49 protein-coding genes and 1 tRNA gene (2 of these 50 only partly in view) are annotated in these 57,671 nt (G+C 67.6%); 16 read left to right on the top strand and 34 right to left on the bottom strand.

The window, feature by feature from the left end:
* Positions 1-1,429, bottom strand: the start of a protein-coding gene (locus ACFO5K_RS21425; RefSeq protein ID WP_378565795.1) for an arabinosyltransferase domain-containing protein. It extends 1,904 nt beyond the left edge of the window; 1,429 of the gene's 3,333 nt are visible here — the first part of the coding sequence; it begins with the start codon at positions 1,427-1,429; its stop codon lies beyond the left edge, outside the window.
* Between the two features lie 441 nt (positions 1,430-1,870).
* Positions 1,871-2,068, bottom strand: a complete 198-nt coding sequence (locus ACFO5K_RS21420) for a hypothetical protein (protein ID WP_378565792.1) — start codon at positions 2,066-2,068, stop codon at positions 1,871-1,873.
* On the opposite strand from ACFO5K_RS21420, the gene ACFO5K_RS21415 reads away from it, so the two are divergent.
* Positions 2,058-2,531 carry a hypothetical protein gene (locus tag ACFO5K_RS21415; RefSeq protein WP_378565789.1) on the top strand — a complete coding sequence of 158 codons (474 nt, stop codon included), beginning with the start codon at positions 2,058-2,060 and terminating at the stop codon, positions 2,529-2,531. The genes ACFO5K_RS21420 and ACFO5K_RS21415 overlap by 11 nt on opposite strands.
* Before the next feature lie 154 nt (positions 2,532-2,685).
* On the top strand, positions 2,686-3,183 hold the full coding sequence (locus tag ACFO5K_RS21410; RefSeq protein ID WP_378565786.1) for a peptidylprolyl isomerase: 498 nt from the start codon (positions 2,686-2,688) through the stop codon (positions 3,181-3,183).
* Positions 3,184-3,344: 161 nt separating this feature from the next.
* Here the strand turns inward: ACFO5K_RS21410 and ACFO5K_RS21405 are convergent, their stop codons facing one another.
* The 26 genes from ACFO5K_RS21405 to ACFO5K_RS21280 all read right to left on the bottom strand — a co-directional run bounded on the left by ACFO5K_RS21405 (position 3,345) and on the right by ACFO5K_RS21280 (position 35,460).
* The gene (locus ACFO5K_RS21405; RefSeq protein ID WP_378565783.1) at positions 3,345-3,716 is read right to left on the bottom strand and encodes a Uma2 family endonuclease; all 372 of its coding nucleotides are present in this window, start codon (positions 3,714-3,716) and stop codon (positions 3,345-3,347) included.
* Positions 3,717-3,734: 18 nt separating this feature from the next.
* Entirely contained in the window at positions 3,735-4,160 is a 426-nt protein-coding gene (locus ACFO5K_RS21400) for a TA system VapC family ribonuclease toxin (RefSeq protein ID WP_378565780.1), read from the bottom strand.
* On the bottom strand, positions 4,157-4,411 hold the full coding sequence (locus ACFO5K_RS21395; protein ID WP_378565777.1) for a hypothetical protein: 255 nt from the start codon (positions 4,409-4,411) through the stop codon (positions 4,157-4,159). The genes ACFO5K_RS21400 and ACFO5K_RS21395 overlap by 4 nt, the downstream gene beginning before the upstream one ends.
* Positions 4,412-4,531: 120 nt before the next feature.
* On the bottom strand, positions 4,532-6,076 hold the full coding sequence (locus ACFO5K_RS21390) for an acyl-CoA carboxylase subunit beta (RefSeq protein WP_378565774.1): 1,545 nt from the start codon (positions 6,074-6,076) through the stop codon (positions 4,532-4,534).
* Between the two features lie 4 nt (positions 6,077-6,080).
* Positions 6,081-11,270, bottom strand: a complete 5,190-nt coding sequence (gene pks13 / locus ACFO5K_RS21385) for a polyketide synthase Pks13 (protein ID WP_378565771.1) — start codon at positions 11,268-11,270, stop codon at positions 6,081-6,083.
* A 97-nt stretch (positions 11,271-11,367) separates the two neighbouring features.
* Positions 11,368-13,281: a long-chain-fatty-acid--AMP ligase FadD32 gene (gene fadD32, locus ACFO5K_RS21380; protein WP_378565768.1), complete on the bottom strand. Its 1,914-nt coding sequence runs from the start codon at positions 13,279-13,281 to the stop codon at positions 11,368-11,370.
* 212 nt (positions 13,282-13,493) lie between these two features.
* Entirely contained in the window at positions 13,494-14,513 is a 1,020-nt protein-coding gene (locus ACFO5K_RS21375) for an LLM class F420-dependent oxidoreductase (protein ID WP_378565765.1), read from the bottom strand.
* Between the two features lie 153 nt (positions 14,514-14,666).
* Complete coding sequence (locus ACFO5K_RS21370) at positions 14,667-15,662, bottom strand: cutinase family protein (RefSeq protein ID WP_378566244.1); 996 nt, start codon at positions 15,660-15,662, stop codon at positions 14,667-14,669.
* Positions 15,656-16,165 (bottom strand): DUF732 domain-containing protein, encoded by a 510-nt coding sequence (locus ACFO5K_RS21365; RefSeq protein WP_378565762.1) that lies wholly within the window; start codon positions 16,163-16,165, stop codon positions 15,656-15,658. Before ACFO5K_RS21365 ends, ACFO5K_RS21370 begins: the two co-directional genes overlap by 7 nt.
* A gap of 113 nt (positions 16,166-16,278) precedes the next feature.
* The gene (locus tag ACFO5K_RS21360; RefSeq protein WP_378566242.1) at positions 16,279-18,075 is read right to left on the bottom strand and encodes an alpha/beta hydrolase-fold protein; all 1,797 of its coding nucleotides are present in this window, start codon (positions 18,073-18,075) and stop codon (positions 16,279-16,281) included.
* 187 nt (positions 18,076-18,262) lie between these two features.
* Complete coding sequence (locus ACFO5K_RS21355) at positions 18,263-19,297, bottom strand: alpha/beta hydrolase (RefSeq protein WP_378565759.1); 1,035 nt, start codon at positions 19,295-19,297, stop codon at positions 18,263-18,265.
* A 233-nt stretch (positions 19,298-19,530) separates the two neighbouring features.
* Positions 19,531-20,592 (bottom strand): alpha/beta hydrolase, encoded by a 1,062-nt coding sequence (locus ACFO5K_RS21350; protein WP_378565756.1) that lies wholly within the window; start codon positions 20,590-20,592, stop codon positions 19,531-19,533.
* A 307-nt stretch (positions 20,593-20,899) separates the two neighbouring features.
* On the bottom strand, positions 20,900-21,970 hold the full coding sequence (locus ACFO5K_RS21345) for an alpha/beta hydrolase (RefSeq protein ID WP_378565753.1): 1,071 nt from the start codon (positions 21,968-21,970) through the stop codon (positions 20,900-20,902).
* A 155-nt stretch (positions 21,971-22,125) separates the two neighbouring features.
* Positions 22,126-24,060, bottom strand: a complete 1,935-nt coding sequence (zomB, locus tag ACFO5K_RS21340; protein ID WP_378565750.1) for a flagellar motor control protein ZomB — start codon at positions 24,058-24,060, stop codon at positions 22,126-22,128.
* A complete protein-coding gene (locus ACFO5K_RS21335) occupies positions 24,038-24,970 on the bottom strand; it encodes a decaprenyl-phosphate phosphoribosyltransferase (RefSeq protein WP_378565747.1) in 933 nt (310 codons plus the stop codon). The genes zomB and ACFO5K_RS21335 overlap by 23 nt, the downstream gene beginning before the upstream one ends.
* Positions 24,971-24,996: 26 nt before the next feature.
* Positions 24,997-25,485: a phosphatase PAP2 family protein gene (locus ACFO5K_RS21330; RefSeq protein ID WP_378566240.1), complete on the bottom strand. Its 489-nt coding sequence runs from the start codon at positions 25,483-25,485 to the stop codon at positions 24,997-24,999.
* Between the two features lie 101 nt (positions 25,486-25,586).
* Positions 25,587-27,521, bottom strand: coding sequence for a glycosyltransferase (locus tag ACFO5K_RS21325; RefSeq protein WP_378565744.1), 1,935 nt, complete (start codon positions 27,519-27,521; stop codon positions 25,587-25,589).
* A 407-nt stretch (positions 27,522-27,928) separates the two neighbouring features.
* The gene (glf, locus tag ACFO5K_RS21320) at positions 27,929-29,167 is read right to left on the bottom strand and encodes a UDP-galactopyranose mutase (protein WP_378565741.1); all 1,239 of its coding nucleotides are present in this window, start codon (positions 29,165-29,167) and stop codon (positions 27,929-27,931) included.
* Positions 29,168-29,316: 149 nt separating this feature from the next.
* Entirely contained in the window at positions 29,317-29,976 is a 660-nt protein-coding gene (locus ACFO5K_RS21315) for a hypothetical protein (protein ID WP_378565738.1), read from the bottom strand.
* 384 nt (positions 29,977-30,360) lie between these two features.
* A complete protein-coding gene (locus tag ACFO5K_RS21310) occupies positions 30,361-31,002 on the bottom strand; it encodes a hypothetical protein (protein ID WP_378565735.1) in 642 nt (213 codons plus the stop codon).
* An 88-nt stretch (positions 31,003-31,090) separates the two neighbouring features.
* On the bottom strand, positions 31,091-31,636 hold the full coding sequence (locus tag ACFO5K_RS21305) for a hypothetical protein (RefSeq protein WP_378565732.1): 546 nt from the start codon (positions 31,634-31,636) through the stop codon (positions 31,091-31,093).
* A gap of 24 nt (positions 31,637-31,660) precedes the next feature.
* Positions 31,661-32,068 carry a hypothetical protein gene (locus tag ACFO5K_RS21300; protein WP_378565729.1) on the bottom strand — a complete coding sequence of 136 codons (408 nt, stop codon included), beginning with the start codon at positions 32,066-32,068 and terminating at the stop codon, positions 31,661-31,663.
* A gap of 30 nt (positions 32,069-32,098) precedes the next feature.
* Positions 32,099-32,500, bottom strand: coding sequence for a hypothetical protein (locus ACFO5K_RS21295; RefSeq protein WP_378565726.1), 402 nt, complete (start codon positions 32,498-32,500; stop codon positions 32,099-32,101).
* A gap of 259 nt (positions 32,501-32,759) precedes the next feature.
* Positions 32,760-33,518, bottom strand: coding sequence for a MerR family transcriptional regulator (locus ACFO5K_RS21290; RefSeq protein WP_378565723.1), 759 nt, complete (start codon positions 33,516-33,518; stop codon positions 32,760-32,762).
* 45 nt (positions 33,519-33,563) lie between these two features.
* Entirely contained in the window at positions 33,564-33,908 is a 345-nt protein-coding gene (locus tag ACFO5K_RS21285) for an EamA family transporter (RefSeq protein WP_378566238.1), read from the bottom strand.
* Positions 33,909-34,029: 121 nt separating this feature from the next.
* Positions 34,030-35,460: a SpoIID/LytB domain-containing protein gene (locus tag ACFO5K_RS21280; protein ID WP_378565719.1), complete on the bottom strand. Its 1,431-nt coding sequence runs from the start codon at positions 35,458-35,460 to the stop codon at positions 34,030-34,032.
* Between the two features lie 285 nt (positions 35,461-35,745).
* Here ACFO5K_RS21280 and ACFO5K_RS21275 point away from each other — a divergent pair, with 285 nt between their 5' ends.
* On the top strand, positions 35,746-38,124 hold the full coding sequence (locus ACFO5K_RS21275; protein WP_378565716.1) for an N-acetylmuramoyl-L-alanine amidase: 2,379 nt from the start codon (positions 35,746-35,748) through the stop codon (positions 38,122-38,124).
* Positions 38,125-38,195: 71 nt separating this feature from the next.
* On the opposite strand, the gene ACFO5K_RS21270 is transcribed toward ACFO5K_RS21275, so the two are convergent.
* Positions 38,196-39,023: an HAD family hydrolase gene (locus tag ACFO5K_RS21270; protein ID WP_378565713.1), complete on the bottom strand. Its 828-nt coding sequence runs from the start codon at positions 39,021-39,023 to the stop codon at positions 38,196-38,198.
* 85 nt (positions 39,024-39,108) lie between these two features.
* On the opposite strand from ACFO5K_RS21270, the gene ACFO5K_RS21265 reads away from it, so the two are divergent.
* Genes ACFO5K_RS21265 through ACFO5K_RS21240 form a run of 6 tightly spaced genes read left to right on the top strand, consistent with a single transcriptional unit; the run spans position 39,109 to position 46,918 of the window.
* Positions 39,109-40,086 (top strand): ABC transporter permease, encoded by a 978-nt coding sequence (locus ACFO5K_RS21265; RefSeq protein ID WP_378565710.1) that lies wholly within the window; start codon positions 39,109-39,111, stop codon positions 40,084-40,086.
* The gene (locus tag ACFO5K_RS21260) at positions 40,083-41,039 is read left to right on the top strand and encodes an ABC transporter permease (protein WP_378565707.1); all 957 of its coding nucleotides are present in this window, start codon (positions 40,083-40,085) and stop codon (positions 41,037-41,039) included. Before ACFO5K_RS21265 ends, ACFO5K_RS21260 begins: the two co-directional genes overlap by 4 nt.
* Complete coding sequence (locus ACFO5K_RS21255; RefSeq protein WP_378565704.1) at positions 41,036-42,880, top strand: ABC transporter ATP-binding protein; 1,845 nt, start codon at positions 41,036-41,038, stop codon at positions 42,878-42,880. The genes ACFO5K_RS21260 and ACFO5K_RS21255 overlap by 4 nt, the downstream gene beginning before the upstream one ends.
* Before the next feature lie 13 nt (positions 42,881-42,893).
* Complete coding sequence (locus ACFO5K_RS21250) at positions 42,894-44,585, top strand: ABC transporter family substrate-binding protein (RefSeq protein WP_378565701.1); 1,692 nt, start codon at positions 42,894-42,896, stop codon at positions 44,583-44,585.
* A complete protein-coding gene (locus ACFO5K_RS21245; RefSeq protein ID WP_378565698.1) occupies positions 44,582-46,258 on the top strand; it encodes an ABC transporter family substrate-binding protein in 1,677 nt (558 codons plus the stop codon). Before ACFO5K_RS21250 ends, ACFO5K_RS21245 begins: the two co-directional genes overlap by 4 nt.
* A gap of 30 nt (positions 46,259-46,288) precedes the next feature.
* Positions 46,289-46,918, top strand: coding sequence for a hypothetical protein (locus ACFO5K_RS21240; RefSeq protein ID WP_378565695.1), 630 nt, complete (start codon positions 46,289-46,291; stop codon positions 46,916-46,918).
* 41 nt (positions 46,919-46,959) lie between these two features.
* On the opposite strand, the gene ACFO5K_RS21235 is transcribed toward ACFO5K_RS21240, so the two are convergent.
* On the bottom strand, positions 46,960-47,082 hold the full coding sequence (locus ACFO5K_RS21235) for a hypothetical protein (protein ID WP_378565692.1): 123 nt from the start codon (positions 47,080-47,082) through the stop codon (positions 46,960-46,962).
* A 59-nt stretch (positions 47,083-47,141) separates the two neighbouring features.
* Between ACFO5K_RS21235 and ACFO5K_RS21230 the strand changes: the two genes are divergently transcribed.
* The 3 genes from ACFO5K_RS21230 to ACFO5K_RS21220 are packed head-to-tail and all read left to right on the top strand — an operon-like array spanning position 47,142 to position 50,584.
* A complete protein-coding gene (locus tag ACFO5K_RS21230) occupies positions 47,142-47,345 on the top strand; it encodes a heavy-metal-associated domain-containing protein (protein ID WP_378565689.1) in 204 nt (67 codons plus the stop codon).
* Between the two features lie 16 nt (positions 47,346-47,361).
* Positions 47,362-48,282 carry a hypothetical protein gene (locus ACFO5K_RS21225; RefSeq protein ID WP_378565686.1) on the top strand — a complete coding sequence of 307 codons (921 nt, stop codon included), beginning with the start codon at positions 47,362-47,364 and terminating at the stop codon, positions 48,280-48,282.
* A 52-nt stretch (positions 48,283-48,334) separates the two neighbouring features.
* Entirely contained in the window at positions 48,335-50,584 is a 2,250-nt protein-coding gene (locus tag ACFO5K_RS21220; protein ID WP_378565683.1) for a heavy metal translocating P-type ATPase, read from the top strand.
* 125 nt (positions 50,585-50,709) lie between these two features.
* Here the strand turns inward: ACFO5K_RS21220 and ACFO5K_RS21215 are convergent, their stop codons facing one another.
* Positions 50,710-51,381, bottom strand: coding sequence for a hypothetical protein (locus ACFO5K_RS21215; protein WP_378565680.1), 672 nt, complete (start codon positions 51,379-51,381; stop codon positions 50,710-50,712).
* Positions 51,382-51,695: 314 nt separating this feature from the next.
* Here ACFO5K_RS21215 and ACFO5K_RS21210 point away from each other — a divergent pair, with 314 nt between their 5' ends.
* Positions 51,696-53,120 carry a lipase maturation factor family protein gene (locus tag ACFO5K_RS21210; RefSeq protein WP_378565678.1) on the top strand — a complete coding sequence of 475 codons (1,425 nt, stop codon included), beginning with the start codon at positions 51,696-51,698 and terminating at the stop codon, positions 53,118-53,120.
* 33 nt (positions 53,121-53,153) lie between these two features.
* Here the strand turns inward: ACFO5K_RS21210 and ACFO5K_RS21205 are convergent.
* Positions 53,154-53,225: transfer RNA gene (locus ACFO5K_RS21205), tRNA-Gly, on the bottom strand.
* Between the two features lie 194 nt (positions 53,226-53,419).
* On the opposite strand from ACFO5K_RS21205, the gene ACFO5K_RS21200 reads away from it, so the two are divergent.
* The gene (locus ACFO5K_RS21200) at positions 53,420-53,842 is read left to right on the top strand and encodes a hypothetical protein (protein ID WP_378565675.1); all 423 of its coding nucleotides are present in this window, start codon (positions 53,420-53,422) and stop codon (positions 53,840-53,842) included.
* 174 nt (positions 53,843-54,016) lie between these two features.
* Here ACFO5K_RS21200 and ACFO5K_RS21195 read toward each other — a convergent pair whose 3' ends face one another.
* Positions 54,017-54,778: a lysophospholipid acyltransferase family protein gene (locus tag ACFO5K_RS21195; protein ID WP_378565673.1), complete on the bottom strand. Its 762-nt coding sequence runs from the start codon at positions 54,776-54,778 to the stop codon at positions 54,017-54,019.
* Between the two features lie 203 nt (positions 54,779-54,981).
* On the opposite strand from ACFO5K_RS21195, the gene ACFO5K_RS21190 reads away from it, so the two are divergent.
* Together ACFO5K_RS21190 and ACFO5K_RS21185 are read left to right on the top strand one after the other, a co-directional pair.
* On the top strand, positions 54,982-55,884 hold the full coding sequence (locus ACFO5K_RS21190) for a hypothetical protein (RefSeq protein WP_378565670.1): 903 nt from the start codon (positions 54,982-54,984) through the stop codon (positions 55,882-55,884).
* 42 nt (positions 55,885-55,926) lie between these two features.
* Positions 55,927-57,462, top strand: a complete 1,536-nt coding sequence (locus ACFO5K_RS21185) for a Rieske 2Fe-2S domain-containing protein (protein WP_378565667.1) — start codon at positions 55,927-55,929, stop codon at positions 57,460-57,462.
* A gap of 53 nt (positions 57,463-57,515) precedes the next feature.
* On the opposite strand, the gene ACFO5K_RS21180 is transcribed toward ACFO5K_RS21185, so the two are convergent.
* Positions 57,516-57,671: the end of a Gfo/Idh/MocA family protein gene (locus ACFO5K_RS21180; protein ID WP_378565664.1), read on the bottom strand. Its footprint extends 888 nt past the window's final position; only the last 156 of its 1,044 coding nucleotides appear in the window; the start codon falls outside the window, past its right edge; its stop codon occupies positions 57,516-57,518.

The following is a 57,671-nucleotide window of genomic DNA, read 5'->3' as shown; positions in this document are numbered from 1 at the left end:
AGGTGATCGGGGCGAGCAGCGACATGGTGCCGAACTCGCGGTGGCGGCGCACGATGATGCGCACCAGCGGGCGGATACCGGCCAGCAGCGCGGCCACACACATCAGGCCGGTCGGCGCCGCGGCCAGCGTGAACGCCGCGATCAGCACCGCGATGCCCGCGGGCAGCAGGCGGCCGGTGGCGATGGCACGTTCGATCGAGACCCAGGTGAGCAGCGCGCCCAGGGCGACGATCGGTTCCGAACGCAGGCCGTTGTCGAAGGGCAGCCAGAAGGCGAGGAACACCAGGCCGCCGGTCCACAGCGCCACCTTGCTGCGCTTGACCGCGTTGCCCAGGCGGGGTACCACCTCGCGGCTGATCACCATCCAGCACAGGATCGCGCAGATCAGCGCGGGTACCCGCACCCACGCGCTGGCCGTGGAGATCTCGGCGAACACCTGGATCACGTAGTAGTACCAGCCGAACGGGGCCTCCGGCACGCCGTACCAGCGGAAGTAGTTGGCCGTGTAACCGGCTTCGGGCGCCACCCGCACCATCGACAGGATGTAGCCGTCGTCGGAGGTGTTGGCGCCGACGAAGTGCCAGACCAGCAGGGTGCCGATCACCGCACCGTCGGCCCAGGTGGGCCGCAACCAGTTCTTGGGCAGGAACCGGCGGTGTCCGCGCCCGTCGCTGCCGTCGAGGCGGGCCAGTGCGCCGAGCGCGAGCAGAGTGCACAGCACCGCGGCCACGATGGCGATCAGCTTCACCGCCGAGGGGCTCGAGGAGAAGCGGGTGTCGATCGTCGAGGTCAGCGACAGCCCCTCGGGAACCTCACCTTTCAGGTCGGAGAAAACGCCGACCAACTGGGGGCGCAGATCTCCGCCGAGTTCACCCTGCACCGGCACTTCCACCATCTCGACCGCGCCCGGCTGTCCCGGGACCGGCCGCTCGACCTGAGTGGTCAAGCCGTCGAAGGAAGCGGTCGTGCGGTTCTGATCGGAGCTGATGGTGATCGTCGAGCAGCCGCCCATCTGCGCGCGCTCGGCCGAGGCGACCACCACGTTGCGGTCCACCACGTCGACCGAGGTCTCCGAGACGCGGACGAACAGCGCCTCGAGTGCGGCCCGGTCACCCTGGGGCGGTGCGGTCGCGAGCAGCATGCCGCCCTGTGCGGGCAGCCGGTCCACCGCCGAGCACGGGATCGTGGCGTGCAGGTCGATCGGCACCTGCGACATGAGTGGGGCCTGCAGATTGCCCAGTTCACCGTTCTGCGGCCAGTTCAGCTGCGCGGTCGTCTGGGTGACCGGCAGGAACGGCGTCGCCACCGCGAACACGGCTCCGAGGATTCCGGCGATCAGCGCGATCCATCGCGCGGTGCGGAAGTCCTTCGCGGAAGCCACCGGTTCTGCGGGCGGCTTGGTGAGAACAGCTGTAGCGGCGTCTGGCACGGTTCGCCATGCTATCTGTCCGCCCCCGGTTGTGAGGGGTCGCACGCCAAGGCGCCGGGCACACCGCCCTCAATCGTGTGAACCTCAAGCGTTTCATTAAGGGTGCGGAGCGGGCATGCTCCACCGCGGCGGTTGCGGCTCAGTGTTTCGAATTCATGCCGTTCAGCTATCGATCCAGGTCGACGCGGACCGGCGCACAGCGGCGGAGAACAGCACAGGAATGGTTCGATGGTACCAGTGTGCACTATGCATGTTTCTCAAACGTTCGGTAACTGTAACACGGAGTAACGCCAGTGCATTTTAAAGGCAGCGCGCACAACGGGGAGGCGGAATCATCAACGTTTCCGCACGAAAGTGTCGGAGCGAATCACGCACTTCACACAATTGCGGTTCGTACTCTTGAACACGACAGCTTTCACTTCGAATGTCTGTCGAATTCACCTAGGAGTACGCAATGTTCGACAACAGATTCTTTGCGCGTGCAGCCCTGGCTTCCGTGAGTTGTGCGGCGGCAGCAGTCACCTTCGGAATAGGGCCGGCCCATGCAGCCGGCTCCACCACCATTTCACCGGCCGGTGCGAATGTGTCGGCGACGAATTCGGGCTCGGTGAAATTCGTGGCGGGTAGCGTGACCGTCACGTGCAACACCTCCAACGCGACCGGCGCGGTACCCGCCGCACCCGGCAACACCAATGCGAGCGGGCCGGTGTCGGTGCCCATCAACGCCCCGACATTCTCCAATTGCACCACCAGCATGTGGGGCGTCGGCGCGACCATCACCACCAGCGGCAGCTGGGGAATCAGCGCGCAGAACGGGGCGACCGTCACCGGCAGCCTCGCCATTCCCACCGGTGGCATGGTGATCAAGACCAGCGGCTTCGCCTCCTGCACGGCCGTGGTCGCACCCACGGGACCGGCCTCGATCGACGGTTCGTGGACCAACGGCTCGCCGTCGAAGATCACGCTGAGCAACGCCTCGGCTCCGATCAAGGTGACCGGCGGTTTCGGATGCCCCACCAGCGCCACCACCGGCTCGGTGACGGCCACCTACACGGTGAACAACACGAGCAACCCGTCGACGCCGATCACCGTCGGCCCCTGATTTCACCCACACAATTCCGGTGACGGGTAACGCGACGAAGTCACCGCGAATTCGGTGAATCACCGACGATAAAGGCCCGCGTGCGCACCGCGGCGCACGCGGGCCCACCCGACCCCCGTCCCTTCCGACCCCCTCCGCTGCATAGACTCGAGCCATGACCAAGGTGAATCTCGAAACCAACCACGGACCGATCGTGCTCGAGTTGGACGACCAGGCCGCGCCGAACACGGTCGCCAACTTCGTGAACTACGTGAACGCGGGCCACTACAACGGCACCGTCTTCCACCGCGTCATCCCCGGTTTCATGGTGCAGGGCGGCGGCTTCGAGCCCGGCCTCAAGCAGAAGCCGACCCAGGCGCCCATCCAGAACGAGGCCACCAACGGCCTGAAGAACGACAAGTACACCGTCGCGATGGCCCGCACCAACGACCCGCACTCGGCCACCGCGCAGTTCTTCATCAACATCGCCGACAACGCCTTCCTCAACCACACCGCCCCCCAGGGCCAGGGCTGGGGCTACGCCGTGTTCGGCAAGGTCACCGACGGCATCGACGTGGTCGACAAGATCGCCGCCGTCCGCACCGGCAGCGCCGGCCCCCACCAGGACGTCCCCACCGAAGACGTCATCATCGAATCAGCGACCGTCTCTTAATTCTTCGCTCCTGATCGGGTCGCCACCCATTCCGGTGGCGCCCCGACCCGGATCTCGATATCGGCAGCGCCCGAATTCCCGTCAAGGTCTACGACGAATTCCGATCACGGGTAAAACAATGCTCGAGAATCGACTAGATCTCGTCCACGGACAATTTCATCTCACGACACCCAGGCTTTCAACGGCTCGGTGTCGAGAGTGACGCCGACCGGTGCCGGAATTTCGACTTCGGCACCGAACGGCTGGATCATCATCCGCTCGTACTCCCCGTCGACCGGGTCACTGCGCACCACCACACAACCCTTTTCCCGATCGATCAACAGATATACGGGAATGCCGGTTCTCGCATAGGCGCGAGGCTCCTCCCTACGGACCCGGCGGTCGGTGTCCTGATCGCGGGAGGTCACCTCGACCACCATCAACACCGGCGCCGGATCGGCCCACTCCGGCTGGCCGGCGAACACCCCAGTCGGCGCCAGAGCGCCGTCAGGCCGAGCCCGTCCGGCGCGGTAGGTGTCGATCTTGACCAGCAAAGCGGGAGGTGCTCGGCCTCATGCGAAAACCGTCACGACTTCTACAGAGGGATACCGAGCGGCAAGCTTGCGATCGAGGGATGCGAACGCGACGCCGCTCGCCTGCGCGAAGGCCGCCAGATAGTCATCGGTCCACAGCTTGTGACTGCGATCGTCACGTGCCGACAGGGCCCGAAACACCTGCTCCAGGGCGGTCGGTTCGTCAGCCCATCGAACCCGCTCGTCGCCATTGATCTGATCCAGGACTCGCCAAGCGGCACTGCGCGACAAGGCGTCAGCGCCCATCACCGCGGGGTTGGACAGCAAGCGCAGGAGACCCGTCTGAGTGACCCGGCACATGAGCAAACTATCCGACTGCGACTCGAACCACGCCGCGGCCGCGCGATGGTGGGAATGCCTTTCATAGGTGGCCGCGAGCCACAGACCCACATCGACCAGAGTCACCGGCCATACCTCTCGATGTCTTCCGCGTCGAAGATGTCCGCGATATCGGCGTTGGTCAGTGCTGGAAACGGGCTCGGGTCAGTGGCGGTAACCAGCGGAAAGGCGACCCTACCAACCCGCGGCGAAGTCGAAGCGCCGACCTCCTTGGCCAGCGCCTTTGCGAACAGTTCCTTGAGGCTGATCCCTCGCGCGGCGGCGGCCATCTTGGCGGCCTGCATGAGGGAGGGAGATAGTTCGACCGTTGTGCGCATAAAACCATATTAGCACCCAGTGCGCAGCAGCCGCTCGTTGCACGTACCGGATGACCCGCTCCCGCGAAGCGCGAACGGGCCGCCTCGGAGGATTCCGTGGCGGCCCGTTCGGGGGGACGGCTACAGCGGCAAGACGTGGTGCTTGCGGGGGTTGCGCTGGATTTGTTTGTCCTGCAACAGCTTCAGGGCGCGGCGCAGTTCCAGGCGGGTGGTGGCGGGTTCGATGATGCCGTCGATGAAACCACGCTCGGCGGCCACCCAAGGTGTGGCGACGTTCGCGTTGTAGAAATCGATCAGATTCTGACGGATCGCGGGTCGCTGGTCCTCCGGGGCCGCGGCGAGCTGGGCGGCGCCCAGGAGGCTCACCGCGCCCTCCGCACCCATCACGGCGATGCGGGCGGTGGGCCAGGCGAGGTTGATGTCGGCGCCGAGCTGCTTGGAACCCATCACCGCGTACCCGCCGCCGTACGACTTACGGACCACCAGGGTGATCTTGGGGACCGACGCCTCCACATACGAGAACAGGAAACGCCCGCCGCGCTTGATCACGCCGACCTTCTCCTGCTCCACACCGGGCAGGAAGCCGGGGGTGTCGACGACGAAGATCAGCGGGATCTCGAAAGCGTCGCAGAGCCGGACGAAGTGCGAAGCCTTGTCCGAGGCGCGAGCGTCGAGGGCACCGGCCGAATCCATCGGCTGGTTGGCGACCACGCCGACGCTGCGACCGTCGACCCTGGCGAAACCGGTGATGATGTTGCGGCCGGTGTCGGCGCTGATCTCCTTGAACTCACCGTCGTCGAAAATGCGCAGCAGGATGTCGTACATGTCGTAACCGGCGTTGTCGGAATCCGGCATGATCGCGTTCAGCTCACGGTCGGAATCGGTGAGCTCCGGTTCCAGGCCCGGATTGACGACCGGCGGCAATTCCTGGCAGCTGCTCGGCATGTAGGACAAGTACTCACGCACCCACTGGAACGCCGCGTCCTCGTCCTTGGCGACGTGGTGGATGTTGCCGTACTCGGCCTGGGTGCGCGCACCACCGAGTTCCTCGAGGCTCACGTCTTCGCCGGTGACCTCTTTGATGATCTTCGGCCCGGTGACGAACATGTGCGCCGACTCGGTGGCCACCACCACATCGGTGCAGATCGGCTGGTACACCGCGCCACCGGCGCAGTTGCCCAGAATCACCGACACCATCGGCACCATGCCGGACAGCGGCTCGGCATTGGTCGCCATCCAGGCGTACCAGGCCAGCGAACTGATCGCTTCCTGCACCCGCGCGCCACCGGAATCGTTGATACCCACCAGCGGGATACCGACCTTGGCGGCGTACTGCATGATGCCGCACAGCTTGCGGCCGAACGCCTCACCGACCGAACCGCCGTACACGGTCTGATCATGGGAGAACACGGCCACCGGGCGGCCCTCGACCTGACCGTGGCCCACGACGACACCGTCACCGTAGAGGGCGGCGGGGTCACCGGGTTTACGGACCAGCGCCCCGATCTCGACGAAAGTACCCGGATCCATCAGCATGTTGATCCGGTCGCGGGCACTGGGAATGCCCTTACGCGCCCGCTTCTCGATCCCCTTCGCACCTGCGGGCTCTCTGGAGAGTTCGAGCCGCTCGTGTAGATCGGCAAGCTTTTCGGCGGTCGTGCTCACTTACTTACTCTCCCTTTGCGGAAATCGCGGCCAGTTTGGCGGCGAGGTCGGCACCGATCCGGCCGATCCGCGGTTCGTCGACAATCTGCAGGTGGTCGCCCGGAATGTGGACGACCTCCAGATTCGGGATGTATTCGTCCCAGCCACCGTTGGGCCGGCGATCGGCGAAACGGGGTTCGAGCTCGATCGCACCGTCGTGGTAGCGATCGGCCAGGTAGAGCACCACATCACCGTCGTACTGACGGGGCTCCACCGCCAGCAGGGCGCGGTTCTCCAGCCACGAGGTGCGCTGGTGTTCGAGCACGCCGCCGGGGATCTTCGCGCCCGAGAGCTTGATCAGGTCGCTGATCATCGAGAACTGCTCGGCATCCGACACCGCCGCCAGTTCTTCGATCTGCTCCCGATCGAGGGTGGTCGGCACGTTGTAGGTCTTCTTGGCGAAAGCCTGGTACCGCTCGAGGCGACGCACGCGTTCCTCGGGGCTGTTGTCCTCACCCTCGACGGTCATCGCCAGGTCGATCAGCCCGACGTAGCGCACGTCGGCGCCCTCTTCGCGCAGTAGCTGACCGACCTGCAGGGCGAGCACCGCACCCAGCGACCAACCGGCCAGCACGTACGGGCCGTTGCCCTGGATCTTGCGCAGCTCGGGCAGGTACTGCCGGGCACGCTCCTCGATGGAGCCGTCGACCCGCTCGAAACCGTACATCGGGGTGTCGGCGGGCAGGCGCTTGAGCAGCGGCTCATAGACGAGCGTATTGCCACCGGCGGGATGGAACACGAAAACCGGAGTGGCTTCGGAACCTTCCGCGCGGGCCCGCAGCGGGCGGATGAAACCGTCCACATCGGCACCGCTGTCCTGCAGGCCGCGGACGATGTCGGCGAGCTGTTCGATGGTCTCGCAGTCGAGCACGTCGTCGACGGTGACCTCCGCACCCACCCGTTCGGTGAGGCGCGCCGCCATCTTCTCGGCGAGGTCCTCCTCCAGAATCGGGAGGGTGTTGAAGATGCCGCCGGGCGAAGCACCGGTGACCACAGCCCAGGTGGCGTAGGTCAGCCGCTCGGCAGCGTCACGTGGCGGAACGTTGTCCGCATCGGCACTCGCGTCGGCGAAGTAGTCGATGTCGGCGACCGGCTCGGTGGACGCCTGCTCCGAAACCGGTTCGGCTACAGCGGCATCGGAAACCGATTCACCCGCAGCAGCATCCGAAGGCAATTCGGCCCCGGCCCGCTCGGCCGCGGCCAACGGATCATCCCCGGCGGCGATCGCCGCACGAGCCGCCTCGACGAAGTTCGCGTCGACGCCCAGCTCCACATCTTCACCGGCGGCCTTGGCGGCGGCCTGCTTCTCCGCCATCGCCGCCACCTCGTCGCGGTGCTCGATCGCGTAGCGCAGCACCTTCGCCACCTCGTTGAGGCTGGCGTCGCGGACCGCGGAGACCTGCAGTTGCGGGATGTCGAATTCGTATTCGACGCGGTTCTTGATGCGCATGGCCATCAGCGAGTCGAGGCCGAGTTCCATCAGCGGGATCTCCATCGGGAGGTCCTCGACGGCGTAACCCATGGATTCGGCGACGATCACGCACAGGCGCTGTTCGACGGTTTCACTGCCGTTCGGGTCCCAGCGGTCGCTGGTGGCCACGGCGAGTTCGGCGGCGGACTGCTCGGGGGTGGACTGTTCGGAGCCGGCGGCCGGAACGGCGACGGCGGCGACCGGTTCGGGCAGGGCCGCACCGGAGGTGACGACCGCGTCGAACAGCAGGGCGAAACCGACCGCCGACTTGGCGTGCACCTGCACCGAGGCACCACCGAGGTGTGGGGTGAGGGTGGTGGTGAGCGTGCCGGTGGCCGGGACGGCACCGTGCGGGTGCGACACCGTCACCGTAACGTCGGAGAGCACCTGCGCGGCAGCGGCTTTCACCAGTGCGGTGAGGTCGGTGACCGAGGCGGCCCGCACTTCCCAGGCGTGGCGGCCGTCGGGCATGGCGACGTGCGCGCCGGGCACCCGGGTGTTGCCACCGCCGGCCGACATCGACACCTTGGGCCAGTACTCCTTGCGCACGAACAGGGTTCGCGGCACGTCGGCGTAATCGCCTTCGGGCAGCAGCGAACTCAGGTTCACCGCGTGGCCGTGCACGTAGAGCTGGGCGAGCGCGCCGATCACACCGGCGGACTCGTCCTCCTTGCGCTTGAGCGTGGGGATGAGCTGCGCGTCGTGCACGCCCGCGGCGAAGGTGGTGCCGAGCACCTGCATGAGCGCGACGGAGTTGGGGGCCAGCTCCAGGAAGGTGGTGTGCCCGGAGTCGACGGCGGCCTTGATCGCGTTGGTGAAGTACACGCTGTGGCGCATGTTCTTCACCCAGTACGGCTCGTCGTGGATGGGGTCGGTGCCGGGCTTGAAGAACAGGCCCTCGTGCACGGTCGAGTACAGGCCGGTCCGCAGCGAAGTCGGTTCGATGCCGGCCAGTTCGGCGGCCAGCTCGCCCAGCAGCGGGTCCATCTGGGAGGTGTGGCCCGCGCCGCGAGTCGGCAGGATGCGGGCGAACTTGCCCATCGCCTCGACCTCGGCCACGATCGCCTCGGCCTGCTCACGCGGGCCACCGATCACGGTGTTGGTCGGCGCGGCGTACACCGCGACCTCGATATCGGGGTACTTCGGCAGCAGTTGCGCCACATCGTGGGCGCTGAGTTCGACCAGTGCCATGTTGCGCACGTCGTCTTCGGTGATCATCTGCTCGCCCTCGCCCATCAGGCGCGAACGGGCACAGATCACGCGCACCGCGTCTTCGATCGAGAGACCACCGGCGATGTAGGAACCGGCCACCTCACCCATCGAATGACCCACCACCGCGGCGGGTTCGGCGCCGTGGGCGCGCAGCAACGCGGCCAGGCCCAGCTGGATGGTGAAGATGCCGACCTGGCAGGTGCCCACGTCGTAGTCCTGGTTGTCGTCCAGGATCATCTCGCGAATCGAGTAACCGGCCTCGTCGACCACCAGCTCGTCGACCTCGTCGACGGTCTTGCGGAAGATCGAGTTCTCGCTGTAGAGCTGCTTGGCCATCTTGCGGTGCTGGGCTCCGAAACCGGCGAACACCCAGACCGCGCCGTTGGCGGCCGGGGAATCGGCGGTGAACACACCGGCGCCGGGCTTGCCCTCGGCGATGGCGCGCAGACCGGCGACGGCCTCCTCATGAGTCTTGGCCAGCACCACACCGCGCGAACGCTGGTGGCTGCGCTTGGCCAGCGACCGGGCCACATCGGTGAGCGGCACGTCCTTGCCGGGGCCTTCGAGCCAGTCGGCCAGCTGGGCCGCGGCCCGCTTGCGACGCGAGGGCAGGTAAGCCGACACGGCCAGGATCACCGGCAGCGGCTCGTCGCGCGCACCGTCCCACTCGACGACCGGCTCCGGCCGCACGGGCTCGGCGGCGGCCTCGGTGATCGCGACGGCTTCAGCGACCACATCGGTGGTCTCGGAGCCCTCGAGCTCCTCGGCGGCGACCTGCTCGGCCGCCACGTCTTCCACGGCGGGCGCGGTCGGCACGTACTCCTGCAGCACCATGTGCGCGTTGGTGCCACCGAAACCGAAACCGGAGATGCCGACGGTCGCGACACCGCTGTAGCGCGGGTATTCGGTGGCCTCGTCGACGACCTTCAGGTTGGCCTGCTCGAACGGGATGTACGGGCTCGGGCCCGCGTAGTTGATATTGGGCGGGATCACGTTGTGCTGGAACGACATCAGCACCTTGACCAGGGCGGGCACACCGGCACCGGACTCGAGGTGGCCGAAGTTGGTCTTGGCCGAACCGAGCAGGGCGGGCTTGTCGGCGTCGCGGCCGCGGCCGATGACGCGGGCCAGGGCGTCGGCCTCGATCGGATCACCGATCGGGGTGCCGGTGCCGTGGGCCTCGATGTAGTCGACGGTGGACGGGACGATGCCCGCGTCGCGGTAGGCGGCGCGCAGCACCTCGGCCTGGGCGTCGGGGTTGGGGGCGAACAGGCCGTTGGAGCGGCCGTCGGAGTTCACCGCGGAACCCTTGATCACACCGAGGATGTTGTCACCGTCGCGTTCGGCGTCGGCCAGCCGCTTGAGCACGACCATGCCCGCGCCCTCCGAGCGCACCATGCCGTCGGCATCGGCGGAGAACGCCTTGATGTGCCCGTCCTTGGCGACCGCGCCCGCCTGATCGAAACCGAGGGTGATGACCGGGGCGAGCAGCATGTTCACGCCACCGGCGAGCGCCACCTCGGCCTCACCGGTGCGCAGTGCGCGCACAGCCTGGTGCACGGCCACGATCGTGGAGGAGCAGGCCGTGTCGACAGTGACCGACGGGCCACGGAAATCGAAGAAATAGGACACCCGGTTGGCGATGACACCGGTCGACGCGCCTTGCAGGGCATAGCCCTCCGCCGACACCGGCACGTTCGGATCGCGATCCCCGAGCCCCAGCGACGCGAGCAACGAGAAATCATGGGTCGACGCGCCGACGAACACGCCGACCTGACCGCCCTTGAGATCGCTGGCCGGGATACGCCCGTGCTCGAGCGCCTCCCAGGTGAGCTCCATCATCAACCGCTGCTGCGGGTCCACCCGCTCGACCTCAACCGGCGACATCGCGAAGAACTCGGCGTCGAAACCCTTCACCACGTCCTGGTCCAGGTAACCGCCGAGGGTGTTGCCCGCCTCGATGGCCTGGGCCACCGACGGGTCGGTGCGGAACTCGTCCCAGCGCCCTTCGGGCAGCTCACGAATCGCGTCACCGCCACCGATCAGGAACTCCCAGGTGGAGTCCGGAGTGTCGCCGGCGCCGGGCAGACGGGTCGCCAGACCGACAACGGCGATGTCGTGCGCCTCACTCGGCGCGAACACCCCGGTGTAGTCGTCGGAATCCTCCGCGGGCTCCTCCGGCTCACCGTTGACGATGATCTCGGCCAGCGAAGCGATCGTCGGATGCTGGTAGATCACCGTGGGAGCCAGCGAGACGCCGGTGCGGTCCTCGATGTCACCGCCGAGGGCCAGGGCGTCGCGCGAGGCCAGCCCGAACTCCTCCATCGGCCGGTCGACCGTGATCGCGTCGATCGACTGTCCGGTCGCGTCGGCGACCCAGCGACGCAACCACTCGCGCAGCTCGGCGACCGACAGTTCGGTCGTCTCTGCGGGAACGTCGGGGTTCTGGGGCGTGCCCTCGTTGTCAGCCATCAATTCCTCAAGCTACCTGTCTGCGTACAGGGCGCGCCGTGGAATGACGCCCGGCATGTGTGCCACGCCGGGCGCCGTTTCCGAACCGGTCGGCCGATTACTCTTCCGGTGCATCGGGGAAAGCCTGCTGGGTGTAACCACCGCGCAGCGTTCCCTCGAGGTAGGCGGCCTTGCAGGCCCGCCGGGCGATCTTGCCGCTGGAGGTACGCGGGATGGAACCCGCGGGGACCAGCAGAATGTCACGGGCGGTGACGCCGTGGCGCTGCGAGACCGCCGCACGCACGGCGTCGGCGATCGGGCCGGGGTCGGCCTTACCGGCGCCGGGACCACGTTCGGCCACGATCACCAGCTGCTCGGAGGCGTCGTCGGCGTCGAAACGCAGACCCGAGTGGCTGTCGGAGGCGAAGACCTCGGCGGGCAGCTGGTTGGCCGGCACCGCGAAGGCGGCCACGAAACCGGGCCGCAGCGCCTTGGACGCCTCCTGCGCGGAGTACTCCAGGTCCTGCGGGTAATGGTTGCGACCGTCGACGATCACCAGGTCCTTGACGCGACCGGTGATGTAGAGCTCACCTTCGAAGTAGACACCGAAGTCGCCGGTGCGCATCCAGTCCGAGTCGGCGTCGGTGCCCTCGGTGTGCCCACCCGGCTGCCGCTCGGCGACCCGGTTACGGAAGGTCTTGCTGGACTCGTCGGGGCGACCCCAGTAACCGATGCCCATGTTCTTGCCGTGCAACCAGATCTCGCCGACCTGACCGTCGGGCAGCTCCCGGCCGCCGTCCGGGTCCTCCACCGACTCGGGGTCGATGATGGCCGCCCACTGCGACAGGCCCACATATCCACAGGAGACCTGCGCGATGGCGTTGCCCGCCGTGGGCTCCACCCGGACCATCCGGCCCTTGTTGAGCTCGTCACGGTCGACGTAGAGGTACTTGGCCTCGTCCTCGGCCCTGGTCGCGGAGACGAACAGGGTGGCCTCGGCCATGCCGTAGCAGGGCTTGATCGCGGTCTTGGGCAACCCGAACGGCGCGAAGGCCTCGTTGAACTTCTTCATCGACGACACCGTCACCGGCTCGGAACCGTTGATCAGGCCGATCACATTCGACAGGTCCAGCGACTCGCCGGCCTTGGGCACACCGCGCGCCGCGGCGTGCTCGAACGCGAAGTTCGGCGCCGCGGCGAAGGTGCCCGCACCGTCGGAGACCGCGGCCAGCTCGTTGATCCAGCGCGAGGGCCTGCGCACGAACGCGCTCGGCGACATGATGGTGATGAACTTGCCGCCCACCGCGGGCAGGATCACCGTGAGCAGCCCCATGTCGTGGAACAGCGGCAGCCAGGTGACACCGCGCGAGTTCTCGTTCATGTTCAGCGACTTGATCATCTGCAGCAGGTTGGTGCCGACCGCGCGGTGGGTGATCTCCACACCGGCGGGCGTCCGGGTGGAACCGGAGGTGTACTGCAGGTAGGCGATGTCGTCGATCGCGGTGTCGGGCCGCACCCAGGAATCACCGAGGGTGTCGGGGATCGCGTCCACGGCGATGATGCGCGGCCGCTGCGCGGCGGGCAGCGAACGGAAGAACTGGCGGACACCGGCGGCCGAGGAGGTCGCGGTGAGGATCGCCGAGGGTTCGCAGTCGCCGAGCACCGCGTGCAGGCGGTCGGTGTGACCCGGCTCGTCGGGATCGAACAGCGGCACCGAGATGGTGCCCGCGTAGATCGCGGCGAAGAAGGAGATCACGTAGTCCAGGCCCTGCGGCGCGAGGATCGCGACCCGGTCGCCCGGGTTGGTCACCTGTTGCAGGCGAGCGGCCACCGCGCGCAGCCGAACTCCGAACTCCTGCCAGGTCAGCTCGTGTACCTCGCCGTCGCGTTCCCGCGAGTAGTCGATGTAGCGGTACGCGAGCGTATTCGCATCGTTACGGGTGTGCTTCTCGACGTGATCGACCAGGGTCCGACCCTCGGGAATGATGATGTTCCCGGTCTCGTCCAGGTAGTCGTCGAAAGTCTCTTCCATTCCTTCTTCTCCTCCGAGGCCGAGACACCGGTGAATTCTTTCAACGCGCTACGGCGTTGACACCTGTGAGGCCACGACTCGCTTTATCGCCACCGGCCCCGGGGCACGCCGGGCGTGCATCCTGACAACCTGCGGATTTTCGAGCGGTCTGCGCGGTGACCGCTATCGGCTAGATGTTCTCAAACCAGAGTCATGTTACAGAGAACCCCCGCTCAGTCCTCCCGCAGCAATGGGATAACGGGTGCGAAAGCATCCATCTGGGTGGGGAAGATCCCCACATAGGACATCGACGTGAGTTCGCGCACACGTTTGATCTGTTCGGCGATCTCCTCGAAGGTACCGATCGCGACGTAGGGCGAGTTCAGAATTTCTTCCACCGACAGCTCGACATCGACCTCGAGATTCGGGTGCAGGCCGCGTTCGATCGCGCGCAACGCCATCTCCGCGGTCTTCTCCCGGTCATCGGTGATGACGATGGCGGTGATGGCCCAGTTCAGTTCGATGTCGGCGAACCGGTCACCGGCCGCGGCCCGCACCAGATTCACCTTCTCGATGGTCTTTTCCAGCGTGATACCCGAGAGCAGGCCCTTGCCGTTCTTGGTGGTCTGCGGCACCACCGACACGATGTCGGCGTGCTTGGCCGCCAGCGCGAGCATCTTCGGCCCGCCGCCACCGGTGCACAGCGGCGGGCGCGGGCCCTGCCGTGGCCGCGGGGTGCCCTTGATGCCGCGCACCTGGTAGTGCTTGCCCTCGAAATTGCATTCCTGTCCACGCAGCAGCGTGTCGAGGATGGTCAGCGACTCGTCGAGCTTCTCGAGCCGGACACCGGGACGCTCGAACGGGATACCCGCGTTGTCGAACTCTTCCTTGATCCAGCCCGCGCCGACCCCGACCTCGAGCCTGCCCTTGGACAGCACGTCGATGGTCGCCAGATCCTTGGCCAGCACCACGGGGTGGCGGAAGCCGTTGGCCAGCACGGAGGTGCCGAGGCGGATCTTGTCGGTGGCCTGCGTCAGTGCGCCCAGCGCGGCGATCGGGCCGATCTGCTCGCCCAGGTGATCGGGGACGACGAAGGTGTCGTACCCCATCTCCTCGGCTTCCTGCGCCGTCTGGACGAACTTGCGCGCGCCGCCCTCCTGTTTGTTGCCCTCGCCCGCCGCGGCGAAGCGGAACGGACGCAGCGGCGTGCCCAGCGCGGTCATCTCGCCGACAGTTGCCCCAGCTTCGGTCATGAACTCTTCGCTCCTGGCTGTGCGGTGTACACGGGCGCAATCACCAGCGCACTTTACAGCGTGCGAGCGAACGGTACTGCGGATGTCACAGCGAGGCATGAACCATGGCAATTCCACGGCCGCTGTGACTGTGACAACTCCACCTGGCGCAGCTCAGGAATGCGGTGGATGCGGCGCGTTTTCGATGAGCTCACGCGCCCAGTTCAGCGTCCACTGGGTGGCCGTGGTGCCCTGCCCGTCCACGGTATTGGTCGCGTACAGCGCGTGTACCGGATTGCCGACCGACCGGATCAGCGTGGCGAGACTGCCCAGCGCGTTGGCCGGGTTGAGCGCCTCGCGTGGCGCGTCGCAGATCATGTCGCCGGGGGCGCAGATGGAGAACACCTTCGGTGCCAGCGAACCGAAACCACCGGGCCGCTCACCGGTCATGGTGATACCGGGAACGTTGACCCCGCGCAACGCCACCTCCGCGCCCTGACCGGGGGGCGGCGGATTGCCGATCTCCACAGGCTGGCCGGGACCGGTTTCGGCGGTGCGGCGGCCGTCGGCGATCACCGTCACGCCCAGCACCCGGTCGGCCGGGATCGGGCCGTTGCCCGCCGCGATCTGGGCGGTGATGTCACCGGCGATCACCGCGCCCTGGGAGAACCCGGCGAGCACGTAGGTGGTGAGCGGGCACTGCTGATGACGCTCGGACAGGATGTCGGTGGCCCGCGCGGTGCCCTCGGTGCGGCTGTTGTTGTAGGAGGCCTGACCGTCGGGCGGCAGCGCGATCGGGTTCGAGAACTGGGCCACGTACGGCACCGTGTACACCTCGAGCCGGTCGTCGGGGAACTGCGCGCGCAGCGGACCGCTGACGCCGAGCATCAGCGACAGCGGATTCGCCTGCGGGTTGTAGGGATCGTCATTGCTCGACGACTCCCAGGTACCGGGAATCGAGAGCAGCATCACATCGGGACAATCCGCCGACTGCGACGACGGTGGAGGCTGCGGAGGCGGGGTCTCCCCCGGTTCACGCAAGCGGCCTGCGAGCAGGTACCACAGCAGCACGATGACGATGACCGCCAGAACGAGCAGCGCCAGCACGGTGAAACAACCCGCAGGCCAGAACCTGCGGGCGCGTCGCGTCGGACGGGGGTTCACTAGCAGTAGGTCGCGGTCGCGGCGGCGATGTAGATCTCTGCTGCCTTGTTGACGTCCATCTTCGACTCGTCGAAGGCGGAATCGGTGCCCGCCATCGCGGCGACGAAGGTGGCGATGTCGCCGTCGGCGGCGCCGGTGGCGCGCGCCGAACAGATGTAGGTGGCCGCGGTGATCGCGCTCGTCTTGTCGGCCGGGTGGATGCCGTTGTTGCCGAGCTCGTCGAGGAAGGCCTGGTCCTTGTCGGAGGTCGGTGCGGACTCGCCGGGGTCGGGCGCGGCCTGGGGCTGCTCCTGGGTTTCGGGCGCCGCGGTCTCCGACGGTGCGTGCTCGCCGTGTTCGGCCTCGGGCGGCGCGGCGGGAGCCTGCGTGGTGGAGGCGGCCGCGATGGCGCTGGAGGACAGGGTGGGCGTCTGCGAGGCGGTCGAGTCGTTGTCGCCACAGGCCGACAACAGGGCGACGGCCGCCAGGGCCGCGACCGATCCGGCTACCTTGCCAGGGATCCGATGCATGAAGATGTCTTTCCTCGATCGTTCGTCAGGGAAGCGGTCGCTGACCAGGCTAGCGGGCCGATCCGGCGGTTCGGGCACCGCGCGGACAAGCTCAGGGAGTTCTCAGACCGGGCTCACACCCCGTGAACTTCGGATTCGCCCTCCCGCACCACGATGAACCCGGTTTGAAAGTTCTGCTGGATGCCACCCGGGACGGCGAATTCGTCACTCACCGGATACCCGAGCCTGCCGTTCTCGAACCCCTGCGCACCCCAGGCGTCGGCGAGCGGGCCGTTGCGCACCGACCAGGCCCCCGAGAGCGGACTCCAGTAGATGGCGCCACCCTCGAACCGGCTGAACCGGCCCAGGTCCTTCAGCGGCGCCTCGCTCGACACCGGGAAGCCGAGCGGGCTGTTCTCGAAGCCGAGCTGGGCGTACCGGTCCAGGATGAAACCCTCCACCCGATGCGCGCCGGTGGTGGGGCTGTAGAACATCGTCGCGTGCTCGAAGGACTGCACCGCGCCGTCGCGGCTGGGTGTGCGCGCCTCGGCGGCCACCGGGTAACCGGCCGGTCCGCCCTCGAAGCCCTGCTTGCCCCACTCCTCGAGGAACGCGCCACGCAGTACCTGCGCACCGGTCTGCGGAGTCCAGTAGATCGAGCCGCCCTCGAAGGTCTGCATCCGGCCGCGCCCGTCGGGCAGCGGGTGCTCACCGCCGGTCGGCATTCCCAATGCCGAAGTGGGACCGCCCATTCCGGCGTAGGTGCCACCGATCCGCCCGGTCACCGCATGGGTACCCGCGGTCGCGGAGTGGAAGACCCGGCCGTTGCGGAAGTCCTGCACCACCCCGTCGGCCACCGGATACTCGGTGGTGACGCACCCGCCCAGCCAGGCCGCCGCCTGCGCCAGCGAGCCGATCGCGCCGTCGGAGGCGCAGGCGGCCCCCGCGGGATCGGTCCCCAGCGCCGAGGCCGCCTGCGTCCACGACTGCCGCATCTCGAAATCCCAGTACGGCCACGTATGTGTGCCCGACGGACGGTAATTCGCCTGCACCGGGATCTCGAGCTGCTCGAGCTTGGTGACGAAATTCTGAGTCGACAGGCGCGAGAGAATCTCCAGCCCGGTACCCGCCCAGTTCTCGCTCAGCAGCGGCACTTCACCGGCTTGGTCGTGGCTGCCGGCCAGGCCGCTGCCGCTGGAGACGTACATGCTCACATCGCGGAGCTTGTCGGCCAGCAGGTATGGGTCGTGGGCGTCCCACTCGGGGCCACCGGGCGGCCCCCACATCGCCGAGGAGTCGAACCCGCCCGCGTCGCGGACGGCGAACTCGATGGCCTGCGGCATCCCCAACGTGGTGGTCGTCAGCAGGCCCGAATACGAAGCCACGTACTTCATCAGGCCGGGGTTGCGCCCGGCCAGGTTCATCGCGGCCGTGCCGCCCATCGAGAGTCCCTGCACGCCACGCACATCGGTGGTGCGCCAGTCCCGTTCGAGAACGGGGGGCAGTTCCTCGGTGAGGAAGGTCTCCCACTTGTAGGTGTGGCCGTTGTTCGGTTCGAGCCAGTCGGAGTAGAAGCTCGACTGGCCGCCGACCGGCAGCACCACGTTGACGTTCTTGTCGGCGTAGAAGACCTCGGCGTCGGCGTCTTTGGTCCAGCCGTTCTCGTCGTCCTGGGCGCGCAACCCGTCGAGCATCAGCAGCATCGGGAACTTCGCCTCCGGGCGCAGGTTCCAGTCGCGCGCCAGCAGCATCTGCACCTGGATGGGGGTGTTCATCGCGGGCGAGAACACCCACAGCGCCACCCGGCGATCGGAGAGCCACTCCACTCGTTGCACGGCGGCGACGCCGGGCTGCTGCGCTTGGGCGGGCACGGTGACGGCAGGGGCGAGCAACGCCGCCGTCATGGCCGCGATGCCGAGGATTCGCCGCATCGGCGTTCGGACACGATGTTTCAACACACGCGACCCTCCTCATCCCCACCCTGGGACACAGCCTCAATGTCGGTTGTACCGCAGCGCAGGCCGATAACCGGGGAAGACACGCGAGAATCGCACACAGCAAAAGACCGGCCCACCGTAGCGGTGAGCCGGTCTGCTCAGTGTTGCCGAGCGGAAACTACTAGGCGCCCAGGGCGCTCAGGATCTGCGGGCGCCCGGCCCACAGCTGATCTTCCCAGTACTTCCAGGAGTGCGTACCGGTGGCCGGGAAGTCGAAGGTGGCCGGAATGCCGATCGACCTCAGGCGCTTCTCGAAGGACCTGGTGCTGATCAGCGTGACCGCCTCGATGCCCATGCCGACACCGGTGTTGAACACCTGGTCGGCCGACTGCGGGCTGTCGTGCTTGCCGGGCAGACCGCTACCGACCGAGATGCGCATGGGCAGGCCCTTGAGCTGCGGCGCGACGGTGAACGGGTCCATGCGCAGCCACTGCGGGCTCCACGGCGGCGCCAGCGAGTCGGCACTGAAGGCACCCCACCGCAGCATCGACATGCGCACTGCTTCACGCATACCCGGCTGGGACAGGTTCAGGGCGCCGGAGAACGAACCGGCGTACTTGAACTGGTCGCGGTGCAGCGCGGCCAGCGACAGCGCGGCACTGCCACTCATCGACAGGCCGACGATGCCGTTGTTGGTCTTGGAGACGCCGTATCCGGCAAGGAAGTTCGGGAGCTCCTCGGTGAGGAAGGTTTCCCACTTGTAGGTGGTCTTCTGCCCGTTGATGTTGCTGGGCGCCATCCAGTCGGTGTAGAAGCTCGACATACCACCGACCGGCATCACCAGGGTGACGTTGTCGTTCTCGAACTGCTGCATCGCGTTGGTCTCGAAGGACCAGGCGTTCTTGTCGTCCCGCGCGGCCATACCGTCGAGCAGGTACAGCGCGGCGGAACCGCCGTGCTTGGCCCACTGGACCTGCACCTTGACCGGGCCCATCTGTGAGGGGACCATCAGCTCTTCGTACCCACCGGCCGGGGCGCGTAGCGCCGGGGCCGAGAGGGGGGCGGCGAACGCTGTCGGGGCCGCCCCTGCGGCGATCGGCAGCACAAGGGCTGCTGCGCCGACAGCTAGAATTCGATGACGCCAACCACGAGGTGTTCCTGTCCGGGACTTGCCCGGCCGGTCACCCTTCGGCGCGACGGCCTTGCCGAAACGCATGTGAATTCCGCTCTCTTTCTGCTGTTTGTGGCATGCCAGAGGTGTTGGCGCCGACAACCGGATCCCGACATTCCGGGCATCGACATGAATCAACGTTCTGGTCAGACTTTCGCTCGCTGGAGGATATTCGACCTACCAATTAACTGCAAGGGCAGCAGGATTCGCCACCGAAACCCGTGGTCCCGACACACAGAACCGGCGCCGCGAAACTCGCGGCGCCGGTCCGGTGGGGCTCAGCCGATATTGTTGGACAAATCCGGGATCATCCGCAGCGCTTCGTCATTCCAGTTGTTCCAGGCGTGGATGCCGAAGGGCGGGTAGGAGTAGGTGACGTTGCGGGCGCCGAGGGTGGCCATGCGCACCTCGAAGGAGCGGGTGTTGGCCAGCGCCAGCGCTTCGAGCGCCATCCCGTTGACGGTGTTCATATTCGGGCCGTCACCACCGGTGGGCAGGCCTGAGGCCGCCGCTATCCACAGCCGGGTGTTGTTGGCCACCAGGTTGGGCGCGAACACGAACGGGTCCATCCGCAGCCACTGTGGGCCCCACGGCGGTGCCATCGAGTCCACGTTGTAACCGCCCGCGTCGAGCATGGCGAGCCGGATGGCCTCGCGCATACCGGGCGCCGAGATGTTCAGGTAGCCGGAATAGGCACCGGCGAAGGAGAACTGGTCGGGGTGATAGGCGGCCAGGGTGAGCGCGGCCGAACCGCCCATCGACAGCCCGAACACGCCGTTGCGGTGCCGATTGAACCCGAGCCGATCGGCCAGCGCGTTACGCAGGTCGCTGGTCAGGAAGGTTTCCCACTGGTACCGGTAACTCTTGCCCGGCCCGCCGGATAATGCGTTGCCGGCACCCGAACCCGAGTTGGCCGGGCCGTTTCCGGGGATGCCGAAGAATTCGCTCGGCGCGTTCCAGTCGGCGTAGAAGCTCGACATCCCGCCGACCGGCATCACCACATTGATATTGGCCCTGGCGAGCGCGTTGGGCACGTCGGTTTCGATCTCCCAGCCGTTGAGATGCTCGGGTGCGCGCATGCCGTCGAGCACGTAGACGACCCGGTTGGTGTTGCCGTCGGCGGCCCGCAGGATCCGCGATTTGATCGGGCCCATCCCGGAGTCGACCCAGAAGTCGAAAGCGGCGGGATTGAAGCCGGCGGCGGCCGGCGCGGTGGTGCCGGCGACGACTGCCGTCATCGGAACGAGCAGAGCCATCGAGACGCCTGCGGCCAGACGCCGCACCCACGATCGGCGGGCGGCGGTCTGCACGGGCCCACGCTTGCGGCGCAGTGTTCGCATTCGACTAGACCTTTCTCGACGGACCGAGCACGCAAATTCTGAGCTACGCGGTCGAATCCCTCATCGGGCGTCGAGAAGACCAATCCAGGGCAAAACGGACGATTCAACCTCGACGCATGCTCACTGTGTATCAATCACTGGCGAATGCCTACATGTTGCTGGAAAGTGACCCGCAACACAACTCACGGTGATCTCCCGCACTTGATTCGTCACCCGCTATCACTCGGATCGTGATGGAAACGAAGGAACCCGCCCAGTGCGAACACTGAGCGGGTTCCCCGGCTCGCCACGGCGAGCGGTCGAAAGATCAGCCGATGTGAGCCGACATATCCGGGATCATGCGGTGCACTTCGGCTTCCCAGTTGCGCCAGTTGTGCACGCCGGTGATCGGGAAATCGAAGGTGGCGTTGCCGCCGCCGAGGGTGGCCATACGGACCTGGAAGGCCCGGCTGTTCACCATCGCGAGCAGCTCCAGGGGCACGCCCTGCACGATCTCCATCGGGTTGGACACATCCCCGGCGCCGGGAATACCGCTGGCCGCCGACACCCAGATACGGGTGTTGTTGGCCACCAGGCGCGGCGCGAAGACGAACGGGTCCATCCGCAGCCACTGCGGGCCCCACGGCGGGGCCATGGCGTCGATGTTGAAGGCGCCGGCCGAGATCATGGCCGTGCGCATCGCCTCACGCATACCGGGCGCGGAGATGTTGAGGTAGCCGGAGAACGAGCCGGCGTAGCTGAACTGATCCGGGTGGTAGGCGGCCAGGGTCAGCGCGGCCGAGCCCCCCATCGACAGACCGAACACACCGTTGTTGTTGGGGTTGAAACCGAGCCGGCTCGACAACGCGTTACGCAGGTGCGTGGTGAGGAAGGTTTCCCACTTGTAGGTGTTCTTCTTGCCCGCCACCTGGGCCGGTGCGATCGACGAACCGGTCATCGACGAGCCGGTGGCCGCCGAACCGGTGGAGCTGCCACCCGAACCGGCATCGATGCCGAAGAAGTTGCTCGGCGCGTTCCAGTCGGCGTAGAAGCTGGACTGACCACCGACGGGCATCACGACATTGATGTTGGCCGCGGTGAGCGCACGGGCGACCTCGGTGTCCTTCTCCCAGCCGCTGAGATCGTCCTGGGCGCGCATACCGTCGAGCGCGTAGACCACCCGACCGGTGTTGCCGTCCGCGGCGCGGAAGATCCGCGACTTGATCGGGCCCATTTCGGAGTCGACCCAGAAGTCGAAACCATCGGGGTTGAATGCCGCGGTCGCGGTGCCGGCCGGACCTGCCACCGTCGCTCCGAGCGGCAGCACCATCGCCAACGAAACCAGTACCGCCCGCTTGAGCCAGCCGGCTCTCCTGGTTCTCAGACCTCCGCCACGCATCCTGTTTTGGGCCTTTCCTCGAGCGGTTCGCGCGGAACCGCGGTTGCAATGACCGCCGACTTCATCCGGCACACCAGTGCGCCGACGGAACTTCTCGATGACCATATCGCTACATCGATAGCATGGCGTTACCAAAAAGTGATTTTGTGATCGATTCAGCGTGGCGGTTGTGGGTACGGGTCGACCAGACCGCACCGTTGGATCTCATATCTGGGCACTCGGTCGATCCGGTACTTCGCGAAATCGAACGCATTGCGCAGGTTGTGCTTGAACCGGTCGAAGGTGAGCGGGTCACGAGTGGAGATCAGCAGGGCCTGGGTCTGCGGGCACGACATCGCCGTGCGAGCCTGGGTGACCCATTCCTCGTCCAGGTACCAGGGCATCCACGGGTGGATGTCGACCATGCCCGAGTCCACGACCACCCAGTCCGGGTACAACGCCTTGTCGTGGCCGATGCGGCCGTCGGCGAGGCGGTCCGAATGCGCGGCCAGCGGGTAGGCCAGGCCCATCGGGTCGATCACGCGCACGCTCAGCGGCACGTTCATGCTCGTCATGCCCAGGTTCAGGAAGTAGACCGTGTGGCCCGCACCGCCCTCGGGGATCGGTTGCGGCGGCGGATCCAGGTACCAGAACGTGAACGAGGGCGAGTTCAGCAGCAGGCCGCCGTTGGGGTTGTCGGCGATGTCGCGGACCATCGCCCGCATACGCGGGTAGTCCAGGTAGTCCTCGGCGCGGATCGGGTGATCGTGGCCGGTGTTGAGCACGTAGTAGATGCGCTCGTCGACGATGCCGGAGGAACTGATCTTGGTGCCGGTGGTGATGGCGGTGGTGCTCGCCGCGTACAACGACCAGCCCGCCGTGCCGAGCAGCGCCACCAGCAGCACCGCGAACGACCAGTCCCTGGCCCGGAACGCGCGCATCGGGATCGGTACGACAGCCACCGGCAGCAGGAGCAGGAACAGCTGGGTGAGCAGCATCCGGCCGTGCATGAAGTCACCGCCCACGCGCACCGCGTAGACGGTCAGCAGCACCCCGCTCACCAGCACCATCGTCACCACGGCACTCGGCGAACGCAGCCAGGCCCTGGCGCCGGCCACCGACCAGGTCGGCTTGCTGAGCGCCCCGCGCGACACCGCCGCCGCCACCCCGGCGATCAGCAGCACCAGCAGCGGCACCCACAGGTAGTACGGACCGACGAGATCCCACAGGTATGCCAGACCCTGGCTCCACTTGGCCCCGCCCGCGTCCTTGGCGACCGCGGTGTTCGGGTAGGGCAGGCCGTAATAGCCCATCCGCCAGATCTGATAGGCCACCGGCACCAGCCCGGCGACGACCACGATCAGCGCGCGCAACACCACCGGCCCGAACCGGAACCGCGGCATCGGCGACAAGAAGATCATGGCGAGCGCGAGCACGCCGATCAGCGCGGCCTCCGGGCGCACCAGCGGCGCGAGCCCGGCCAGGAACACCAGCCCGAGCAGCCCCGGCACCCGGACCACCGCGGCCTGACTCCACCGGATCATCAGCCACCACAGCAGCCCGACCCAGCAGATCACCAGCCCGCTCTCCAGGCCCGAGGTGGCGTAGTCGCGGGCCGGCGGCAGCGCGATGTAGACCAGCACGCCCGCCGGGATCAGCAGCTGACCGGTCGTTCCACCCCACAACCGCGCGGTGCCGAGCATGGCGAACACCATCGCCAGCAGCGAAACCGCCAGCGCCACCGCGAGCACCACGTACTCGAGCCGGGCCTGGGTGAGCCAGCTGAAGAACCACACCACATAGGTCCACGCGGTACTGGTGTTGGTTTCGACCCGCTCGTCCATGTTGAAGACCGGGCCGTGACCGGCGAGCAGATTGCGCACCGTGCGCAACACGATCAGCCCGTCGTCGGCGATCCAGCGCCGCTGCCACGCACCCACCGCGAACAACGCGACGGTGAGCACGATCCCACCGACGAAAGTGGCGCGGGACAGCACAGCTGAACGCGCGGCCGGGCGCGCCGACTCGAGGTCGTCGCCGCGTAACCGCTCGTCTTCAGTTGTTTCCCGCTCCGCTACCACCTTCTCGTCAGGTGAGATAGACAGCGACACCTACCGCTCCGATCCAGGCAATAGCGAGGAACTGCAGGATGCGGTCCCCCAGCGCGATCTCTTCGGGTTCACCGGCCTCGCCACCGTCGACGTCGACCGCGTAACGCAGAATTGCGATGGTAAACGGGATCATCGAGATCGAGAACCACTGGGTCTGCTGTACGGAGTCCTGCTCGAAGGCCCACAGCCCGTAGAAGACCACAACGGCGGTGGCCGCGAGTGTCCAGATGAACCGGAGGTAGGTCGGTGTGTAGTACTCGAGCGACTTGCGGATCTTCGCACCGGTCTCGAGCGCGATCTGCAGCTCGGCGTAGCGCTTGCCCGCCGCCATGAACAGCGAACCGAACGCCATGATCAGCAGGAACCACTGCGACAGCGCGATCGCCGCGGCGGCGCCACCGGCGACGGCGCGCAGCAGGAAGCCCGAGGACACGATGCAGATGTCGAGCACGGCCTGATGCTTGAGACCCAGGCAGTAGGCCAGCTGGATGCCGATGTAGACCGCCATCACCACGGCCAGATGCCAGGACGCCAGGAAAGAACCGGCGATCGAACCGACCAGCAGCACCGCCGACAGCGCGTAAGCCAGGTTGACAGGAACGACGCCCGCGGCGATCGGCCGGAACCGCTTGGTCGGATGCGCCCGGTCGGCCTCGACATCGAGTGAGTCGTTGACCAGGTAGATGCCCGAGGCCGCCATGCAGAACACGACGAAGGCGATCGCGACGTGCACCATCACACCCGCATCGCCCACCGCCTCGGGACCGGCGGCCAGCGGCGCGGCCAGCACCAGCACGTTCTTGACCCACTGACGTGGGCGAACGGCCTTGACGACACCGCCGAGCAAGGTCTTCGGCGGGCCCTTCACAGCGGCCTCGTCCAGGACGGCGGCGGACGGTTCTTCGCTCATCTCAGCCAAGGTTCTTTCGGTTGCGGTCACTGTGTGAGTCTCTTTTCGGCGGCGAGCACGGCGGCAGCCGACGCGGCCCCCAGCGCGGAACCGGCGAGCACATCGGAAGGGTAGTGCACCCCGAGCACAATTCGGGACAACAGCATCGGAGGCACGAGCACCGCAGGCAAGGGTAGCCCGGTGAGCCTGCCGAGCAATACCGCCGCCGCCGTGGTGGAAGTGGCGTGCGAGGACGGGAAGCTCAGCTTGCTCGGCGTCGACACATTGATCTGCACCGAAGGATCGTCAGGGCGCGGGCGCCGCACGATCCGCTTGATCACGATCGAGGCGGCGTGCGCGCCGACCGCACCCACCGCGACACCCGCCCACTGCCTGCGGCGCGGCTTGTCCACCAGCCAGCCCGCCGCGGCGATACCCACCCAGCCCAGCGCGTGCTCACCGAAGTGCGACATCCCGCGCGCGGCGGACACGACAGCCGGGTTGGCGCCGATCGTGGTCTGCACCGCGTTCAGCATCGCGACCTCGACCGGAACCTCCACATAGTCACCGTCGCAGCAACCGCCGCCACAGCAACCCTCTTCGGCCAGTTCCAGCTCGGGCAGTTCCGGGTTGATCGTCACTTCTGAGTTCCGTTCTGGCTGATGCCGAAGATCTTTTCCCATGCGGCGGTGCTGGTGAGCTCGGCGTGCGCGGCCCGGTAGCGCTGCTGCATCTCCGGGAAGCGGGTGGCGAGTTCCTTGCGCAGGCGCATTGCTTCCTTGAGCAGCTCGGCGGCCTGACGCGGGTCGCGCTTGCGGTACACCACACCACGCCCGTCGGCGGTCGTCACGGTGACGCCGTCGACCTGGGAGAGCAGGAACCAGCGCGCGTCCAACGTCGGCACGTTCAGCTGCGGCGTCTCGTGCGCGGCCGGGTCGGCCTTGCGGAAGTTGTGCACCACACCCTTGGCCAGGCGCGCGACCTTGGCCAGCGGGTTGCCGGGCTCGCCGACCGCGCCGACACCATGGCGGCTGGCCAACGGCAACTCGGTGGACGAGGGCACGACCACCGCGTCGGGGAACTGCTTGCGCATCGCGTGGATCTTGCCCAGCGCGCTCGGCAGCAGGTCCGCCAGACCTTCCGGGCCGGCCAGGAAGTCGCGGATCGCCTCGTTCTGGATGGCGACCGTGGAGTACTCGAGGCACAGCAGGTGCTTGAGGGTGGCCTTGACCGTGTTCACGATCATCGGCCTACCGTCACCGGGCAGGTACAGGGAAGCGACCACCAGGCGGTTGCGCAGGTGGAAATAAGCCTGCCAGTCGATGGCGTCGTCCTTGTCGGACCAGGCCATGTGCCACACCGCCGCACCCGGCAGAGTCACCGTCGGGTAGCCGGCTTCGCGGGCGCGCAGACCGTATTCGGTGTCGTCCCACTTGAGGAACAGCGGCAGCGGCTGACCGATCTCCTGCGCCACCCGGCGCGGGATCAGGCACGTCCACCAGCCGTTGAAGTCGACGTCGATGCGCCGGTGCAGCAGCTTGGAGTTGTCGCGATCCCGGAGCGGGTACTTGGAGAAATCGTGGTCGTATTCCACGTTCGGCGCCGCACCCCACATGAAGATGCTGCGGTCGACGACCTCACCCATCACGTGCAGGTGCGAACGCTCCTGCAGGTTGAGCATCTGCCCGCCCACCAGCAGCGGCGACTTCGCGAACCGCGAGAAGGCCAGGGCGCGCAGGATCGAGTCGGGCTCGATCTCGATGTCGTCGTCCATGTAGGCGATGAATTCGGCACTCGTCGATTTCAGCGCCTCGTACATGACCCGGCTGTAACCGCCGGAACCACCGAGGTTCGGCTGGTCGTGGATGGCGAGGCGATCACCGAGAACCGCTGCGGCTTCGGCGAACCCGGGCTCGTCGACCACCTTGCGGGTGCCCTGGTCCGGGATGATCACCGCGGCGATCTTCTCCAGCACCAGCGGGTCGGCGCCAAGGGCGGCAAGGGTTTTCACCGCATCGGTCGGCCGGTTGAAAGTGGGCATGCCGACCGCGATGGTGCCCGCGCCGGGCGCCTCCTGCGGTGCGTACCAACCACCGGCCACCAGGGTGACCGCGGTGTCAGTGGTGATGTCGAACCACAGCCAGCCACCGTCCTCGAACGGGCCCAGATCGGTCTCGAACTCCACGAACACCGAATCCGCGTTTTGCTCCACCGCGAATTCCTTGCCCTGCACATGAATCCGCGAACCATCAGCCTTGGAGCGGTACACGTCGACCCGGCCGTGCCCGGCCAGTTCCAGCCGCAGGACCACCGAGTTCAGCACACTCCACCGCCGCCAGTAACTGGCGGGCAGCGCGTTGAAGTAGGTGCACAACGACACCTCCGACTCCGCGCCGATCGACAGCGCGGTGCGGCTGGTGGCGTGTGCGCGGCGGGCGTTGGTCGGCGATTCCTCCAGGTAGAGGGTCCGCACGTCCAGCGGCTCACCCGGGCGCGGCAGGATGATCCGCTGCAGCAGCGACTTGGCGCGGGTTTCGGTGCCCGCCTCGGCCGCCTTCGGCTGCGCGCTCACGCTGCGCCCCTTCTGTCGGGTTCGAGTGCTCGACGTAGACGCGGGCGCCGCCTCGTTCTTCGCTGCGGGCGCTTTCCGTCGCCGGGTGCTCGCAGCCGGCGCGTCGTCCTGTCCAGCGGCCGCCGGTGCCTTCCGTGGCTGGGCGGTCGCGGGCGCCGCCTCATCCTGTCCAGCCGCCGCCGGTGCCTTCCGCGGCTGGGCCGTCGTGGGGGCCGCCCCATCCTGTCCGTCGACTGCCGGGGCCTTCCGTGGCTGGGCCGTCGTGGGGGCCGCCCCATCCTGTCCGTCGACTGCCGGGGCCTTCCGCGGCTGGGCGGTCGCGGGCGCCGCTTCACCCTGCCCGTTCACCGCCGATGCCTTCCGGGGCTGGGCGCTCGCGGGTGCCGTTTCGTCCTGACCCTGGCCGCTCACGCCGGATCCACCAGGTCCGTGCCGGATTCCAGGTGCGGGCGCAGCACGTTCTCGAACATGGTCAGCGCCGAACCGATCGCCATGTGCATGTCCAGGTACTGGTAGGTGCCCAGGCGGCCGCCGAACAGCACCTTGTTCTCCGCGGTCTCGCGCTTGGCGCGCTCGCGGTAGGCGAGCAGCTTGGCGCGGTCCTCGGGGGTGTTGATCGGGTAGTACGGCTCGTCGCCGGTCTGCGCGAAGCGGGAGAACTCGCGCATGATCACCGTCTTGTCCGCCGGGTAGTCGCGCTCGGGGTGGAAGTGGCGCGGCTCGATGATGCGGGTGAACGGGACGTCGGCGTCGTTGTAGTTCATCACGCTGGTGCCCTGGTAGTCACCCTGTTCGAGCACCTCTGTCTCGAAATCGATGGTGCGCCAGCCCAACTCGCCTTCGGCATAGTCGAAGTAGTGGTCCAGCGGGCCGGTGTAGACCACCGGGGCGCCGGGGCTGGCGGCGCGGACTTCGTCGCGCACGTCGAACCAGTCGGTGTTCAGGCGCACGTCGATGAGCTCGGACGCGGCCATGTTCTCCAGCCACTTCGTGTACCCCTGCTTGGGCAAGCCCTCGAAGGTGTCGTTGAAGTAGCGGTTGTCGAAGGTGTAGCGCACCGGCAGGCGGGTGATGTTGCCCGCGGGCAGTTCCTTCGGGTCGGTCTGCCACTGCTTGGCGGTGTAGTCGCGCACGAACGCCTCGTAGAGCGGGCGCCCGATCAGCGAGATCGCCTTCTCCTCGAGGTTCTGCGCGTCGCCGGTGTCGACCTCGGCGGCCTGCTCGGCGATGAGCGCCTTGGCCTCTTCCGGGCTGAAGTAGCGGCCGAAGAACTGCGAGATCAGGCCCAGCCCCATCGGGAACTGGTACGCCTGGCCCTTGTGCATGGCAAACACACGATGCTGGTAGCCGGTGAACTCGGTGAACTGGGTGACGTAATCCCAGACCTTCTTGTTCGACGTGTGGAACAGATGCGCGCCGTACTTGTGGATCTCGATCCCGGTTTCCGGGTCGGGCTCGGAGTAGGCGTTGCCACCCAAGTGGTAGCGGCGGTCGATCACCAGCACCCGCTTACCCAGCAGGTTCGCTGCACGCTCGGCGACGGTCAAACCGAAGAAACCGGAGCCGACCACGATCAGGTCGTACTGGTTTGCCTCGGTGGTGGAATCTGCGTTGACGGAGTTACCCGAAGACGATGCGGCGGTCACGGGTGCCCAGCGTATCGGAAGACCGCCGATTGTCCCGGCGGAGTCACCCGCAGTGCTGTGAGCAGGGGTGATCGTGACGTCGTCAGTGGTGGGCGTACCCGCGCGGCGGTGGGTTCGGATCGGTCGCACTGCGCACGGTCGGCATGCCCTCAGTAGCGGGGGTAGGGCTGAGTGCGCGTCGGGCGCCCTGCTCGGATCCAATGGCCGGTTCCGGGTGCGGCGGCCAACGCGATGGTCAGGAAGAGCGGGGGGCACACGAGCAAGGCGCCGAGGAGTTCCTGGGTCGGGTCACCGGTATTGCGGGCGCTCAACGCGATGGGAATGCCCACGGCCAGCAGCATGAAGGCGGTCATGACGATCACGATCGCCCGGCCCGCGGCCCTGCGGCGCAGCAGCAAGATCGCGCCGATGACCAAGATGAGCACCGCACTGCCGCCGACCAAGTAGGGCACCGCCATGCTGTACGTGCGGATCCCCATTTCGTACGGGAGTTCCATCCATTGCCACGGCATGAGCACGGTCCAAACACCGGCAATCAAGGCAACCAGCAACGCAAGCACCGCGGCCGTGACGGCTATCCCACCGCGCGGTGGACTTTGGTCGACCGGTGGTCGGTAACCCGCGGGCGGGTAGCCGGGGGCGAAGCCAGGGTGCCCGGCGGCCATACCCGGGTGTGCCGGAGCGGGCATCTCACGGTCCTGCGCGAAGCCGGGGTGCCCGGCGGCCATACCCGGATGCACCGCAGCAGGCATCCCACCGTCCTGCCGCACATACCCGTGCTGCGCGAACCCGGGTTGCCAAGCAGCCATATCGGGGTGCCCCGAAGCAACCGCACCGCCCTGCGCGAAGCCAAGCTGCCCCGCAGCCATACCCGAGTGTGCCGCAGCAGGCATCACACCCTGTTGCCCGAAGCCGGGGTGACCGGCGGCCATGACCGGGGGCGGCGGCGTGGGCGTGGGTGCACCGGACTGACCCGGCGACTGCCACCAATCACCGGGCCCCTGACTGCCAGGGGCCGGGGATGACTGTTGTGCGTGCCCCTGCACCACGGTTTCGGGCGCGGGTCGCCCCACTGACGGAAATGGTTGTGCCGCGCCGTGGTCCGGGGCACCGGGCGAGAGGTTGTTCATGAGGTTCCGATGCGATTCGAGGTGGTGGCGGACATGGTCAGTACAAGGTGGTGGCGGACATGGTCAGTAGTAGGGGTACGGCTGGGGTTGTTTGCCGGCGCGGATCCAGCGGCCGGTGGCGGGGGCCGCGGTCAAGAAGAGGATCAGCAGTGGGATCGCGGCGACGATGGCCGCGCCGAACACCGTGGCCGGCCCGTCGCCCGCGTCGGCTCCCATCAGCTCAGCCACGACCGACACCGAAATGCCGAGCACCACGAGCGAGGACAGCAGGATCAGCAGGACCCGGCCCGCGGTTTTGCGTCGGAACAGGAGAATCGAACCGAGCAACCACAACAGGGCGGGCACCGCACCGATCGCCAGGCCCGCTGTCAGCTCTTCGCGCCCTCGTTCGTCGGTGACGCTGGTCGGTTCGGTGCCGAACACGACTGCCGCCGCGATCCCGATACCGGTCAGCGTGAGCAAGGCCAGCAGGAGCGAGATCACCGCAGCCGTGATCGCCGTGCCACCGCTGGGCCGGGGCTGACCGTAACCCGGCGGCGGGAAACCGTAACCCGGTGCACCGTAACCGTATTGGATCGGCGCACCGTAGGGCGGTGCACCGTAACCGGGTTGCCCGCTGTACGGATCCGCCCCGTAACCGGGCTGCGCGTACCCCTGCCCCGCGTACGGGTCATACCCCTGTTGCGGGCCGTACGGATACCCCATCGTGTCCCCCTCCTCCGAGCTGTGACCGGCACCCGGAGCTCGCGCTCCGGTCTTGCAGCATCATCGCGGCGATGCTGACCTGCTGAAACTATACGTTCGGTCCGACAGGGCTTTCCGGGCGCGCGAGCGTGTGCGCCGCGGTCCAGGGCAGCGCCGCGGGCAGTAGCACGAGGGCGCCGAGTGCGGTGGCGGACAGGGCGGCCACCCAGCTGTGGTTCACGATCGCCGTCACCGCACCGGGTACCCCGCCGAAGCCGAGCAGAATCGAACGGGTCACGGATCCGTCGGCGAACCAGTGGATTCCGTAGCCGGAGTCGTAGTTCACCAAGGTGGCGAGCAGGCCGAGCACGCCGAGGCCGAGTTGCGCGGCCGCGGTCACGATCAGGACCCAGCGGCCCGTTTCGTCGCGCCGGGCGAGCAGGACGGCGCCGTAACCGAGCGCGAAGGCCGACACCAACGCGCCCAGGGTGACGAACAGCGTCAGCGAATCGTCGAGCAGGGCGGAATCGCGCCGGAAGGCACGGGCCACGATGATCGCGGCGACCAGGTTCGCCACGGCGGCCAGCGCGGCGGCGCACACGGCGACGATCGCGGTCACCTCACCGATTTTCGACTTCGTCTCCTGCACGAACATGTCCTGACCGTATCCCGTGCCGCGCTAGCGTGTGGCGGCCCAGCGGCGCGTCGGCTCGATCACGCTCAGCACCAGGATCACCACATTGAGCGCCAGCCACCAGTCCAGCGGTTCCAGCCCCCAGCGATGCCCGTTCTTGTTCAGCACCACGACCAGCAACGTCGCCCCACTCATCGCCGCCGAGATCCCGACGAGCAACCGCCGCCCGATCATCCGCCGCCGCAGCAACAGCACCGCCCCAAGCAGATACCCCGCCCCGAGGCCGCCAACGATCCCCGCCCACACGTAATCGAGGTCGACACCGCGCCCCATCGACCGCAACACCGCCGACACCGTCGCGACGACGATCCCCGCCACACCGACGAGCACCCCCAACCACCCGGCGATCAGCGCACTCGCCCGCGAGGGCCACTGCGCCCGCACCTGTTCCACCGCTGCCCCCGCTACTAGTCGTTGTCGCCGTCAGTTATACGGCGCAACCGCCGGTCGCGGGCTATTCGATGGTGTGAGCTGGGGGTTCTTTCCGGACTCGACCCATCGTCGGCTCGATGGGAGTAGCGACGCGATCAACGCCCCAATCGGGCCCAGCGAGTAGAAGACGCAGGTCAACACTGTGCCGGAACTGGTCGACATCGCGGCGGCACCCCATAACGCGAAGGTCGCCAGTCCCGCGCCGATGGTCACCATGGTCAGCCCATGTGCCCGTCGAGCCAGAATCAGCGCCCCGCCGAGCCCGAGCAGCACCGTCAGGGTCGCACCGACAGCGAGGTCGATTTGCTGCTCCAGCATGTCCAGCTTCCACTCGACGGTTTCGGGCGCCGGCCTGCGCTCGTACACGGCGCTCAGACGCGAGATCGCGCTCATTGCTCCGCCCAAGCCGATCAGCCCACTCCCGGTGGCGACGAGCCCGGCGAGGACGACGGCGATAGGCGGACTCCATACCGATTTGGGCCGCGGCGGCACATAACCCTGCGGCACGTGTGGGTAATTCACTGCTCCCCCTTGCGACTTCGCTCGCAAACCCCCATCTCGACCTCGGCAGCCTACAGCCGATGACAACCGCGCACGAACGTTGTTGCCGTGCGCGGTCGTCAGCTCATCACCCGGCCGCCGCGGCGAGCACTCAGGCCGGGTGGGCGGCGGCGTAGGCGTGGAAGGCCTCGAGGATGTACTCGGCGGTGCCCTCGCCGTGTACGTCGTAGTTTTTCCGGAAGCGCGGGTCGGCGACGTACATTTCGCCGAGTGCGAGTAGGTATTCGTTGGTCACGGGCTTGCCCTGGGTGCCGTCGCTGAGCCAGGTGCGGTGGCGGGCGACGATGTTCTGCACCGTGTCGCTGTCTGCGGGTAGCTGTGCGGCACAGGCTTTTGCGAAATCGGCGGCGATCTCGCGCTGAGTTCGCAGGAAGTTCTGTTTGTCCTGCTCGGTCAGTGATCGCCACCAGCGGTCGCCGCTGTCGTAGGCGTCCTTGCCCCAGCGTCTTGTCACTTCCTCCTGGTACTGCGTGTGGTCGAATCCGTCGAAGACCTCTGCGGCCATGAGCGGTTCACCTCTTTCTGTCTTGTACAACGTGGTCGACACCGACTCGATCTGCCGTGCGATCCGGTCCTGTTGCTGCCGAAGCAGTTCCAGGTGGGTGCGTAGCGCGTCGGTGGTGTCCTGCGCACCGGCGAGGACCTCGGCGATCACCGGTAGGCCGAGGCCGAGTTCGCGCAGCAGCAGGATGCGCTGCAGGCGAACCAGGGACTGCTGGTCGTAGTAGCGGTAGCCGTTGGCACCGATACGACTCGGCTCCAGCAGGCCGAGCTGCCCGTAGTGGCGCAGCGTGCGACTGGTGGTACCCGCGGCTTTCGCGAGGTCCTGGATGGACCATTCACCCGCCATGACCTGTTCCCTTGCTCGTCGGTATCTCCACTGTGCAAGTTGACGCTACGTCAAGGTCAAGTGTTTTGGCCGGATCTTCCTGGGGGCAGGCGCCGGCTTCGGCGGGATCTGGCCGAGGACCGTGCCGGCGAGCGCGATCAGCAGGCCGAGCACTTGTAGCGCGGTGAGCGCCTGGCTCAGCGCGATCCAGCCGATCACCGTTGCCGACACCGGGCTGAGCAGCGCGAGGAAGGCCACCGAAGTTGCGGGCACGCGCGAGATGCCCCGGAACCACAACCAGTAGGCCAGGGCGGTGCCGATGATGCCGAGGTAGAGGTAAGCGCCGATCGCGGGGGCGTCCAGGGCGGGCGGCGCGCCTTCGATCAGCAGGGCGAGCGGTGCGATGAACAGTCCGCCGACCGGGAGCAGCTCACCGCCCTGCTGCGCAGCCTGGCCGTCGCCCTGGGCGACACCAACTCGGCTGACTGTCCCAGCCGGGTGGGTTCACCCACCGGCTGGGAGAGTCGCGCAATTACTCGCCGTCGTAGGGGCCCGGCGTCGCCACCGGGACCTCAGGTCCTTGCACCGGCTCGTCGAGCGGCGGGCCGGGGAACACTTCCGCGGCGGCGGGGATCTCCGCCGCCAGCGGTGTGTCATCGCCTGGCGAAACTCCTTCCGGAGCAGTCAATTCGGCCGAGGCCGAGGGCGGTAGCTGATCGGCTGCGTCGGGAACCAGTTGCAGCAGCGTCGAGAAATCGACGACCTGCGCGCCGAGTGCCGGTGTCGCCACGATGACGCCGTTCGTGTACATCCGGTAGGTGCCCACCCGTTGCGGCAGCAGCATTTCGGGGCCGATCGGTTCGCCGACCGAACTGTCCGCGCCGCCGATGCGCCGGTAGGCGGTGTCGATCACCGATTCCCCCGCCTGCGCTTCGATCGTCGGGTCCGGCAGGATCTGCTCGGGAAACGCCGGCACGGGCAGGGTTTCGACGAGGTCGCCGGGTGCGGGGCCTACGGCGAAGGTTTCGATGTCGGCCGGTCGGCCGCCGTCGGGTGCGGCGGAATACTCCGAGCGCAGGATCAGCCCGTCGCGCAGCAGCACGGTGCCCGTGGTGGCGGCGACGGCCTCGGTCGTGCGGGCGTCCTCCTGCACGGTGCCTGGATACACCTGGCAGTCGGTGGTGTCGCAGGTCTGCGCGTAGGGGTAGCGGTTCTCGGCGAGCGCGTAGGAGCGCGCGGCGATCGCTTGTGCGCGCAGGGCTTCGAAGGCGCCCTTGTCGGCCCAGTTGGCCTGCATTTCCGCGGGCAGCAGGCCGGCGAGGTAGTCGTCGATGTCGACCCGGTTGACGGTCCGGTACGCGCCTTCCTCCATGGCGACGCCGAGCGCGCCACGATAGGCGGTCCCGCCGCAGAGGGTCAGGTGCTCGTCGGCCGGCCGGGCCGGACCCGCGTGGACCGGGTAGATGTACGGGTCATCGGTGGCGGCCTGCCACAGCACCTGCCCGTCGCAGCCCGCGGTCACCACCACGCTGGCTCCGCCGTCGGGCATCGGGGTGAGGTGGGCGGCCTCGCCGGGGCCGATCGAGCGGCCCGCGACCTGAGCGCCGGCGGCGGCGAAGGCGTCGAGGGTGGCGTCGTCCTGGGCTTGCAGCCGCACGCCGATGGTTGTCGGGCCGATTTGCCCGAATTCTGCTCCGGGGTAGTAATGCCCGAGGATTTCCTCGGCACTCCAACCGGCCTGCGCGTTGTCGAAGGCGCCGACCTGGCTCATTCCGCGCCCGTGACCCGCGCCCGCTGTCGGCGTGATCTGGCCGGGCACGGCCTGCCACAGCCCGATCGCCGCAGCCAGGGCCAGCGCGGTGCCACCCACCAGCAGCGGAAGTGGTGGTGTTTTGATCGTCGGCACGGTTCGGCGGCGGGTGCCGCGCCGGGTCCTGCGATTGATCTTGATGTCGGCTCTCATAGTGCGCTCCCACGGTTTCGCGGTTCGACCGGCGGAGCTCGCGTCGGCATGTCGTCGTCGCCGAGCGGGTTCCGAAGGCTACATTCGAGCAATCACTTAATCCTCAAGTTGAGGTTTAGATGTGTGACGTATGTTAACTAGTGTGATGTGTGGGATCAGCGGAAGCAAGCATCACTTGCCGGTGATCCACCAGCAGTAGCGAACACGGTTCGACGGCCTGCCAGGGCCGAGAACATGCGGCGCCAGGCGCCGATGACAACTGCTCGACCCTGATTGGAGAGGCACGTGCGATACCGAAAGCCGAAGCGTTCCTACGTGCTCCCGGTGGTCACGACCCTCGCGGTCGCCGCACCGATCGGCGCGTTCGCGCTCAGCGACTCGACCGATTACCGCAGCGCCAACGATTCCCAGCTCGCGGCGGTGCCGACGCAGCTGGCCGAGGTCGCGCTGACCTCGGCCCCCGACATCACGGTCCCCTTGCGTGACCTGACCGGGCTCGACCTGCCCGACCTGCACCTGTCGGACCTGCGCATGCTGCCCCTGCCCACGTCGATCCCGGTGCCGCCGGGATTGCCCACACCGCCGGGCGTGGCGCTGCCGACCGAGATCCCGCTGCCGCAGATCCCGACCAAGGCGCAGCCGACTCCGACACAGCAGGCCGCCCCGACCGCGACACCGGGCGCGGCGCCGCCCGCCCGTCCACCGGTCCCGAGCACCGCGGTGCCCACGGCACCGCCCGCCGTCGCGCCGCCGCCCGCCGCCGACCCGGCCCCAGCCGCGCCGCCCGCCGCCGCACCGGCACCAGCCGCACCACCGGCGGCCGAACCGGCACCCGTTCCTGCCGAACCGGCACCCGCCGCACCACCGGCGACCGAACCGGCACCTACCGCACCCGAGCCTGCTCAGGCTCAGGGCGCGCCGGCCGATCCGCAGCCCCCGGCAGCCCCCGAACCTCAGCCTCAAGCACCCGATGCCGGCCCGGTGGCCCAAAACCGGCCCAGTGGCATGAAGTTCATCGCCGACCCGGAAAACCTGGAACCCGGCACCACCCCCGACACCCCGGCCCTGTCCCCCGGTGCGATCGGCCCCGACCTGATCGACGAGGTCGGCGCCCAGGTGAAGGAACTCTCCCAGGAGACCCCGTTCAGCATGGTCGCGCTCACCGCACGCGACCTGGCCAACACCACCACCAAGCTGCGCGCCCGTCAGGCCGACGGCAACTGGGGACCCTGGTACGACGCCGATCCGGTCGACACCAGGGCCAACGATCAGGCCCCGGCCGACGCGCCGACCGGCACCGAACCGATCTACGTCGGTGAGACCACCGCCGTGCAGATGCTGGTGACCCGCAAGCCGACCGCGGGCCCGGACCACGATCCGGCGCACATCACCGAGGCCGCACTCAAGGCGGTGCTGATCAATCCCGGGCGGGCCGCGATCGACGCCGCGCTCAACGACGTGGCCGCCGCGCTGCCCGGTGGCGGGCCGAAGGTCATCACCCGCGCGCAGTGGGGTGCCGACGAATCGATCCGCTGCCAGGAACCCACCTACGACGACGGTCTCGGCGGTGTCACCGTGCACCACACGGCGGGTCGCAGCGATTACAGCCGTGCGGAATCGGCGGGCATCGTGCGCGCGATCTACGCCTATCACGCCGAAACGCTGGGCTGGTGCGATATGGGTTACAACGCCCTGGTCGACAAGTACGGCCAGATCTTCGAGGGCCGTTACGGCGGCCTGGATCGCACGGTGCAGGGCGCACACTCGGGCGGATTCAACGAGAACACCGCCGGTGTGGCGCTGATGGGCAACTACGAGACCGAGACGCCGAGCGAGGCCTCCATCACCGCGATCGGCAAGTACATCGGCTGGCGGACCAAGATCGCCGGACTCGACCCGCAGGGTGAGACCACGATGTACTCCGAGGGCACCGAGTTCACGCCGTACGCGCTGAACGAGGCGGTTGACCTGCCGGTGGTGTTCGCGCACCGCGACGTCGGCAACACCAGTTGTCCCGGCGACGCCGCCTACGCCCTGATGGACCGGATACGCGCGATCGCGGCGGACGACTCCACCACCTACAGCTCCCCCGCCACCCCGCAACAGCTGCCGAGCAAGCAGGCCAGTGCCCCACGGGGCAACATGGCCGAGCTGGGTGCGCTGGTCGACAAGCTGCTCGGCCTGTCCGATCAGAACCCGATCGCCAAGCACTGGGTGAGCCGGGGCGGGGTCGACGGTCCGCTGGGTCCGCCGCAGTCGGATCTGCTCTCGGGTGCGCAGGGCCGCGAGTACGCGAAATTCGCCAACGGTTTCGTCTATTCGGGCGACAACGGCCAGGTGTTCGAAGTGGTCGGGGCGATCCTGGACCGCTATCTGAGCCTGGGCGCCGACGCCGGTGTGCTCGGCTTGCCCACGGGGAGCTCGTATGTGGTGCCCGACGGTCTGCGCACCGATTTCCAGCACGGCTCGCTGGTGCTCAACGAGCTCACCGGCATCGTCACCACCTTCTGGAAGACCTACAACGAGACCTATGAGCAGGAGATGAACGGCGGGCCGGAACAGGACCCGGCCACCACGGCACCGACGCTGGGCCTGACGGTCCCCGCTGCCCCGGGCGAACCCGCGTCTCCGGGCGAACCCGCGGAACCCGCCCCGGTCGGCTGACACCCGACCACGGCGAAGAAACAGCCGGTGCCGCTCCTCGCGAGGGCACCGGCTGTTCTATGCCCGCATACCTACGTCCACCAGCGTTCGAGCACCAGCGCGACCCCGTCGTCGTCATTGGTGGCGGTGATCTCGTCGGCCGCGGCCCGCGCCTCCCGGTGCGCGTTGCCCATCGCCACCCCGAGCCCGGCCATCTTCAGCATCGGCACATCGTTGGGCATGTCACCGAACGCCACGATCTCGTTGTCCCGGGCGCCGATCTGCTGTGCCACCTCGGCCAGCCCCGACGCCTTGGTGACACCGGGCACCGACAGCTCGATCAGCCCGTGCTCGGTGGAGTAGGTGATCTCGGCGCGGTCCCCGATCAGTGGCGCCAGCGCGGCGCGCATCTCGGAGCTGCGGGCCGAGCTGAGCCGGACCAGCATCTTTATCGCCGGGGAGTCGATGACCTCGGCGTGTGAGACCACGGTGTCGTCGGGGTTGAGCCAGGCGTGTTCGTAGGTCGGTGAGCTCACGAACTGCGGGGTCGCGGCGTCGTGGGCGCTGGCACCGACCCGTTCGGTGGCGAGCCCGCAGCCGGGGAGCGTGCGTTCGGCGAGCTCGGCGAGCCAGCTCAGCGTCGCGATGTCGAGGGTGTGGCTCGACACCACCCGGTCGGTGGCGCTGTCGTAGATCACCGCGCCGTTGCCGCACACCGCCAGCGGCGCGTAACCCAGTTCGCTGACCACCGGGTCGATCCAGCGCGGCGGTCGGCCGGTGGCGAGCACGAAGGTGGCGCCGTCGGCGACGACGGCGCCGACGGCGGCCTTGGTCCGTGCCGACACGCGTTCGGCGGTGTCGATCAGCGTGCCGTCGACATCGGTGGCCACCAGCTTGGGTTTTGTGTGCAGGGGCGTCATCCCTTCAATCCTGCCGCACGTCTACCCACCGGGACACGGCACTGTCCCTATGATCATGGCCTGATCACCGATTCAGAGGGGACTGATGACCGGCTTTCTGTTGCGGCGCGCGCTCAACTACGTCGTGCTGCTGTTGCTGGCATCGTTTTTGACGTTCAGCCTGGCCTCGCTCACGTTCCGCCCGCTCGACAGCCTCGAGCAGCGCAATCCCCGCCCGCCGCAGTCGGTGATCGACGCCAAGGCCGAGCAGTTGCATCTCGACGAACCGATCCCGCAGCGGTATCTCACCTGGCTCGGTGGTGTGGTGCAGGGCGATTTCGGGACCACGCTGGCCGGGCAGCCGGTGAGCGAGGAACTGGGCAGGCGGGTCGCGGTGAGTCTGCGGCTGTTGATCCTGGGCTCGATCATCGGCACGGTGCTCGGGGTGCTGATCGGGGCGGCCGGTGCGATCAGACAGTACAAATTCAGCGACTACTTCTCCACGGTGCTGTCGCTGCTGATCCTGTCGACACCGATCTTCCTGCTCGCCACGCTGCTGAAATACGGCGCGCTGGAGGTGAACACGATGACCGGTACCCAGATCTTCCTCTACACCGGTGAAACTTCGGCCACCCAGATCACCGGTCTGTGGAATCAACTCGTGGACCGCGTACAGCATCTGGTGCTGCCGACGCTGGCGCTGGCGCTGGGCGGCATGGCCGGTTACAGCCGTTACCAGCGCAATGCCATGCTCGACGTGCTGCAGAGTGATTTCATCCGCACCGCGAGAGCCAAAGGGCTCACCCGGAATCGGGCGCTCTACAAACACGGCCTGCGCACCGCCCTGATCCCGATGGCCACCCTGTTCGCCTACAGTCTCGGCGGGCTGATCACCGGCGCCACCTTCACCGAGAAGATCTTCGGCTGGCACGGGGTGGGTGAGTGGCTGGTCGACTCGATCAACGCCCAGGACCTGTACGTGGTGGTGACGGTGACCGCGTTCGCCGGGCTGGTGGTGCTGGTGTCGGGGCTGCTGTCCGACATCGTGCTGGCGCTGCTGGACCCGAGGGTGCGTGCGGCATGAGCGAGACCGAACTGATCGTCGTCGGCGCGCCCGAGGTGGCCGCGGCCGGGCGGCGCAGGCTGGTGTGGCGGCGGTTCCTGCGCAACAAGCCCGCGGTGGCGGGTGCGGTGATCCTGTTGCTGTTGCTGGTCGGCAGTTTCGCGGCGCCACCGCTGCTGCCGTGGGACTACCAGCAGATGGACTACACCGCGCTGCTGCAACCGCCCAGCCTCGAGCATCCGTTCGGCACCACTCAGATCGGGCAGGACGTGCTGGCCCAGACCTTGCGCGGGTTGCAGAAGTCGCTCGTCATCGGTTTCTGTGTGGCGCTGTTCTCCAGTGTGATCGCGGCGACCGCGGGTGCGGTGGCCGGCCTGCTCGGTGGCTGGACCGATCGGGCCGTGATGTGGCTGGTCGACTTGCTGCTGGTGGTGCCCAGCTTCATCATCATCGCGCTGTTCGCGCCGCGCACCAAGGGCTCGGGTTCGATCCTGATCTTGATCGTGCTGCTCAGCGTGTTCGGCTGGATGATCGCCGCGCGCATCATCCGCGGTCTCACCCTGAGTCTGCGCGAACGCGAATTCGTCCGTGCCGCCCGGTATATGGGCGCCCCGACGCGCACGATCATCATCAGCCACATCGTGCCCAACATCGCCTCCATCCTGATCATCGACACCACGCTGGCCGTCGGGGCGGCGATCAGCGCCGAAACCGGCTTGAGCTTCCTCGGTTTCGGTGTGCAGCCACCCGACGTGTCGCTGGGCTCGCTGATCGCCGCGGGCACGGGATCCGCACTCACCTACCCGTGGTTGTTCCTGTTCGCCGGTGGGCTGCTGATCACGATCGTGTTGTGCGCCAACCTCGTCGGTGACGGATTGCGTGACGCGTTCGATCCCGGCGCCCGGGGCGCGCGCAAGGCCCGCAAAGACGTTGCGGAGCAGAAGGATCAGACGCGGGTGGAGTTGCGGAAATGACCGAATCGCCCACGCCGCTGCTGGAAGTCACCGATCTGCGCGTCTCGTTCCCCGGCGAGGAGGGCCGGGTCGAGGCGGTGCGCGGAGTGGACTACACCGTCTCCGATGGCGAAGTCCTGGCCATCGTCGGCGAATCCGGCTCCGGGAAGTCGGTGTCCTCGCTCGCGGTGATCGGGCTGCTGCCCGAGCAGGCGCGCGTGCAGGGTTCGGTGCGGTTGCGCGGGCGGGAACTACTCGGCCTGGGCGACAAGCAGATGTCGAAGCTGCGTGGCAGTTCGATCAGCATGGTCTTCCAGGACCCGCTCTCGGCACTCACCCCTGTCTACCGGGTGGGTGATCAGGTGGCCGAGGCGCTGCTCGCGCACGGCACGATGAGCCGCAAGGACGCCGGTACGCGCGCGACAGAACTGCTCGAGCTGGTCGGCATTCCCGACGCGCGGCAGCGGGCGCGAGCGTTTCCGCACGAGTTCTCCGGCGGTATGCGTCAGCGGGTGGTGATCGCGATGGCCATCGCCAACGATCCGGCGCTGATCATCTGCGACGAGCCGACCACCGCGCTCGACGTGACGGTGCAGGCCCAGATCCTCGACCTGCTGCGCGAGGCGCGCGACATCACCGGTGCCGGAGTCATCATGATCACCCACGATCTGGGTATCGCGGCGACCATCGCGGACCGGGTGGCGGTGATGTACGCGGGCAAGGTGGTCGAAACCGCGCCGGTCGCCGAGCTCTTCACCCGGCCACGGATGCCGTACACGGTGGGTCTGCTCGGCTCCATTCCCCGGATGGACGGCCCGGCCCGCTCCCCGCTCATCCCCATCGTCGGCGCCCCGCCCGCCATGCACGCGTTGCCGCCGGGGTGCTCGTTCGCCCCGCGCTGTCCCGTCTCGATCCAGGACTGCGCGGCCGCCGAGCCCCCGCTGGAGCCGGTCGGGCCGGGCCACACGGCCGCCTGCATCCGCACCACCGAGGTGGGTTCCCGGCAGCTCTTCGACGCCTACCGCGCCGACATCGCCGCCCCACCGCACCCCGACCGCACCGACGACGACGTGGTGCTGCGGGTCACCGACCTGGTGAAGACCTTCCCGCTCACCTCGGGTGTGCTGTTGCGGCGGCGCACCGGTGAGGTCCGCGCGGTCGACGGCATCAGTTTCAGTGTGCGCGCCGGCCGCACACTGGCCCTGGTCGGCGAATCGGGTTCGGGGAAGTCGACGACGTTGTCGCAGATCATGGACCTGGCGCGCCCGCAGTCGGGCAGTATCGAGGTGCTCGGCAGCGATGTCGCGAGCCTGACCAAGGCCCGCGTCCGCGAGATCCGGCGCAAGATGCAGATCGTCTTCCAGGACCCCAGCGCCTCGCTCGACCCGCGCCTGCCGATCTTCGACGTGCTCGCCGAACCGTTGCGCATCGACGGCCGCCCGCGTGCGGAGGTGCAACGCCGGGTGCCGGAGTTGCTGCGGCAGGTGGGTTTACGGCCCGAGCACGCCGATCGCTACCCGTCGGATTTCTCCGGTGGCCAGAAGCAGCGCATCAGCATCGCGCGGGCGCTGGCGCTGGATCCGCAACTGCTGGTGCTCGACGAACCGGTGTCGTCGCTGGACGTGTCGATCCAGGCCGGCGTGCTGAATCTGCTGCGCGATCTACAGGCCGAGCACGGGTTGTCGTACCTGTTCGTCTCCCACGACCTGTCGGTGGTGCGCAATCTCGCGCACGACATCGCGGTGATGTTGCGCGGCAAGATCGTCGAATCCGGCCCGGCGGAACAGATTTTCGCGAATCCTCGGCACGAATACACCCGCTCGCTGCTGGCGGCGGTCCCCGAACCCGTGGTGAGCGGCTGATATTGGAGGCGCGATGAGAACCCGACATTTACTGGCACGTGGTACCCGCTTGCGCTGCGCGGCCGTGGTGGTTGCGGCCGGGATGATCGTGGCGGGTTGCGGGACCGGTGCCGAACCGGCGGCCGGGCACAGCGCTGTCCTGGGCACCAACAGCGACATCAACTCGCAGCCGAGGCAGGCGTTGCGCGAGGGCGGGAACCTGCGCCTGGCCGTCACCAGCTATCCGGCGAACTGGAACACGCTGTCCAACGACGGCAACGAGGGCACCATCCACGAGATCGTGCGCACCATGCTGCCGCGCGCGTTCGAGATCGATGCCGCCGGCGAGTTCACCGTCGACACCGACTACTTCACCGAGATAGCCCTCACCAGCACAGATCCGATGCGGGTGACCTACACCATCAACCCCGCCGCGGTGTGGTCCGACGGCACGCCGATCACCTGGGAAGACCTCGCCGCCCAGGCGAACGCGCTCAGCGGCCGGGACAAGCGCTACCTGATCGCGATCACCAACGGGTTCGAGTTCGTCGACAAGGTGGAGCGTGGTGTCGACGACCGCCAGGCCGTACTCACCTTCAACACCCCTTACGCCGACTGGCGCGGGCAGTTCGCCGGCAACTCCCTGCTGTACCCGAAGTCGGTCACCGGTACCCCCGAGGCGTTCAACACCGGCCTCGCCGACGCCATCGACCTCACCGCCGGCCCGTTCATCGTCACCGGCACCGATCGCGGGCAGGGCCGGATCACCCTGGGCCGCAACCCGCAATGGTGGGGCGACGAACCGGTGCTCGACACCATCACCTACAGCGTTCTGGACAGTTCGGCCTGGGTGCAGGCCCTGCAGAACAACGAACTCGACCTCGCCCGTCTGTCCACCATCGATGACGTGAAGACCGTGCGCGGCACCGAGGGCGTCGTCGTGCGGCGCGCGCCAGGAAATCGCTGGCGCCACATCACTTTCAACGGCGCGCCCGGTTCGATTCTGGCCGATCGCGATGTGCGCGTGGCGATTTCCAAGGCGATCGACCGGCAGGGCATCGTCACCGCACTGCAGAACGGCCTCGTCGATGACCCGAAGCCGCTGAACAATCACGTTTTCCTGCAGGGCCAGAAGGGCTATCAGGACAACAGTCTCGGCTTCGATCCCACCGCCGCCGCCCGCGAACTCGACGCGCTGGGCTGGCAGCTCAACGGTGAGGTGCGGGAGAAGGACGGTCGCCAACTCGTCATCCGTGACGTGATGTACAACGACCCCACCTGGGTGCAGATCGCCCGGATCATTCAGCAGAATCTGGCGCAGATCGGTGTGGGCCTGACCATCGACACCAAACCGGCGCCGGGCTTTTTCACCGACGTCGTGCAGCCGGGCGATTTCGACGCCACCCAGTTCATCTTCCAGGGCGACCCGTTCCCGCTGAGCAGTATCCGCCAGATCTACTACTACGACCCCGACGACCTACAGGGCAACTATGGTCGCATCGGTTCGCCCGAACTCAACGCCCTCATCGAACGCACGCTCACCGAACTCGATCCGGAGAAATCCATCGAACTGGCCAATCAGGTCGACCGCATGGTCTTCGAGGAAGGCCATTCCCTGCCGCTGATGCAATCCGACGGCAGTGTGGGCGCCCGCACGAGTCTGGCCAATATCGGTTCACCGGGATTGGCCACTTACGACTACACGAAGATCGGATTCCTGAAATGACCACTACCTGTGTTTCTCGGTTGCGCCGGGTGGCGGTGCCGATGCTGGCGTTGACCTTGGCGCTCGGTGGGTGCGGGTCCGACACGGCGATCGAGGCCGGGACGGGCGAGATCGGGGCGACCAGCGATATCAATCCGAAGCCGCGCGACCAGGTCGCCGAGGGCGGCAACCTGCGGTTGGCGATTCCCAACTTTCCCGCGACGTTCAACCCCGTCCACGTCGACAGTGACGGTTATGTGAGCGATGTGACGAGCTGGACCTTGCCCGGCACGCTCACCGCCGATGCCGCGGGCAATCTCGAGGTCGATCAGAACTACTTCACCTCGATGGAGCTCACCGAAACCGAACCGCAGACGATCGTGTACACGATCAATCCGCAGGCCGTGTGGTCGGATGGTTCGCCGATCACCTGGGAAGACCTGCGGTCCCAGGTCGGGGCCTTGAGCGGCCGCGATCCGGCGTTCCAGGTCTCGGCGACCCAGGCTTACAGCAGCGTCGAGAAGGTGGAGCGCGGCGTCGACGACCGGCAGGCGATCGTCACCTTCGCCGAGCACTACGCCGAGTGGAAGGGACTGTTCAACCCGCTGCTGCCCCGGCAGGCCACCGCGAACCCGCAGGTCTTCGACGACTTCTACCGCAACGACATGCCGCTGTCGGCGGGGCCGTTCCTGCTCACCGGTATTGACCGCGCCGAACAGCGGCTCGTGTTGAGCCGAAATCCCCGATGGTGGGGCGACACCCCGAAACTCGAGAATGTCACCTACAGCATTCTCGACGCCTCGGCCCAGCTCGGTGCGCTACAGAACAACGAACTCGATGCGGTGGAGCCGCTCAGCACCATCGACGAGATCAAGACCGCCACCGATACGCCCGGTGTGAAGGTGCGTCGCGCGCCCGCCAACAGCTACATGCACATCACGTTCAACGGTGCGCCCGGCTCGATCCTGGCCGATGAGAAACTGCGTATCGCGGTCTCCAAGGGGATCAATCGGCAGGTGATCGCCACGGCCGTCCAGAACGGCGTGGTCACCGACCCGAAGCCGCTGAACAACCACCTCTATCTCGTCGGCCAGGCCGGATACCAGGACAATGCCGAGTCGGTGTCGTTCGACCCGGTCGAGGCGGGCCGCATGCTCGACGAACTCGGCTGGCGGCTCAACGGCGACGTGCGCGAGAAGGACGGGCGCAAGCTCGAGATCCGCGACGCGGTGCCGCAGAACGATGTGCAGGTCCAGGTGGCGACGATCGTGCAGCAGAATCTCGCCGACATCGGCGTGAAGCTGCACATCGAAACCTATCCGGGCACCACTTTCTTCAATGGCGTGATCGATCCCGGCAATTTCGACATAGCCCAGTTCGCCTGGAACAAGAGCATTTTCCCGCTCGGCGCGCTGCCCCAGATCTATGCCTATGACCCGGCGAACAAACTCAGCAATCACGGGCGCATCGGCTCCCCGGAACTCAACGCGCTGATCGAGGAGACCATCGCCGAGCTCGACCCGGACAAGGCGATCGAACTGGCCAACAAGGCCGATCGGATGATCTTCGAGGAAGGCTTCTCGTTGCCGATCGTGCAGTCCGCCGGCGCGGTCGCGGTTCGCGAGAACGTGGCGAACTACGGTGCCTTCGGCCTCAGTTCGGCTGTCTACACCGATATCGGGTTCGTGAAGTAGCGGTGCTCATCCGAAAGCCGGCTGCTTAGCGTGGGTTCGACCCTCACCTATCCGTTGACCGTCACCTGCGGCACTCTCGTGGTCATCGCCGCGTGGGTACCCTACGCCGACCTGGACCAGTTGAGTGCGCTGGTTGTGGTCGCACTGGCGGTGCTGGTGTACACGGGTTATCAGGTGGGTTTCGCGTTCGGACTTGTGCCCACCGGGCTGAGTGTGCCCGGCACGCCGCGGGGCAGGCGAGTTCGGCAGCAACATCGGCTCGTGAGCCGGTCGTGGTTGGAGATCGGCGATGAGGACCGGGTGGTGTGGTTGCCGGTGTTCTACGATCCGGCGCTGGTCACGCTCACCCCGACCGAACTGGAAATCTCCGGCTCCACCGTCCGGGCGGGTGATGTCCGCTGCTACCCCGCTGGACGAGTGCGCACCACCGAACCGCCGGGCAAGCTCATCGACAACCCGTCCCGCCCGGCGGCTCCGCCCACTTTCGGCACCGCCCGCCGCCTGCTCCTCGACCTGCAGCCGGCCATCGCGGCCCCTTTCGCCGGCCTGCTGTGGGTCTACGTGATGAACGGCGGCCTGCCCGCCTTCGTCGCGGCCACCATCGTCGCCGCGGCCACTTTCACCTGGCTCTGCGCCATCCGCGGCTCCGATCCCAGCTGAGCCGGTCCGATTGATCCTCATGCTCGAGGCTTGACGGTAATTCACCACAGGAACTCCCCGAAGCCCTCGCCGTCTACGGTGCCGCCGCGTTGCTCGGTGGTTTCGTCGCCCTCCAGGCTCGTCGCCGGCCTGGTGGTGCTGGCCCGGCGGCCGGCGGCACGCACACTTGACAACTTACCCTAGGGGGGTATGGTAACCACAAGACGACACGAGGAGAACAGACATGAGCACCACCACTGTCACCGTCACCGGCATGACCTGCGGTTGCTGCACCAACAAGGTCCGCGACAAGGTCGGCGCCCTGCCCGGCGTCACCGGTGTCGATGTCGACCTGGCCGACGGGAAGGTCACCATCGAAGGTGAGACGCCCGAAGGCACCGCCCTCGCCGACGCCGTCACCGCGGCCGGCTTCCAGCTCGCAGACTGACAGGGAGCGTCCCCCGATGAACGCAACAGGCAAGTTCGCCGGATTCACCCTCGGCCTCGCGGCGGTCTTCGGGATCGCACTCACCGTCGGCGCCCTGGCCGGTCCGGAACCCACCGAACCGGCCGGGCACGGCGAACACGCGGCGGCGGCACCGTCGACCGAGCTGCCCGGCGGCCTGCTGGTCACCGACCAGGGCTACACCCTGGACCTCGACCAGCCGAACACCGAGACCGCCACGCGGCAGGCGATCAGCTTCCGCATTCTCGACGCGACCGGCGCACCGGTCACCGAGTACCAGACCAGCCACGACAAGGACCTGCACCTGATCGTGGTGCGTCGCGACATGGCCGGCTTCCAGCACGTGCATCCGGTGCTGGACCAGGCAGGCACCTGGACCGTCCCGCTGAACCTGAGCCGAGCCGGGGACTACCGGGTGTTCGCCGACTTCACCCCGGCCGGCGGCGAGAACCTCACCCTCGGCGCCGACCTGCGGGTGGCCGGCAACTACGACGTCCGCGCCCTGCCCGCACCGGCGAAGACAGCGAAAGCCGGCGACTACACGGTGACCCTGGACGGCACGGTCAGCCCGGGCGTGACCTCGAAGGTGACACTGTCGGTCAGCCGCGACGGCACCCCCGTCGACGACCTACAGCCCTACCTCGGCGCTTACGGTCACCTGGTGGCGCTGCGGGCAGCGGACCTCGCCTACCTGCACGTTCATCCCGAAGGCGCGCCCGGCGACGGCAGCACCCCCGCCGGTCCCGGCATCGACTTCATGGTGAACGCCCCGAGCGCGGGCGACTACCGCCTGTTCCTGGACTTCCAGCACCGGGGCGTGGTGCGCACCGCCGAGTTCACCGTCCGAGTCGCCCAGCCGGACGCCACCGGCGCCGACCGACCGGCGCCGAGCACCGCACCCGCCGACCACGGGCACTGACCCCGAGCAAACGCTCAGCAAGAATAGATACAAGAAACGATCGGAGCATCCCATGACCACCGTGACACGAACACCGGGCACCGGCCAGGTCGAACTGGTGATCGGTGGCATGACCTGCGCTTCCTGCGCCAACCGGATCGAGAAGAAGCTCAACAAGCTCGACGGGGTCACCGCCACGGTCAACTACGCCACCGAGAAGGCGCGCGTCGACGTCAGCGGTGACGTCTCCCCCGAGGCGTTGATCTCCACGGTCGAGCAGGCCGGCTACACCGCGGCACTGCCCACGACCGAGCGGGACGAGCCGTCCGACACCGCCGAACCCGATCCCACCGCCTCGCTGCGCACCCGTCTGCTGGTGTCGCTGGTACTCACCGTCCCGGTGATCGCGATGGCGATGATCCCGGCGTTGCAGTTCACCAACTGGCAGTGGCTCTCGCTCACGCTGGCCGCGCCGGTGGTGGTCTGGGGCGCGCTGCCGTTCCACCAGGCGGCGTGGACCAACCTCAGGCACGGCGCCGCGACCATGGACACCCTGGTCTCGATGGGCACCCTCGCCGCGTTGGGCTGGTCGCTGTACGCGCTGTTCTGGGGCACCGCGGGCACACCGGGCATGAAACACCCGTTCGAATTCACCATCGCGCGGATGGACGGTTCGGGCAACATCTACCTCGAGGCCGCGGCGGGTGTCACCACCTTCATCCTGGCCGGCCGTTACTTCGAGGCGCGGTCCAAGCGTCGCGCCGGTGCCGCCCTGCGGGCGCTGCTCGAGTTGGGCGCCAAGGACGTGGCGGTGCTGCGCAACGGGGTCGAGACGCGAATTCCGGTGGAGCAGCTGGCCGTCGGTGACGAGTTCGTGGTGCGACCGGGTGAGAAGATCGCCACCGACGGTGTGGTGACCGAGGGCAGCTCGGCGGTCGACGCCTCCATGCTCACCGGTGAATCGGTGCCGGTGGAGGTCGGGGCCGACGACACCGTCACCGGCGCCACCGTGAACGTCGGCGGACGCATCGTGGTGCGGGCCACCAGGATCGGCTCCGACACCCAGCTCGCCCAGATGGCGCAGCTGGTCGAGGACGCGCAGACCGGCAAGGCGCAGGCCCAGCGGCTGGCCGACCGGATCTCGGGGATCTTCGTCCCGATCGTCATCGCCCTGGCCGTCGCCACGCTCGGCTTCTGGCTCGGGACAGGTGGTTCCGTCGCGGCGGCCTTCACCGCCGCCGTCGCGGTGCTGATCATCGCCTGCCCGTGCGCGCTGGGCCTGGCCACCCCGACGGCGCTGATGGTCGGCACCGGTCGCGGCGCGCAGCTCGGCATCCTGATCAAGGGCCCCGAGGTGCTCGAGTCCACCCGCAAGGTCGACACCATCGTGCTGGACAAGACCGGCACCGTCACCACCGGCAAGATGACACTGCTCGAGGTGCTCCCCGCCGCGGGCGAGCCGAGGAACACGGTGCTGGAACTGGCGGGCGCGCTGGAGGATTCGTCGGAGCACCCGATCGCGCAGGCGATCGCCAAGGGCGCGCGCGAGGAACTCGGCAACCTGCCGGCGGTGGAGGGCTTCGCGAATGTCGAGGGCTTGGGCGTGCAGGGCGTGGTGGACGGTCACGCGGTGGTCGTCGGCCGGGCCCGGCTGCTGGCCGACTGGTCGCAGCCACTCGACGACGAGCTGCAAGCCGCGATGGCCGCGGCGGAGTCGACCGGCAAGACCGCGGTGGCGATCGGCTGGGACGGCAAGGCGCGCGGTGTACTCGTGGTCGCCGACGCGGTGAAACCCACCTCGGCACAGGCGATCTCGCAGTTCCGCGAGCTGGGACTCACCCCGATCCTGCTCACCGGCGACAATGCCCGCGCGGCACGAGCCATCGGTGACGAGGTCGGTATCGCCGAGGTGATCGCCGAGGTGCTGCCCCAGGACAAGGTCGACACCGTGAAGCGGTTGCAGGCCGACGGCAAAGTCGTCGCCATGGTCGGCGACGGGGTGAACGACGCGGCCGCCCTGGCCCAGGCCGATCTTGGCCTGTCCATGGGCACCGGCACCGACGTGGCGATCGAGGCCAGCGACCTCACGCTGGTCCGTGGCGACCTGCGCGCGGCGGCCGATGCCATCCGCCTGTCGCGGCGCACGCTGGCCACGATCAAGGGCAACCTGTTCTGGGCCTTCGCCTACAACGTGGCCGCGATCCCGCTGGCCATGGCCGGGCTGCTCAACCCGATGCTGGCCGGCGCCGCGATGGCGTTCAGCTCGGTGTTCGTGGTGAGCAACAGCCTGCGCCTGCGCCGGTTCAAGTCGACGGCGCAGTAGTTCGATGCGACACGGCGGGGCGGCAGTCTTCTGCCGCCCCGCTTCGGCATATTCCGGAGAGTCTGCTGGTCGGCGGAGATGGTGAACCCGTGCTCACCCGCGTCATTGCACGTTCAGACGGGGTCTCAAAACGTGTGCTGGTTATCGGCGGAGATGGCGAACCCGTGCTCCCCGCCGACACAGCGGACCCCCTGCGACGACGAACTGCACGTGAACCCATCGACTGTCAGGGACTCGCCGTAGTTGAGCACCGCGCCACCGGCTCCGGAACCGTCCTGCGGAATGCCGACGAAGATGCCCTGGCTGGTGCACAGGAATTCCGTTTTGCCCTGATACAGGTGCACGGCGACCTTGCGGTTGGGCGCGTCGGTGCAGTCCGGCAGCTTCGGCGTGATGTAGTTCGCCTTGCCGAGCTGACAGCCGACCCCGTAGGGGGCCGTGGCGAGGATGCCGCACATGATGTTCCCGGTCGGAGACTGGAAGTAGTGGCCACCGTCGAGCTGATACTTCCCCGCACCGACGGGGGTGAAGCCACCGTCGGTGGGCGCCGAGCCGTCATCCGGCACCGCGGTGGGATCCGGCGCCGAGCCGTCATCCGGCACAACAGACGGATCTTGGCCGCCCGGGGTCCCGGCATCCGGCGTCCCGGCATCCGGCGGGCCGGTCGGCTGGGCGGTGCCCGGCGCGCCGGACGGCTGGGCGGTGGTGCCCGGCACGGTCGAACCCTGGTCGGTGCCGCAAGCGGCGAGCCCCCCGGTCAGAGCCACTACAGCCGCCACCATGATCACTGCTCGCATGAAACCTTCTCCGCTCGTTGGCATCCCGATCTACTATCGAATCGCATACAAGGGGATTCGTTGTTACGCCGAACTACCGAATATGCCTATGGGGCGAGTACCGGTGACCGGCCCAGTTCGGTGATCTGCTCACCCAGCAGATGTATCGGACACCGTCGGCCGACTTCGCCTCGAGGCCGGTCCTCGCTGCCGGATCGACGCTGACCTGTGGGGCGCGCTACTCGACGGCACCGGGCTCGAGCCACCCTGGATTTCGTCGGACCGATCGGGGTATGCCCTCCGTGCGGGACGTCGACCACCGGGAGCACACACGCATGGAGTGGTTCACGGCACCGGAATACTGGCAGGGCAGGCTGATCTTCCAGCGCGGCCTGGCGGTGATCTACGCCTTCGCGTTCCTCACCGCGGCGCAGCAGTTCCGCGCGTTGCTCGGCGAACGCGGGATGCTGCCCATTCCGCGTTATCTCGCCCGTACCCCGTTCCGCCGGTCGCCGAGCCTGTTCCACCTGCACTACTCGGATCGCTTCTATGCCGTCATCGCCTGGACAGGCGTGGTGCTGGCCGTCGCTGTCGTCGTCGGCGCCGCTGATCTGGTGCCGCTGTGGGCGGCGATGGCGATGTGGTTCGCGCTGTGGGTGCTGTACCTGTCCATCGTCAACGTGGGACAGCTGTGGTACTCCTTCGGCTGGGAATCGTTGCTGCTCGAAGCCGGGTTTCTGGCGATCTTCCTCGGCAACGACACCGTCGCGCCGCCGCTGCTGGTGCTGTTGGCCGTGCGCTGGCTGCTGTTCCGGGTGGAGTTCGGGGCCGGGCTGATCAAACTGCGCGGCGACCGGTGCTGGCGCGACCTGACCTGCCTGTACTACCACCACGAAACCCAGCCGATGCCCGGTCCGCTGAGCTGGTTCTTCCATCACCTGCCGCGCCCGCTGCACCGGGTGGAGGTGGCGGCGAACCATTTCGCCCAGCTCGTTGTGCCGTTCGCGCTGTTCGCGCCGCAGCCGGTGGCGAGCGTGGCCGCGGTCATCATCATCGTCACCCAGCTGTGGCTGGTGCTGTCGGGCAATTTCGCCTGGTTGAACTGGGTGACCCTGCTGCTGGCGACCACCGCCGTCGACGCGCGGACCTACGCGGTACTGCCCGACGCGCCACCGGTGTCCGCGCCGCCGGGGTGGTTCGTCGGTGCCGTGTTCGGGTTCGTCGCGCTGGTGGTGGTGCTCAGTGTCGGGCCGGTGCGCAACATGATCTCGGCCGAGCAGCGCATGAACGCCTCGTTCGACCCGTTGCACCTGGTCAACACCTACGGTGCCTTCGGGACCATCGGCCGCGTGCGCTACGAGATCGTGTTCGAGGGCACCGACGACACCCGGCTCACCGAGGAGACGGTGTGGCGCGAATACGGGTTCAAGGGCAAACCCGGTGACGTGCGGCGCGTACCGCCCCAGTGGGCGCCCTACCACCTGCGACTCGACTGGCTGATGTGGTTCGCGGCGCTCTCGCCCGCCTACGCGCGCGGGTGGATGATGCCGTTCGCCGCACGGCTGCTGCGCAACGACCCCGACACCCTGCGGCTGCTGCGCCACTGCCCGTTCCCCGACGCGCCCCCGCACTACCTGCGCGCCCGCCTCTACGAGTACCGGTTCAGCACACCGGCCGAGCTGTCCCGCCGGCGAATATGGTGGCGGCGCGCGCTGATCAGCGAATTCCTGCCGCCGCTCACCCGCGAACAGCTCACATGAGAAAAGCCCGGCACCTGGCCGGGCTTTTCGTTGAGCGGATGACGAGATTCGAACTCGCGACCCTCACCTTGGCAAGGTGATGCGCTACCACTGCGCTACATCCGCGTGCACTCGACGTCCGATCCGGCTGAAGCGGGGACTTCGTGGTGCGAGAAGAGACTTTAGCGTGTCGACCCCCGAACTACGAAATCCAGCTCCCGAGCAGCACCGTTAAGCGTTCCCCAAGAATGCGGAAGTGACTGCCCGGCACAGTGATTCACAGCTCGGCAGGCGCTGGGCGCAACAACGGGAGGAACCCGATGAAGACTCTTGGAGGCATCGCGGCCGCGATCGCTGTGACGGTGACGACAGTGCTCGGCGCCGCACCCGCGAACGCCGACTTCACCGACCCGGTGGAGATGACCGACAACGGCGAGAACACCGAGGCGGGCGGCTTCGGCGAATACGCCGTCGACCTGCACCACCCCCGGTCGTGCCTGGTGGTGCAGAACCATCGGGCCGGGCGGGTCACGCTCCGGTTGAACTACCCGGTCAGCAAGGGCAAATGGACCTTCCGGCACAACACTGTGGGCGTACTCACCTACAAGAACCGGGTGGTCACCTCACCCTCGGGCCGCTGGAGCGTGCGAACCAACCCGCCGATCGTGTTCACCTGGGTCTACGACGCCAACATGAACACCCGCAAGGGCTGCAACGGCTCGTGGGTGCTCACGATGAACTGACCGCGAGCCCGGAGCACGGTCGGGGTGCTCCGGACTCGCCGGCGGTTGTCGCGCGGCGGCAGCGCAGGCCGTGCGGTGGTCGGCGACCGATACGGCGTCACCGCGAGCGGGCGTTCGTCGGCGCCGAGCCCGCCCGGGCCGACGTCGGACCGGCCGGCGTCACCGAAGCCGGTGTCAGCCCTGCGGCTCTCCCGGCTCGGCGGCCTTGCGAGCCAGCCGTTCGGCCGCTTCGGCATCGTCGAGCGCGGTGGCTTCTTCGAGCGAAGGCGCGCTGCCGCCCAAACGCTTCGGGACCCAGTAGGCGCCGGGCTCGTGTTCGTAGGACTCCTGCAGGTCGGCGAGCATTGCCTGCATGGTGGTGCGGAGTTCGGCGGTGAGGTCGGCGGCGGGTTCGTAGGGCTGGATGGGCTTGCCGACGGCGATCGAGATGGGGGTGTTGGTGCGGCCGAGGCGCTTCGGGAAGCCCTTGGTCCAGACGCGCTGGGCGCCCCAGATGGTGATCGGGATGATCGGGACGTCGGCTTCGATCGCCATCCGGGCGGCGCCGGACTTGAATTCCTTGATCTCGAAGCTGCGGCTGATCGTGGCCTCGGGGTACACGCCGACGAGCTCGCCGTCGCGCAGGTATTTCACGGCCGATTTATAGGAGTCGGCGCCGGCGGTGCGATCGACGGGGATGTGTTTGAGGGCGCGCATGATCGGGCCGGAGATCTTGTTGTCGAAGACCTCCGCCTTGGCCATGAATCTGATGTAGCGGCCAGGGGTGCGCGCGGGCAGGCCGGCGTAGGTGAAGTCCATGTAGCCGGTGTGGTTGATCGCCACCACGGCCCCACCGGACACGGGAATGTTCTCCGCTCCCTTGACGGTGAACTTGAGACCTTCGAGGAAGAAGACGGTTCGGGCCAGGCCGATGATCGACCGGTAGACGGGTTCCACAATTCAGCTAGCGTAGTCGCAGATCGCCGCTTCCGCCTGTGGCCGCCACCCTCGTGTGCTGCCACCGGCGGTGCGCGGTGGGTGCCCGCGGGACGAATCCGCTTCGCGCGCGGGCCATCCGAACCGGCGAGTTCGCTCGCCGGCGACAGTCACCGCCCGGGTGGAAACACGCGGGTGCCCGGCCGAGGAAGAGGAACGTCGTAGTGGAACGCGCTCAGCTGCCCCCGTGTGCTCCGACCCGCCCCCGCCGCGCCTGTGCGCTGGTCGTGGGCCTGACGCTGTCCGCGGCGCTGATCGCCGGGTGCGACTCGGTCTCGGGCATCCCGGGCGATCCGGCGCCGGAGGCCGCCGCGGACCCGACGAGCACCACCGCGACGCCGGCCCCGGCGATCGCGCCCGGCGAACCCGCCCCGCACACCACCACAGCCCCGCCGCTGCCCGCCGACGCGCCACAGGTCGGGGCGGTCACGGGCCATCCGGAAGCGGTCACGGCGGTGCGTCGCTGGGCCGCGGACCTACGCACCCGGCCGATCACCGAACTGCAGGACGCGTGCTGGACCATTCCACCGCTCACCGTCGCCGAGATGTACGCCGATCCGCCGTCGATCCTCGCCGCGCTCAGCGAGCCCGGCACCGCTACCGGCGACACCGTTACCTGGCGTAACAGCGCCATCACGGTCGCCGTGGACCGCGAGTCCGTCGCCACCGGGTACGCGTGCGGACGGGTGTTCGCCGCCGGTGTCGAGCCCGGTTACAACCAAGCCGACGCCCGCCACGCCGTGCGCCGCTACCTCGCGCGCGCAACGGGCAAACCTCTCAACCCGGACGACATCGAGGCAACCCACCCCCTGACCTGCAAAGCGAGCCCCGAAACCTGGGATCCCGAAGGCACCGGCAACCCCACAGCACCCCCGCTGGCGACCGACTCGGGCAAAGTAGGCAATGTCACCTCCTTCGTCGAACAAGAGCTACGATCCGAGCAGGTTTCCGGCGACTACCTGGCAGTTCAGGTGCCGGTGACCACCTCGCCGGGGGGCACGCGGACGCGCACATTCACCGTCGTACCGACCGCCGAGGGCTACTGCATCGGTGACGTAACGATTTAGCCACTACCCTGGTTGGCTGGTACTGGTAGGAGGAAACAGCTCGTGCAGATCACCAGCGTCGGACATGCCGGCTTCCACATCCGAACCGAGGCCGGGACGATCCTGTGCGATCCCTGGGTCAACCCCGCCTATTTCGCGTCGTGGTTCCCGTTCCCCGACAACACCGAGCTCGACTGGGAAACACTCGGCGATGTCGACTACCTCTACGTCTCACACCTGCATCGCGACCACTTCGACGCCGCGCACCTGCGCAAATACGTCAACAAGGACGCGACGGTCCTGCTGCCCGACTACCCGGTGCCGGATCTGCGCCGCGAACTCGAGGCGCTGGGCTTCACCAAGTTCTTCGAGACCGAGGACTCGGTCAAGCACACCGTCACCGGCCCCAAGGGTTCACTCGACCTCATGATCGTGGCGCTGCGCGCGCCCGCCGACGGCCCGATCGGCGACTCCGGCATCCTCGTCTCCGACGGGGAGACCACCTGCTTCAACATGAACGACGCCCGCCCGGTGGACATGGACGTGATCCACGACGCCTTCGGGCACATCGACATCCACCTGCTGCAGTACTCGGGCGCCATCTGGTACCCGGCGGTCTACGACATCCCGGCGCGCACCAAGGCCAACTTCGGCAAGCAGAAGCGCCAGCGCGGCATGGACCGCGCCCGCTCCTACATCGAGCAGGTCGGCGCCACCTGGGTGGTGCCCTCGGCCGGTCCGCCGGTGTTCCTCGACGACGAACTGCGCTACCTCAACGACGACCGCGGCGAGGAAGGCAACATCTTCCCCGACCAGATGGTCTTCCTCGAGCAGATGGAAATTCACGGCAACACCGGCGGCATCCTGATGATCCCCGGGTCCGTCGCCGACGTGCGCGGCGCCGCGCTCGACCTCGAGCACCCCTTCGACCCGCAGCGGATCTACGGCGACAAGGCCGCCTACATCGCCGAGATGGCCGAACGTTTCGCACCGGTGCTGGCCGCGGAGAAGGCGACCTGGGAAACCGGGGAGGGCTCGCTGCTGGAACCGCTGCGCGAACTGTTCGAACCGATCATGAAGCAGAGCGCGCTGATCAGCGACGGCATCGGCTACCCCGTCGGCCTGGTGATCGGCGAGGAGACGGTGGTGCTGGACTTCCCGCACCGCACCGTGCGCGCGCCGGTCGAAGGTGAGGGCCGCTACCGCTACGGCTTCCGCATCGCCCCCGAACTGGTGCGCACCGTGCTGCGCGACAACGAGCCGGACTGGGTGAACACCATCTTCCTGTCCACCCGCTTCCAGGCGTGGCGCATCGGCGGCTACAACGAGTTCCTCTACACCTTCTTCAAGTGCCTCACCGACGAGCGCATCGCCTACGCCGACGGCTGGTTCTCCGAAGCCCACGACGACTCCGCCGTGATCGAACTCGACGGCTGGGAAGTCCAGCGCCGCTGCCCGCACCTCAAGGCCGACCTCTCCAAATTCGGTGTGGTGGAAGGCAACAACCTCACCTGCAACCTGCACGGCTGGCAGTGGGACCTGGAATCAGGCCGCTGCAAGACCTCCAAGGGCCACGAACTGCGGTCCCGCAAACTCTGACCCGGTGGCACGGGCGGCGCGATCTCGGCGTCGCCCGTTTTCGTTGCCGCCCTTCAGGATTCGGGCGGGGACGCGACGTGGCGGGCGTACTCGAGAATGCGCAGCGTTTCGATCGCGTCGCGCGGGTCTACCGGCACGGGGGCGTCGTCCAGCAGGGCGGCGGCCATGCCCGCGTAGAAGGCCGGGTAATCGCCGGGCAGAGTGGGGAT

The organism is Nocardia halotolerans, from assembly GCF_042650145.1.
In the GTDB taxonomy this organism is placed as follows: domain Bacteria; phylum Actinomycetota; class Actinomycetes; order Mycobacteriales; family Mycobacteriaceae; genus Nocardia; species Nocardia halotolerans.
The sequence above is the reverse complement of the archived record's forward strand: the minus strand, read 5'-3'. Positions and strand labels throughout refer to the sequence as shown.

Coding starts and splice junctions, on each gene's coding strand:
- ACFO5K_RS21410 (WP_378565786.1), top strand. CDS start 2,686: ATGACCAAGGTGAATCTCGAAACCAACCACGGACCGATCGTGCTCGAG.
- ACFO5K_RS21395 (WP_378565777.1), bottom strand. CDS start 4,411: ATGCGCACAACGGTCGAACTATCTCCCTCCCTCATGCAGGCCGCCAAG.
- pks13 (WP_378565771.1), bottom strand. CDS start 11,270: ATGGCTGACAACGAGGGCACGCCCCAGAACCCCGACGTTCCCGCAGAG.
- fadD32 (WP_378565768.1), bottom strand. CDS start 13,281: ATGGAAGAGACTTTCGACGACTACCTGGACGAGACCGGGAACATCATC.
- ACFO5K_RS21375 (WP_378565765.1), bottom strand. CDS start 14,513: ATGACCGAAGCTGGGGCAACTGTCGGCGAGATGACCGCGCTGGGCACG.
- ACFO5K_RS21365 (WP_378565762.1), bottom strand. CDS start 16,165: ATGCATCGGATCCCTGGCAAGGTAGCCGGATCGGTCGCGGCCCTGGCG.
- ACFO5K_RS21360 (WP_378566242.1), bottom strand. CDS start 18,075: ATGCGGCGAATCCTCGGCATCGCGGCCATGACGGCGGCGTTGCTCGCC.
- ACFO5K_RS21355 (WP_378565759.1), bottom strand. CDS start 19,297: ATGCGTTTCGGCAAGGCCGTCGCGCCGAAGGGTGACCGGCCGGGCAAG.
- ACFO5K_RS21350 (WP_378565756.1), bottom strand. CDS start 20,592: ATGCGAACACTGCGCCGCAAGCGTGGGCCCGTGCAGACCGCCGCCCGC.
- ACFO5K_RS21345 (WP_378565753.1), bottom strand. CDS start 21,970: ATGCGTGGCGGAGGTCTGAGAACCAGGAGAGCCGGCTGGCTCAAGCGG.
- ACFO5K_RS21335 (WP_378565747.1), bottom strand. CDS start 24,970: ATGAGCGAAGAACCGTCCGCCGCCGTCCTGGACGAGGCCGCTGTGAAG.
- ACFO5K_RS21330 (WP_378566240.1), bottom strand. CDS start 25,485: ATGCTGAACGCGGTGCAGACCACGATCGGCGCCAACCCGGCTGTCGTG.
- ACFO5K_RS21315 (WP_378565738.1), bottom strand. CDS start 29,976: ATGGCTGCTTGGCAACCCGGGTTCGCGCAGCACGGGTATGTGCGGCAG.
- ACFO5K_RS21310 (WP_378565735.1), bottom strand. CDS start 31,002: ATGGGGTATCCGTACGGCCCGCAACAGGGGTATGACCCGTACGCGGGG.
- ACFO5K_RS21305 (WP_378565732.1), bottom strand. CDS start 31,636: ATGTTCGTGCAGGAGACGAAGTCGAAAATCGGTGAGGTGACCGCGATC.
- ACFO5K_RS21295 (WP_378565726.1), bottom strand. CDS start 32,500: ATGAGCGCGATCTCGCGTCTGAGCGCCGTGTACGAGCGCAGGCCGGCG.
- ACFO5K_RS21290 (WP_378565723.1), bottom strand. CDS start 33,518: ATGGCGGGTGAATGGTCCATCCAGGACCTCGCGAAAGCCGCGGGTACC.
- ACFO5K_RS21280 (WP_378565719.1), bottom strand. CDS start 35,460: ATGAGAGCCGACATCAAGATCAATCGCAGGACCCGGCGCGGCACCCGC.
- ACFO5K_RS21270 (WP_378565713.1), bottom strand. CDS start 39,023: ATGACGCCCCTGCACACAAAACCCAAGCTGGTGGCCACCGATGTCGAC.
- ACFO5K_RS21265 (WP_378565710.1), top strand. CDS start 39,109: ATGACCGGCTTTCTGTTGCGGCGCGCGCTCAACTACGTCGTGCTGCTG.
- ACFO5K_RS21260 (WP_378565707.1), top strand. CDS start 40,083: ATGAGCGAGACCGAACTGATCGTCGTCGGCGCGCCCGAGGTGGCCGCG.
- ACFO5K_RS21255 (WP_378565704.1), top strand. CDS start 41,036: ATGACCGAATCGCCCACGCCGCTGCTGGAAGTCACCGATCTGCGCGTC.
- ACFO5K_RS21250 (WP_378565701.1), top strand. CDS start 42,894: ATGAGAACCCGACATTTACTGGCACGTGGTACCCGCTTGCGCTGCGCG.
- ACFO5K_RS21245 (WP_378565698.1), top strand. CDS start 44,582: ATGACCACTACCTGTGTTTCTCGGTTGCGCCGGGTGGCGGTGCCGATG.
- ACFO5K_RS21230 (WP_378565689.1), top strand. CDS start 47,142: ATGAGCACCACCACTGTCACCGTCACCGGCATGACCTGCGGTTGCTGC.
- ACFO5K_RS21225 (WP_378565686.1), top strand. CDS start 47,362: ATGAACGCAACAGGCAAGTTCGCCGGATTCACCCTCGGCCTCGCGGCG.
- ACFO5K_RS21220 (WP_378565683.1), top strand. CDS start 48,335: ATGACCACCGTGACACGAACACCGGGCACCGGCCAGGTCGAACTGGTG.
- ACFO5K_RS21215 (WP_378565680.1), bottom strand. CDS start 51,381: ATGCGAGCAGTGATCATGGTGGCGGCTGTAGTGGCTCTGACCGGGGGG.
- ACFO5K_RS21210 (WP_378565678.1), top strand. CDS start 51,696: ATGGAGTGGTTCACGGCACCGGAATACTGGCAGGGCAGGCTGATCTTC.
- ACFO5K_RS21200 (WP_378565675.1), top strand. CDS start 53,420: ATGAAGACTCTTGGAGGCATCGCGGCCGCGATCGCTGTGACGGTGACG.